Source organism: Scytonema sp. UIC 10036, assembly GCF_009725235.1.
The window spans coordinates 173,015-230,685 of sequence record NZ_WJFC01000001.1 but is presented as its reverse complement, the minus strand read 5'-3'; the positions used below and the strand labels follow the sequence as shown (position 1 = coordinate 230,685).

The 57,671-nt window shown below is 41.1% G+C and carries 52 protein-coding genes and 3 pseudogenes (2 of these 55 running past the window's edge); 34 read left to right on the top strand and 21 right to left on the bottom strand.

The genetic code is table 11. The features are described from left to right. The 4 genes from F7734_RS01085 to F7734_RS01070 form a co-directional block, all read left to right on the top strand. Positions 1-162, top strand: the end of a protein-coding gene (locus F7734_RS01085) for a DUF1822 family protein (RefSeq protein WP_155742980.1). 879 nt of this gene lie to the left of the window's left edge; the window shows 162 of its 1,041 coding nt (coding positions 880-1,041); its start codon lies beyond the left edge, outside the window; it ends in the stop codon at positions 160-162. A gap of 205 nt (positions 163-367) precedes the next feature. Then, the gene (locus tag F7734_RS01080) at positions 368-5,077 is read left to right on the top strand and encodes a CHAT domain-containing protein (RefSeq protein WP_155742979.1); all 4,710 of its coding nucleotides are present in this window, start codon (positions 368-370) and stop codon (positions 5,075-5,077) included. 93 nt (positions 5,078-5,170) lie between these two features. Continuing rightward, a complete protein-coding gene (locus F7734_RS01075) occupies positions 5,171-5,449 on the top strand; it encodes an RNA-binding protein (RefSeq protein WP_155742978.1) in 279 nt (92 codons plus the stop codon). A gap of 119 nt (positions 5,450-5,568) precedes the next feature. Next, entirely contained in the window at positions 5,569-10,014 is a 4,446-nt protein-coding gene (locus F7734_RS01070) for a CHAT domain-containing protein (protein WP_155742977.1), read from the top strand. Positions 10,015-11,066: 1,052 nt separating this feature from the next. Here F7734_RS01070 and F7734_RS01065 read toward each other — a convergent pair. Then, a complete protein-coding gene (locus tag F7734_RS01065; RefSeq protein ID WP_155742976.1) occupies positions 11,067-11,492 on the bottom strand; it encodes a hypothetical protein in 426 nt (141 codons plus the stop codon). Between the two features lie 68 nt (positions 11,493-11,560). Between F7734_RS01065 and F7734_RS01060 the strand changes: the two genes are divergently transcribed. Beyond that, the gene (locus tag F7734_RS01060; protein ID WP_155742975.1) at positions 11,561-12,913 is read left to right on the top strand and encodes a TMEM143 family protein; all 1,353 of its coding nucleotides are present in this window, start codon (positions 11,561-11,563) and stop codon (positions 12,911-12,913) included. 168 nt (positions 12,914-13,081) lie between these two features. Here the strand turns inward: F7734_RS01060 and F7734_RS01055 are convergent, their stop codons facing one another. After that, entirely contained in the window at positions 13,082-14,557 is a 1,476-nt protein-coding gene (locus tag F7734_RS01055; RefSeq protein ID WP_166481657.1) for a ketol-acid reductoisomerase, read from the bottom strand. Between the two features lie 328 nt (positions 14,558-14,885). Here F7734_RS01055 and F7734_RS01050 point away from each other — a divergent pair, with 328 nt between their 5' ends. The 3 genes from F7734_RS01050 to F7734_RS01040 all read left to right on the top strand — a co-directional run bounded on the left by F7734_RS01050 (position 14,886) and on the right by F7734_RS01040 (position 16,813). Beyond that, the gene (locus F7734_RS01050) at positions 14,886-15,776 is read left to right on the top strand and encodes a LysR family transcriptional regulator (RefSeq protein ID WP_155742974.1); all 891 of its coding nucleotides are present in this window, start codon (positions 14,886-14,888) and stop codon (positions 15,774-15,776) included. Positions 15,777-15,968: 192 nt separating this feature from the next. Further along, positions 15,969-16,274 carry a hypothetical protein gene (locus F7734_RS01045; RefSeq protein ID WP_155742973.1) on the top strand — a complete coding sequence of 102 codons (306 nt, stop codon included), beginning with the start codon at positions 15,969-15,971 and terminating at the stop codon, positions 16,272-16,274. Next, positions 16,271-16,813, top strand: a complete 543-nt coding sequence (locus tag F7734_RS01040; RefSeq protein ID WP_155742972.1) for an HNH endonuclease — start codon at positions 16,271-16,273, stop codon at positions 16,811-16,813. The genes F7734_RS01045 and F7734_RS01040 overlap by 4 nt, the downstream gene beginning before the upstream one ends. Before the next feature lie 801 nt (positions 16,814-17,614). On the opposite strand, the gene F7734_RS01035 is transcribed toward F7734_RS01040, so the two are convergent. Beyond that, positions 17,615-19,735: an S-layer homology domain-containing protein gene (locus tag F7734_RS01035; RefSeq protein ID WP_155742971.1), complete on the bottom strand. Its 2,121-nt coding sequence runs from the start codon at positions 19,733-19,735 to the stop codon at positions 17,615-17,617. A gap of 341 nt (positions 19,736-20,076) precedes the next feature. Between F7734_RS01035 and F7734_RS01030 the strand changes: the two genes are divergently transcribed. Beyond that, a complete protein-coding gene (locus F7734_RS01030; protein ID WP_155742970.1) occupies positions 20,077-20,235 on the top strand; it encodes a hypothetical protein in 159 nt (52 codons plus the stop codon). 124 nt (positions 20,236-20,359) lie between these two features. On the opposite strand, the gene F7734_RS01025 is transcribed toward F7734_RS01030, so the two are convergent. Continuing rightward, the gene (locus tag F7734_RS01025) at positions 20,360-20,596 is read right to left on the bottom strand and encodes a hypothetical protein (protein WP_155742969.1); all 237 of its coding nucleotides are present in this window, start codon (positions 20,594-20,596) and stop codon (positions 20,360-20,362) included. Positions 20,597-21,291: 695 nt separating this feature from the next. Here F7734_RS01025 and F7734_RS01020 point away from each other — a divergent pair. The 3 genes from F7734_RS01020 to F7734_RS61635 are packed head-to-tail and all read left to right on the top strand — an operon-like array spanning position 21,292 to position 25,902. After that, positions 21,292-22,335 (top strand): effector-associated domain EAD1-containing protein, encoded by a 1,044-nt coding sequence (locus tag F7734_RS01020; protein WP_155742968.1) that lies wholly within the window; start codon positions 21,292-21,294, stop codon positions 22,333-22,335. Beyond that, complete coding sequence (locus F7734_RS01015; RefSeq protein ID WP_155742967.1) at positions 22,332-23,324, top strand: MoxR family ATPase; 993 nt, start codon at positions 22,332-22,334, stop codon at positions 23,322-23,324. Before F7734_RS01020 ends, F7734_RS01015 begins: the two co-directional genes overlap by 4 nt. Then, a complete protein-coding gene (locus tag F7734_RS61635; RefSeq protein ID WP_207713968.1) occupies positions 23,311-25,902 on the top strand; it encodes an SUMF1/EgtB/PvdO family nonheme iron enzyme in 2,592 nt (863 codons plus the stop codon). The genes F7734_RS01015 and F7734_RS61635 overlap by 14 nt, the downstream gene beginning before the upstream one ends. A gap of 452 nt (positions 25,903-26,354) precedes the next feature. Here the strand turns inward: F7734_RS61635 and F7734_RS62950 are convergent. From F7734_RS62950 to F7734_RS01000, 3 genes and pseudogenes are all read right to left on the bottom strand, one after another. Continuing rightward, positions 26,355-26,579: pseudogene (locus F7734_RS62950) on the bottom strand (hypothetical protein). Between the two features lie 143 nt (positions 26,580-26,722). Next, positions 26,723-27,835, bottom strand: coding sequence for a Gfo/Idh/MocA family oxidoreductase (locus tag F7734_RS01005; RefSeq protein ID WP_155742966.1), 1,113 nt, complete (start codon positions 27,833-27,835; stop codon positions 26,723-26,725). After that, on the bottom strand, positions 27,819-28,826 hold the full coding sequence (locus tag F7734_RS01000) for a hypothetical protein (RefSeq protein WP_155742965.1): 1,008 nt from the start codon (positions 28,824-28,826) through the stop codon (positions 27,819-27,821). The genes F7734_RS01005 and F7734_RS01000 overlap by 17 nt, the downstream gene beginning before the upstream one ends. A gap of 507 nt (positions 28,827-29,333) precedes the next feature. Here F7734_RS01000 and F7734_RS00995 point away from each other — a divergent pair. The 4 genes from F7734_RS00995 to F7734_RS00985 all read left to right on the top strand — a co-directional run bounded on the left by F7734_RS00995 (position 29,334) and on the right by F7734_RS00985 (position 32,536). Continuing rightward, entirely contained in the window at positions 29,334-29,672 is a 339-nt protein-coding gene (locus F7734_RS00995) for a hypothetical protein (protein ID WP_155742964.1), read from the top strand. A 388-nt stretch (positions 29,673-30,060) separates the two neighbouring features. Next, entirely contained in the window at positions 30,061-30,471 is a 411-nt protein-coding gene (gene crcB, locus F7734_RS00990; RefSeq protein ID WP_155742963.1) for a fluoride efflux transporter CrcB, read from the top strand. Positions 30,472-31,598: 1,127 nt separating this feature from the next. Further along, positions 31,599-31,751 carry a hypothetical protein gene (locus tag F7734_RS60480; protein ID WP_166481656.1) on the top strand — a complete coding sequence of 51 codons (153 nt, stop codon included), beginning with the start codon at positions 31,599-31,601 and terminating at the stop codon, positions 31,749-31,751. Between the two features lie 446 nt (positions 31,752-32,197). Continuing rightward, the gene (locus F7734_RS00985; protein WP_155742962.1) at positions 32,198-32,536 is read left to right on the top strand and encodes an AAA family ATPase; all 339 of its coding nucleotides are present in this window, start codon (positions 32,198-32,200) and stop codon (positions 32,534-32,536) included. Between the two features lie 698 nt (positions 32,537-33,234). Here the strand turns inward: F7734_RS00985 and F7734_RS00980 are convergent. Continuing rightward, positions 33,235-33,372: a hypothetical protein gene (locus F7734_RS00980; RefSeq protein WP_155742961.1), complete on the bottom strand. Its 138-nt coding sequence runs from the start codon at positions 33,370-33,372 to the stop codon at positions 33,235-33,237. A 97-nt stretch (positions 33,373-33,469) separates the two neighbouring features. Between F7734_RS00980 and F7734_RS00975 the strand changes: the two genes are divergently transcribed. The 9 genes from F7734_RS00975 (at position 33,470) to F7734_RS00930 (ending at position 39,797) form a co-directional block, all read left to right on the top strand. Beyond that, positions 33,470-33,649, top strand: coding sequence for a hypothetical protein (locus F7734_RS00975; protein WP_155742960.1), 180 nt, complete (start codon positions 33,470-33,472; stop codon positions 33,647-33,649). A 59-nt stretch (positions 33,650-33,708) separates the two neighbouring features. Next, entirely contained in the window at positions 33,709-33,963 is a 255-nt protein-coding gene (locus tag F7734_RS00970) for a hypothetical protein (RefSeq protein WP_155742959.1), read from the top strand. Between the two features lie 72 nt (positions 33,964-34,035). Then, positions 34,036-34,350: a hypothetical protein gene (locus F7734_RS00965; RefSeq protein ID WP_155742958.1), complete on the top strand. Its 315-nt coding sequence runs from the start codon at positions 34,036-34,038 to the stop codon at positions 34,348-34,350. Between the two features lie 591 nt (positions 34,351-34,941). After that, positions 34,942-35,124, top strand: coding sequence for a hypothetical protein (locus F7734_RS00960; protein WP_155742957.1), 183 nt, complete (start codon positions 34,942-34,944; stop codon positions 35,122-35,124). A 598-nt stretch (positions 35,125-35,722) separates the two neighbouring features. Beyond that, positions 35,723-35,872: a hypothetical protein gene (locus F7734_RS00955; protein WP_155742956.1), complete on the top strand. Its 150-nt coding sequence runs from the start codon at positions 35,723-35,725 to the stop codon at positions 35,870-35,872. A gap of 541 nt (positions 35,873-36,413) precedes the next feature. Beyond that, complete coding sequence (locus F7734_RS00945) at positions 36,414-36,614, top strand: hypothetical protein (protein WP_155742955.1); 201 nt, start codon at positions 36,414-36,416, stop codon at positions 36,612-36,614. A 221-nt stretch (positions 36,615-36,835) separates the two neighbouring features. After that, on the top strand, positions 36,836-37,111 hold the full coding sequence (locus F7734_RS00940) for a response regulator (RefSeq protein WP_243146601.1): 276 nt from the start codon (positions 36,836-36,838) through the stop codon (positions 37,109-37,111). A gap of 518 nt (positions 37,112-37,629) precedes the next feature. After that, positions 37,630-38,754, top strand: a complete 1,125-nt coding sequence (locus F7734_RS00935; RefSeq protein ID WP_207713966.1) for a response regulator — start codon at positions 37,630-37,632, stop codon at positions 38,752-38,754. A gap of 569 nt (positions 38,755-39,323) precedes the next feature. Next, entirely contained in the window at positions 39,324-39,797 is a 474-nt protein-coding gene (locus F7734_RS00930; RefSeq protein WP_155742954.1) for a VOC family protein, read from the top strand. Between the two features lie 3 nt (positions 39,798-39,800). On the opposite strand, the gene F7734_RS00925 is transcribed toward F7734_RS00930, so the two are convergent. The 5 genes and pseudogenes from F7734_RS00925 to F7734_RS00910 all read right to left on the bottom strand — a co-directional run. Continuing rightward, complete coding sequence (locus tag F7734_RS00925) at positions 39,801-40,199, bottom strand: nuclear transport factor 2 family protein (protein ID WP_155742953.1); 399 nt, start codon at positions 40,197-40,199, stop codon at positions 39,801-39,803. Positions 40,200-40,472: 273 nt separating this feature from the next. Beyond that, a complete protein-coding gene (locus F7734_RS00920; RefSeq protein WP_207713965.1) occupies positions 40,473-40,703 on the bottom strand; it encodes a hypothetical protein in 231 nt (76 codons plus the stop codon). Continuing rightward, positions 40,690-40,899, bottom strand: coding sequence for a hypothetical protein (locus F7734_RS00915; RefSeq protein ID WP_155742951.1), 210 nt, complete (start codon positions 40,897-40,899; stop codon positions 40,690-40,692). Before F7734_RS00915 ends, F7734_RS00920 begins: the two co-directional genes overlap by 14 nt. 130 nt (positions 40,900-41,029) lie before the next feature. Beyond that, positions 41,030-41,125: pseudogene (locus F7734_RS62945) on the bottom strand (IS1 family transposase); the annotation flags it as partial. 81 nt (positions 41,126-41,206) lie between these two features. Further along, a pseudogene (locus F7734_RS00910) lies at positions 41,207-41,776 on the bottom strand (TetR/AcrR family transcriptional regulator); the annotation flags it as partial. Positions 41,777-42,055: 279 nt separating this feature from the next. Between F7734_RS00910 and F7734_RS00905 the strand changes: the two are divergent. Next, on the top strand, positions 42,056-43,036 hold the full coding sequence (locus tag F7734_RS00905; RefSeq protein WP_155742949.1) for a Rieske (2Fe-2S) protein: 981 nt from the start codon (positions 42,056-42,058) through the stop codon (positions 43,034-43,036). On the opposite strand, the gene F7734_RS00900 is transcribed toward F7734_RS00905, so the two are convergent. The 6 genes from F7734_RS00900 to F7734_RS00875 all read right to left on the bottom strand — a co-directional run bounded on the left by F7734_RS00900 (position 43,023) and on the right by F7734_RS00875 (position 48,903). Beyond that, positions 43,023-44,234, bottom strand: a complete 1,212-nt coding sequence (locus F7734_RS00900; protein ID WP_155742948.1) for a PAS domain S-box protein — start codon at positions 44,232-44,234, stop codon at positions 43,023-43,025. The genes F7734_RS00905 and F7734_RS00900 overlap by 14 nt on opposite strands. Positions 44,235-44,642: 408 nt before the next feature. Next, positions 44,643-45,107 (bottom strand): CYTH domain-containing protein, encoded by a 465-nt coding sequence (locus F7734_RS00895; protein WP_155742947.1) that lies wholly within the window; start codon positions 45,105-45,107, stop codon positions 44,643-44,645. A 330-nt stretch (positions 45,108-45,437) separates the two neighbouring features. Then, complete coding sequence (locus F7734_RS00890; RefSeq protein WP_155742946.1) at positions 45,438-46,226, bottom strand: hypothetical protein; 789 nt, start codon at positions 46,224-46,226, stop codon at positions 45,438-45,440. Positions 46,227-46,447: 221 nt separating this feature from the next. Beyond that, positions 46,448-47,359 (bottom strand): alpha/beta hydrolase, encoded by a 912-nt coding sequence (locus F7734_RS00885; RefSeq protein WP_155742945.1) that lies wholly within the window; start codon positions 47,357-47,359, stop codon positions 46,448-46,450. Next, entirely contained in the window at positions 47,356-48,180 is an 825-nt protein-coding gene (locus tag F7734_RS00880; protein ID WP_155742944.1) for an SDR family oxidoreductase, read from the bottom strand. The genes F7734_RS00885 and F7734_RS00880 overlap by 4 nt, the downstream gene beginning before the upstream one ends. A 375-nt stretch (positions 48,181-48,555) precedes the next feature. Next, positions 48,556-48,903: a hypothetical protein gene (locus F7734_RS00875; protein WP_155742943.1), complete on the bottom strand. Its 348-nt coding sequence runs from the start codon at positions 48,901-48,903 to the stop codon at positions 48,556-48,558. A gap of 196 nt (positions 48,904-49,099) precedes the next feature. On the opposite strand from F7734_RS00875, the gene F7734_RS00870 reads away from it, so the two are divergent. The 3 genes from F7734_RS00870 (at position 49,100) to tsaA (ending at position 50,688) form a co-directional block, all read left to right on the top strand. Continuing rightward, a complete protein-coding gene (locus F7734_RS00870) occupies positions 49,100-49,423 on the top strand; it encodes a DUF1822 family protein (protein WP_166481669.1) in 324 nt (107 codons plus the stop codon). 433 nt (positions 49,424-49,856) lie between these two features. Further along, positions 49,857-50,009 (top strand): UPF0175 family protein, encoded by a 153-nt coding sequence (locus tag F7734_RS00865; protein ID WP_155742941.1) that lies wholly within the window; start codon positions 49,857-49,859, stop codon positions 50,007-50,009. 112 nt (positions 50,010-50,121) lie between these two features. Then, positions 50,122-50,688, top strand: coding sequence for a tRNA (N6-threonylcarbamoyladenosine(37)-N6)-methyltransferase TrmO (gene tsaA, locus F7734_RS00860; RefSeq protein WP_155742940.1), 567 nt, complete (start codon positions 50,122-50,124; stop codon positions 50,686-50,688). A gap of 20 nt (positions 50,689-50,708) precedes the next feature. Here tsaA and F7734_RS00855 read toward each other — a convergent pair whose 3' ends face one another. Together F7734_RS00855 and F7734_RS00850 are read right to left on the bottom strand one after the other, a co-directional pair. Further along, a complete protein-coding gene (locus F7734_RS00855) occupies positions 50,709-51,839 on the bottom strand; it encodes an alpha-hydroxy acid oxidase (RefSeq protein WP_155742939.1) in 1,131 nt (376 codons plus the stop codon). Further along, entirely contained in the window at positions 51,832-52,206 is a 375-nt protein-coding gene (locus F7734_RS00850; RefSeq protein WP_155742938.1) for a cupin, read from the bottom strand. The genes F7734_RS00855 and F7734_RS00850 overlap by 8 nt, the downstream gene beginning before the upstream one ends. 229 nt (positions 52,207-52,435) lie before the next feature. Between F7734_RS00850 and F7734_RS00845 the strand changes: the two genes are divergently transcribed. From F7734_RS00845 to F7734_RS00825, 5 genes are all read left to right on the top strand, one after another. Next, complete coding sequence (locus F7734_RS00845) at positions 52,436-52,705, top strand: DUF2281 domain-containing protein (protein ID WP_155742937.1); 270 nt, start codon at positions 52,436-52,438, stop codon at positions 52,703-52,705. Continuing rightward, entirely contained in the window at positions 52,702-53,118 is a 417-nt protein-coding gene (locus tag F7734_RS00840) for a PIN domain-containing protein (protein WP_155742936.1), read from the top strand. The genes F7734_RS00845 and F7734_RS00840 overlap by 4 nt, the downstream gene beginning before the upstream one ends. A gap of 162 nt (positions 53,119-53,280) precedes the next feature. Next, positions 53,281-53,613, top strand: a complete 333-nt coding sequence (locus F7734_RS00835; RefSeq protein WP_155742935.1) for a hypothetical protein — start codon at positions 53,281-53,283, stop codon at positions 53,611-53,613. A 20-nt stretch (positions 53,614-53,633) separates the two neighbouring features. Next, positions 53,634-54,479 (top strand): hypothetical protein, encoded by an 846-nt coding sequence (locus tag F7734_RS00830; RefSeq protein WP_155743040.1) that lies wholly within the window; start codon positions 53,634-53,636, stop codon positions 54,477-54,479. Between the two features lie 447 nt (positions 54,480-54,926). Next, positions 54,927-57,671, top strand: the beginning of a protein-coding gene (locus tag F7734_RS00825) for a translocation/assembly module TamB domain-containing protein (RefSeq protein ID WP_155742934.1). 2,811 nt of this gene lie beyond the right edge of the window; only the first 2,745 of its 5,556 coding nucleotides appear in the window; it begins with the start codon at positions 54,927-54,929; the stop codon falls past the right edge of the window.

The window sequence follows — 57,671 nt, the reverse complement described above, 5'->3', positions numbered from 1 at the left end:
TTAACACTGTTTTCTAAAGCTGGAAAAACTCTTCAAGAAGTTACCTCTAGAACTCAAGATAATTATATTCAACTCAAGCCTTTTAAAGGTGAAGCAGGAAAGCGTTTTAGTTTAGAAATCAGTCTCGAAGATACTAGAGTCAGAGAAAACTTTGAATTGTAAAACAGATCTCCCAATCAAAATGGTATAAGTTCAGACTAGTTAACCACACAAACACAATCTCTGCTTTCCTGCATTCTGTTTCTTTCTGCTCCTCCACACTCAACATTTTCACCCAACTCCATCATATATACACAGCAAGGCAATACAAGGATATGGTATAAAAGTAAAATCTATGACAATCTTGGACAATCAAGTGCAGCTTTGAATGAGCAAGTCGATTGTGATTAATTTAGGTCAAGGTAACTTAGACCAAGGATTTCCAAGAGTTACTGTTCAACTATGGGGAGCGGATTATCCTCTGCCAGAGCAATTTATTGGCGGCTTACCTCCAGCACCAGAGCTCGTTGAACTTTGTAGAAATTGGCAGTCAATATATCAAAATATTTGCGATCGCAAACAATGGCGTTCTTCACAAATTGATGACGAAGATGATGAATTTGAAATCGATGAAGGCAGTGTTACCAACGTCTCGGTTCTGGATTTTCACAGTGTATGTAACAAATTACAACAAAGAATGAATGATTGGTTGCAATCTCAAGGAATTCTTAAGATTAGCCAACAATTGCGCTCTGCACTGAATCCAACAGATGAAATTCGCGTCATTATTCAAACAAACGATCTACTGCTGCGAAAATTACCCTGGCATCGCTGTGATTTCTTTCGAGATTATCCTTTGGCAGAAATAGCTCTCTCTCAACCGGAATACAAACGCGCTCAAGTCTTGCAACCTAAAGTCAAAAGAACAAGAGTGAGAATTTTGGCGATTCTGGGGAACAGCTTTGGGATCGATTTGGCTGCAGAACGTCAATTTCTTAACAATTTAGCAGATGCAGAAGTTGTATTTCTTGTCAAGCCATTAAGACAAGAATTGAATACATACCTTTGGGACTCCACAGGTTGGGACGTTGTATTTTTTGCAGGACACAGTCACACCGAGGGTGAAACGGGCAGACTTTATATTAATGAGAACGAAACCAACAACAGTTTAACAGTTGAACAGTTAGAAGAAGCACTCAAAGCAGCTATTGTCCAAGGTTTAAAGCTAGCAATTTTCAATTCTTGTGATGGCTTGGGATTGTCTTTAGCACTAGAAAAATTGAATATTCCTACAGTTATTGTGATGCGGGAACCAGTACCAAATTATGTAGCCCAAGAGTTTTTCAAACACTTTTTAGAAGCTTTCGCTGTTGAACGACGTTCTTTATATCTCTCGGTACAACAAGCACGTAGAAAATTGCAAGGTTTGGAAGATGACTTACCTGGTGCTTCTTGGTTGCCAACAATTTGTCAAAATCCCGCCGTCAAACCGCCGACTTGGCTCACTTTGTCTGGAATGCCACCTTGTCCCTACCGTGGCTTATTTGCGTTTCGGGAAGAAGATGCACACTTATTTTTTGGACGGGAAAAGTTTACCCAAAATTTAGTGACAGCAGTGAAAAAAAAGCCATTTGTGGCTGTGGTAGGTTCTAGTGGAAGCGGTAAGTCCAGCGTTATATTTGCCGGATTGGTGCCTCGGTTGCGACAAGATACAAATGTTTTTTGGCAAATTATCTCTTTTCGTCCTGGGAATAAGCCAATAACAGCCCTAGCAGAAGCTTTTGCACCTTTGAGTACCACACAAACACTCAACAATGAGAGATTTCAGAGTGCGGGATTAAAACTGACAACGCAAGCAAATTATCAATTGGAGGCGGGTGTCAATTCTCGGACTGACAATTCATCACTCACCGATGAAAACTTCCGTTCCCTAGCCAATTTGGAATTGGAACTGGCACTCGAACAAGACGACAGTGCTTTATACACAATCATTGAAACTTTTGTTCAACAAAATCCTGGAACTCGCCTGGTACTTATTGCCGATCAATTTGAGGAACTCTACACCCTTTGTCCCGAACACGAACGCCAGCATACCCTCAACTTATTACTGAATGCCTGTACCCGCGCCCCTGGATTTACCTTAGTCACAACCCTACGAGCTGACTTTTACGGCTACGCTCTTTCTTATCGTCCTTTGAGTGATGCTTTGCAAGGAGCAGTTCTCAACCTTGCGCCCATGTCCCGTGAAGAATTGCACGATTGCATTGAAAAGCCGGCGGCACAAATGCAGGTGGAATTGGAAAAAGAATTGACAAATAAGCTGATTTCTGCATTGGAAGGACAGCCAGGTCGGTTACCTCTGTTAGAGTTTACCCTGACTCAACTTTGGTCAAAACAAAGTGAAGGATTGCTGAGTGTTAAGGCTTACGAAGAAATTGGTGGTGTAGAAGAAGCACTCGCTAATCATGCAGAGGGAGTATACAGCCAACTTTCCGAAACAGACAGACAGCGATCGCAACGGGTATTCATGCAGTTAGTTCAGTTAGCCGAAGGTGGTGAAGCAACTCGGAGGTTAGCCACTCGTGCTGAAGTCAAAGAAGAAAATTGGGATTTGGTAACTCACTTAGCATCAAAGCGTTTGGTTGTTACAAATCTTAAGGGACACACGTGTTGTGAAACAGTAGAAATTGTGCATGAAGCCCTAATTAAAAGCTGGGGACGCTTGGAATACTGGCTGCAAATGGACGGAGAGTTTCGGAACTGGCAAGAAAAGTTGCGAGTGGCAATTGGTCAGTGGGAGAGTAGCAATTTAGATGAAGGGGCATTGTTGCGAGGAAAACCCCTTTCTGATGCAGAATATTGGCAAACAAAACGATGGGAAGAACTGAGTGTTAGCGATCGCAATTTTATTCACTCTTCTCTAGAACTGCGGGAACGTGAGGTCAAACAGCAAAAGCGACGGCAGCAAATTACTATTCTAAGTCTTGCCAGTGGTATGGCGATCGCATCAATACTTGCCGCTTTTGCCGGTTGGCAGTGGCAAAAAGCTCAAGTTAATGAAATTCAAGCAACTATTAAATCTTCACAAGCTCTGTTTGCTTCTGACAAAAGATTGGATGCCCTCGTACAAGCACTGAGAGCTAATCGGAAATTACAAATGGTTGGTACGAATACTACAGAAATAAAGACTCAAGTTGATTTAGCACTCAGGCAGGCAATATACGGAGCTAATGAGTATAACCGCCTCATAGGACACAGTGCTAAAGTACACCAAGTGAAATTCAGCCCTAACGCTCAGACCATCGCCACAGCGAGTGCAGATATGACAGTCAAACTGTGGGGGCGAGACGGTCGTTTGCTCAAAACTCTTATTGGACATAAACGCGCAGTATACGGAGTTGCTTTCAGCCCGCAAGGTAATACCATTGCCTCAACAAGTGACGATGGAACAGTCAAACTGTGGACGCTTGACGGCACTTTACTCAGAACCCTCAATCACTTTTCTGAGGTTTACGCAGTTGCATTTAGCCCTGACGGGCAAACTCTTGCCTCAGCAACTTGGGACGGTAGTATTAATCTGTGGAAGCGAGATGGGACTTTGTTCTTAACCATTCCAGGTCATAGCGAAAGCGTAGATACTATCGCGTTTAGCCCGGATGGTAAAACCATCGCTTCTGGAAGTTGGGACAAAACAGTTAAATTGTGGAAGCTTAACGGCACTTTACTCACAACTCTTCAGCATAATGACAAAGTTCTGGCGATCTCCTTTAGCCCCAACGGTCAGTTTATTGCCACAGCAAGTGCCGATAAGACAGTGAAACTCTGGAAAAACAATGGTCAGGGAGAATTTGAAACGCGTCCTTACAAAATTTTCAAAGGTCATGAGGGTCAGGTTCATGGAGTCGCCTTTAGCCCTGACAGTCGGCTGATTGCTTCTATAGGTTGGGACAAAACTGCCAAACTTTGGCAGCTTGATGGTACTGAGATTGCCGTACTCAAAGGTCACAGTGGAATCATTTGGGGTGTGACTTTTAGCCCACAAGGTAATACCATCGCTACCGCTTCTGATGACAAAACTGTGAGATTGTGGCGGTGGAAACATCCTTTACTCACTGAGTTGAACGGTCACAGTGCCGCAGTTCATGGGGTAAAGTACAGCCCTGATGGGCAGTTCATTGCGACTGCTTCCGAGGATCACACCGTAAAATTATGGAGGTCGAACGGCAATCCCGTAACAACCTTTACTGGTCATAGCAAAGATGTATGGGATATTGCGTTTCATCCCAATGGTCAGCTCATTGCCACAGCCAGTTGGGATAAAACAGTTAAACTCTGGAAGCGAGATGGTACCTTCATTAAATCTCTTGTTGGTCACCGCTTCTATGTAAACGCAGTCGCTTTCAGCCCTGATGGTAAGATGTTAGCGTCTGCTTCTGATGACACAACAGTGAAACTGTGGCAAACCAACGGCACCCCAATTGCCACTTCGAGCGGTCATACCAATGAAGTGTGGGCTGTTACCTTTAGCCCAGACAGTCAAACGATTGTTTCGGCAAGTCGAGATAATACCGTCAAGTTTTGGAGACGAGATGGAACGCTTGTAAGAACTCTTTATGGGCGTGCCCCCGTGACTTCAGTTGCTTTCAGTCCCAACGGTCAGCTGGTTGCCACAGGAAGTTGGGACAAAACCGTGAAAGTGTGGAAATCTGATGGGACTTTAGTAACAACCCTCAACGGTCATAATGCTGAGGTTTTTGGGGTAGCCTTTAACCCTGATGGTAACATCATTGCCTCAGCAAGTGGCGATAAGACTGTGAAATTATGGAGGACAACAGATGGTACTTTGCTAACAACTTTTAAGGGTCATAATGGGATTGTTTGGAAAGTGGCGTTTAACCATAATGGTGAAACAATTGTCTCTAGTGATGAAGACAAGAGAGCGCTTGTATGGAATTGGAAACGTTTTCTCCAACAAGATGAATTACAGGATTACGGCTGTCAGTGGTTAAGAGATTATCTTCGCACGAATGCCGATGTACAATTCAAAGATAACTATCTCTGTGATTTTACCTCTCCCAAAAATAATCTAGGAGACTAAGCATGGCTAGTCTTTACACGGGTTTAACGCAACGCATATAGATGTCTATTCAACTTGAGTCGTTTTTTAGCTCGATTAATTTAGGAGGACAACATGACTATTAGGGTGTCAAATCTACCTTTACAATCTACAGAGCAAGATTTAGTGAATTTGTTTGCAGAATATGGAGATGTTCAAATTAGATTTTTGTCTGACGGTCAAGTAGAAGTCAACTTAGAAAATCAAGAAACTGAGGAGATTGCTATTGCCAGACTCAATGGTCAAGAATTCAATGGTAATATACTTTCAGTCTCTGCTGCTGAGGAAGATAGTAGAGGGTTAAAACCAACAAGCCATGGTACTGGCGGTCAAAAACCAAAGGCAAATAACTGATTAAGTATAAAAATTATGTTCGTAGTAGCGCTTCAGCGCATGCATCACTAATACAGGGCATGCGCTGAAGCGCTACTACAACCAAATATTTATTTAACTGGTCACTGTAAAAAACGTTTATGCAAATAAAAGGTAGATTATCACCGGATAAATTAGTACTTATTAAATTGGGAAGTGGTGATGTGAAAAACGGATTTCCAAAAGTCACATCTCAGTTATGGTCAGCAGGACATCCTCTTCCACAACAATTTATCGGTAGCCTACCACCAGCACCACATTTAAGCGAACTATATAGAAATTGGCAATTACTTTATCAAAATCTCTGTAGTCGTCAACATTTGCGTTCTTTAGGGCAGCCAGAAGAAGATGATGAACTAGAATTGGATGATGGTGGGATAACCAATGTTTCTCAAGTCACTTTTGACGATCTGTGTCAAAAGATGCACCAGAGTATTAATGATTGGCTCGCATCTACAGAGTTTCTTAATATTAGTCAACAACTGCGATCGCAACTGAATCCAAAAGAAGAAATAAGAGTCATTATTGAAACCAGCGATGAAATATTACAGCGCATACCTTGGTATCGTTGGAATTTTTTCAACGATTATCCCAAAGCAGAAGTGGCTCTATCCAAACCAGAGTATAAACGTTCGGAAACAAGGCAGTCACAATCGCTAAGAAAGAAAGTCAGAATCTTAGCTGTAATGGGCAACAGCAAAGATATTGACTTAGAAATAGAAACTCAGTCTCTTGGTAAGCTAACAGATGCAGAAGTTGTTGTTCTAGATAAACCCTCTCGTTTGCAATTAAATTCACAGCTTTGGGACTCACAAGGCTGGGATATCTTATTTTTTGCAGGTCACAGCCAAACGGAAGGTGAAACGGGCAGAATCTATATTAACGAAAATCCAACAAACAACAGTTTAACAATTGAACAATTAGAAGAAGCACTGAAATCAGCTATTGATAAAAATTTGCAACTAGCAATCTTTAACTCCTGTGATGGTTTGGGATTGGCGTTAGCACTAGAAAAACTAAGTATTCCCACAGTGATTGTCATGCGGGAACCCGTTCCAAATTCTGTAGCGGCAGAATTTTTTAAAAATTTTTTACACGGTTTTTCACTTCAACGACTACCCCTGTATCTTGCTGTTCAGCAAGCACGCCGAAAGTTACAAGGATTGGAAGATGACTTTCCCGGTGCTTCGTGGTTGCCAATGATTTGTCAAAACCCAGCAGTAGAACCACTCACTTGGTTGGAGTTAGGTGGAATGCCGGTGTGTCCCTACCGTGGGTTATTTGCTTTTAGCGAAGAGGATGCGGATTTATTCTTTGGGAGAGAAGAGTTTACAAAGGATTTACTAGCGGCGGTGAAAAGAAAGCCGTTAGTGGCTGTAGTTGGTTCTAGTGGAAGTGGTAAGTCGAGTACAGTTTTTGCTGGATTGGTTCCACTGTTCAGAAAAGATACTCTGATTGATTGGCAAATCGTCTCCTTTCGTCCGGGAAACAATCCCATAGCAGCATTGGCAACAGCGCTTGCCCCTTTGACAGCCACAAGTAAAACTGGAAATTACGACCAAGCAGAAGAAGGAGGATTGCGGTTCCCTGACAAAGAACAATATCAATTGATAACAGGTGTAGATAGTATTAGCGATCGCAAGTTACCGAAAAGCGATGGAAACACCCGTCGCTTAGTTGAACTGGAACTAGAAGTTGCACTCAATCATAACGTAAACGGTTTATACAAAATCATTGATAAACTGGCTCAGCAAAATCCCGAAAGCCGCTTGTTACTTATAGCCGATCAGTTTGAAGAACTCTACACTCTTTGCACCGAAAAACAGCGCCAGTACTTCTTAGATGCATTATTAACAGCCGTAAGATTAGCTCCAGCATTTACTCTAGTGATGACTTTACGAGCTGACTTTTATGGATATGCTTTATCTTACCGCCCATTCAGCGATGCTTTACAGGGAAGAGTTCTGAATCTTGGACCCATGAGTTGTGAAGAATTGCGATCGGCGATTGAAAAACCAGCAGCCCAGATGCAGGTTAAATTGGAAAATGGCTTGACAAATAAACTCATTTCTAACGTTGAAGAACAACCAGGGCGGTTACCATTATTAGAGTTTGCCCTCACACAACTGTGGTCAAAACAAAGCCAAGGATTGCTAACCCATAGAGGTTATGAAGAAATTGGCGGTGTAGAGCAAGCGCTTACCAATCATGCTGAAACAGTATATACCCAGTTAAGTGAGACAGATCGAGCCAGAGCACGGCAAGTGTTTATGCAGTTAGTACGTTTGGGGGAAGAGACAGAAGCAACTCGGAGGTTAGCAACTCGAGACGAGGTCAATTCAGAGAACTGGGATTTAGTCACACATTTAGCATCACACCGTTTAGTCGTGACAAACCGCAATGAGTTCACAGGGGAAGAAACGGTAGAAATTGTACATGAGGCACTGATTAAAAATTGGGGACGCTTAACAGATTGGCTGAAAATAGACGGTGAATTTCGTCACTGGCAAGAGCATTTACGAGGGGTTATCCGTCAGTGGGAAAGCAGCGACAAAGACGAAGGAGGGCTGTTGCGAGGAAAACCCTTGAATGATGCAGAGTACTGGCAGCTGCAACGTTTTCAAGAACTGAGTTCTCTAGAGAAAGATTTTATTCATCTTTCATTGGAACAAAGGAAGCGAGAAATCAATTTGCAAAAACGCAGGCGACAAACTGCTTTTTTGAGTCTTTCCACTGGTTTAGTCATGGCAATGGGCTTCGCTGGAATGACTTGGTGGAACTGGCAAAATTCTGTCAAAAACGAAATAGAAGCTCTCAGCAAGTCATCGGAAGGGCTATTGGCTGCAAACAATGGCTTGGAGTCGCTCATCCAAGCAGTTAGGGCAGGGCAAAAGCTGAAAAAGTCAGGCGTGACATCTCCCGAAACTCATATGCTCGTGAAATCAGCTTTGTGGAAAGCAGTTTACCGAATGCCAGAACGCAATCGCTTTTTGGGACATACAGCCAATGTCTACGATGTCAGTTTCAGTCCTAATGGTAAAATAATTGCCTCTGGTAGTGAGGACAAAACCATTAAACTCTGGAGTCGCGATGGTGAGTTACTTAAAACCATCACTGGGCATAGTGCTGCTGTGACAAGTGTCGCATTCAGCCCAGATGGCAAAACCCTTGCTTCTAGCAGTCGCGACAAAACTATTAAACTCTGGAGTCGCAATGGTGAGTTGCTCAAAACCATCACTGGACATAAAGACGATGTCACGTGCGTTACTTTTAGCCCCGATGGCAAAATCCTTGCCTCTGGTGGCAAAGACAACACGATCGCACTTTGGCATTTGGATAATGGGAAATTCCAAACTTGGAATGGACATAACGTTCTTGTCGCAAGTTTGAGTTTTAGCCCTGACGGCAAAACCCTAGTTTCTGCAAGCTGGGACAATGACATCAAGCTTTGGAATCTAGATGGTGAAATACTTAAGACTTTTTCTGGCTACACTGAAAGATTTTTCAGCGCCAGTTTTAGTCCCGATGGCAAGACCATTGTGAGTGCTGGTGGAGACAACACCGTCAAAGTTTGGTGTGTGAAATGTCAGCAACCTCAAATCCTAAAAAAACATACAGGTGCCATCAACAGCATCAGTGTTAATCCTGATGGTACTATGTTTGCATCTGCTAGTGATGACAATACCATCTTACTTTGGAGCTTCAGCGGTCAGTTACTCAATATCCTTCGCGGTCATAGCGATGCTGTCACAAGCATTATGTTTAGCCCGGATGGTAAAACGATTGCCTCTGGTAGCAAAGACAAAACTGTAAGGCTTTGGAATCGAAACGGTCAGTTACTTCAAACTCTGGTTGGGCATAAAGATGTTATCTCAAGTGTTAGTTTCAGCCCTGACAGTCAAACCATTGCTTCTGGAAGTTTTGATAAAACTATCAAATTATGGAGTCAGAACGGTCAGTTACTTCAAACCTTCAATGATAATGATGGTGCAATTTCAAACGTTGCTTTTCATCCTCAAAATCGGAGCATCGCTTTTATCATAGATAACAAAATTAAACTTTGGAGTCTCAATAATAAAGAAATCAAAACTCTTGGTCAACACGAGTTACCAATTAGAAGTATTCACTTTAGCCCCAATGGGAAAATTCTGGCTTCGGGAAGTGATGACCTGACAGTCAGACTCTGGAGCCTAGATGCTAAGGAACCCAAGATTCTTTCCAACCATTTCAGCCCTGTTAAAAGCCTAAGCTTCAGCCGCGATGGCAAAATTCTTGCTGCTGCAAGTACTTACACTATAAAGCTTTGGAGTTTAGACGAACAGCAAGAGCTTGCACAACTTGAGGTATTTGATAGTAGTTCTATCAACAGCATGAGTTTGAGCGCTAACGATAATATGATTATTTCTGGTGGCGATCGAAACCAAATTAGCTTATGGAATTTGAACTTAGATAATTTATTGGGATATGGTTGCAATTGGTTAAAAGACTATCTTAAAAATTCCAATAACAACCATATACGAAATCTATGCAGTAGTAGTAACACCTGAATTTGAAAAAGCGATTGTCGCATCCTTTCCCGCCTTCTCATATGAAACTGGTATTCCCGCCAGTTCCGTTAGAGAATTTTGTAACCTACCTTCCGCACCCGCGCATTGTCACACTACGAATTTTGAACGTTTGAGGATTTGGGGTTGGCGATCTTCGGAGCTTACCGTAGGTATCGCCATCGTAATTTTCACCATGTTTGTATAAAGTGCAGCTTTTATAGTTAGTAAAAATCAGAAAAAACCGATTGTGACAGTAGGGGGTGCGGAAGGGGAGTTCAATACTACTCGGTTAAGCCTTTTTTTTCCCCTGCGTCCCCTGCAACCCCTGCACCCCCTGCTTGTCTCACTGAACAATTTTCTTAACTGAGCGTTACTGGGACGGCATTTACCTGTTTTTGGATCTCTATTCTTACAATTTCCTCTTTTCATTGCGGGTTTTTTGTTTAATGCTTCCGCTAAATTTGTAGGTGAATCTTGATTTAACGATCCCTGTGGGTTTGTAGATGAATTTTCTAGATTTTCGTCATGACTAAAATTAGACATTGTACTCACATTCTCCTTGAAAAAGTCGAAATTAGCAACGCATATTTTTGATATGCTATAAGAAGCCTATTTGATGGTGAAATACACGTAGAGTGGGCATTGCCCATCACAAAAGGTTTTTACTGGGCAAGGCTTACTCTACAATATTTAAAATTTTTCATGAATGATTTAGAATTTCTATACTTATTAAGGTTAGTGATATATACCACGATCTGAAGCGCCAGAGCCGCAACCTCTCTTTTGAGAGGTCGTTAGAAGTGCCAACATTGTATTGGGGAATTTGGGTAAGTTTATATTTGAGACAATTGACAGAAATCGAAGTATTTTCATGATGAACTCTTATCCTTAAGTAAAATTTAAAGACAACAAGAGAGTATGCGTGTATGCACTAAAAAATCTGAGTGATTGTCTAATAGCTATGTGCTTTTGCGATCTCATTGTCGAGATTCATTAAAGTTCTACAATGAGTCTCAAATATTTTCCGGAAACCAAAAGATTGTTACCTCTCTCTATTCTCTTATTAGGGAACGGCTCGCTCGGGTTATGCAGTTGTAGAAAGATAACTCAAACAAAATACTTGACCAGAAAGGGCAACCATAACGCCCTCCGAAGCAGAGCAGGTTTTTGCATATGTGCTCCCTCACCAGAAATATAAGGTTTTGAGAGGCAAGATGGCGATCGCGGCTTTCTAAATTACGTAAAATATTTGTCAGGAAAAACTCACAGATCGTGTACGCTTTTTCTTCCAATTGCTTCCATCGTCTTCTAACCGCTTCAGTCATTGCCACTACAGCTACGGGAATAGATTTTCCATCTTCGGCGCTCCTCGCTGGGATTCGCAACGGGGTCAGTGGGTGAACGATCCCGGTATGAAAACCACCATTCCGTAACTGTAGATGAAAGCAGGTATAATACTCTTGTTCAGCATTGTTCAATTAATTGCAGTCTGACAGTGCCGACTCTCAATGTACAGTTCACGTTGTCATAGAGGTGCTGTAAGCTTATGGCAGTCAATGAAAATCGAGAAGCCTTTATTCCCTTCCGTCGCACTGATATTATTGAACTTTGCCTGCAAGATGGTCAGTTAAATGCTGCTGATGCTGACAAGTTTAAAGATTTCTGCGAAATTTTATCTGCGTACTACCACTTCCGCTTTCATAAGACCTTAGAAATTATCAAAGACAACTACGTACCTTTCAATCCTAGTACAGATGTTCAATCATTGACTCAACCAACGTTTGACCAATATGACGCGATGGAATCAAAAGTGGTTGAGGCATTTCATTACATTTTAGAGAGAGCTAATTACATTCCTTTACCTGAATCAATTGTACAGCAAGCATTAGATAGGAAATCTTTAATTGATTTGAAAACTCAAGTTGATTTTGAAGATTTTGACCGCTTTTATTGCTATTACCAAGGCGATACCAGCCATAAAATTGTTCTCAAAAAGTTATTCTTTTGGCGACAAGAAAAAAATATTGAAACTTTTGAACGAATTGTTTTACTGATTAAGTTTAAAGAAGCTGCATATTTTCGTAAAAAGAAAATGAAAATAGAGGAGTTAAATTTTACACCGGGTAAAATGTATGTTTACTTCTATAAAAATATTCCCAAACTAGATATTGACTTGCTCTTTCCTAATGTTGTCACTAGTATGACTTGGAAAGATCGCCTGCTATTCGGCATTCCTGCGATTGGAGCAGCAATTCCCTTGCTTTTAAAAGCATTACCAAATCTGTTATTACTGATTGCTGCTATTTTGCTGATTTTTAATGCGACATCTCTACTTGAATCATTAGGTTTGGTTGTAGAACAGTATAAAAGCCAAAATGTCATGCCCGTTTTAGTGGCGGCGCTATCGTTAGCGATCGCTCTCGGTGGTTTTGCTTTCCAACAATACAATAATTATAAAAATAAAAAAATCAAATTTCAAAAAGATGTGACTGATACGCTGTTTTTTAAAAATTTAGCTAGTAATATCAGTGTTTTTCAGATGCTGATGGATATTGCTGAGGAGCAGGAATGTAAAGAAATTATCTTGGTCTATTATCATCTTTTGACTAGTTCAACTCCTCTGACTCCAAGAAAGTTAGACTCTCACATTGAAAGTTGGATGGAGAGGAAGGTGGGTATCAAAATTAACTTTGATATTAACGGTCCTTTAAAGAATTTGGAAGAAATTCGTGGCAAAGTTTTGGGAAATAGGAAGGAAGTTGATAATGTATCTGAGATTCCTCTACTTACTTACGATCGCCAGGGATTTTGCCAAGTTCTTTCTTTGGATGATGCTAAGGCTGTTATCGATTATGTTTGGGACAATGCTTTTCAATATAATGGAATTGCTTTATCGTAGGGCGGACATTGCTAGAGAGAGCAATTCCTCATTTTTCTCCTCTGCGCTCTCTGCGCCTCTGCGGTTTAAAAAAAATACTTTTGAACCGCAGAGGCGCAGAGTACGCAGAGCTAGGAACGAGGTGGTAAATTGTTGGGTTTCACTGCGTTCTACCCAACCTACAGTATCTTACTCTGTGACTGAAATATCAATTGGTGGTTTTAACTGAGAGCAGATTGATAAAACTTGATGTATTTCATCGGTTATGAATTGTTTGAAGAGAGGTTCATCTGCTATGAAATCACTATCTAGTGTATTGAAAGTTTGCTGAGATAGAATATAGTCGAATCTGGGTGCCCATTTTCTAGCCCCAATTCTTGCAGTTATAGAACAATTATCAATCATGAAAGCAATGCCTTTATGGTGCATATAAGGGTTGAGAGAATCGACAGCTTCGATAATGGACTCGTTAGCGATTTCAGAGTAGGAATGCCCTTTTTCTTTTAATAGCTTAAGTTGAGCCATCATTGTTGCGATGTAAATTCCTGCGGTGACAGGATGAATGGGGATGTGATGAGATTTTCGATTCGCACGGACATGAATACCAGTTTGCCACATGGGTGTACCGTCAATTTTGCCTAGAGGATCACTTTTGTGACGGTTACTTGCTGCAATCGCACTCCGAATTTCGTTTCCGGAAGCGACTTCATCATAAATTTCTCGTAAGATTTCCATAGCAGGGTGATAGGCTGCTAAATAAGCTTTCTTGAAAGTTTCTTTATCTGTCTTATCTAATGATTCATAAACAGCCAAAATTCCTTGGTGAGATATTATTCTGCTAATTGGTCCTGTAATAGATTCCACTGAATAAATATAAGCTTCCTCACGAGAAGAACCATGACTCAGAAACCATCGGTATAAACTTTCTACAATACCGTGAATCGCCCCCAGTAAAATTCCTCGTTCTCCAAAAATATCGGATTTATACTCTGATTCCAGAGTGGTATGAAAAATCGCAGGCGAACCAATCGCTATTGCCCATCCCAGAGCATAATCTGTTGCCTTTCCATCAATATCTTGATAAATAGCAAAGCTAGAATTAATACCTGCACCATTAATTTCTTTGCCTTGCTCGTAAAGGCGTCTGACGGAAGGTCCCATACCTTTAGGGCAAACAGCGATAACATTAATATTGCTAGGAAAACACTCCCCAATATTTTTCAAATACCCCAAGAAAAATCCATGAGACAAACCCAATGTGCTCCCCGGACGCATTGCCTCAAAAATTTGCTTTTTATTTTCAGCTTGTGCAGCATCAGAAATCAGAAGAATTGATAAATCCGACTCAGAAATAACTTCATACATTTCCCCCAACGTCCCATTATCTCTAGTAAATCCAGAATTTTCTGCGCTGGAAATAGAAGCAGAATTTTCTCGCAGACCAACTTTGACTTTAATCCCACTACCTGCTAAAGAATCTCTTAAATTCTGAGCTTGAGCACGCCCCTGAGAAGACCAACCAATCACTCCAATTTGCCGAATTCCTTCAAATGCTTTAGGCAAAAGAGTAAAAAGATGCCGTCCTCCCCGAACAATATATTCTTCCGTATCAGCTAAAAAAATCTTCTCTTTCTCAAAAATTTTTGTACTAAAATCTAAACTCACGTGTTATTCCCCCCTCTAAAATTGATCCGCGTCCATCAGCGTTCAATACTACGTAGGTTAAGCAAAAAACACAAATTCAAGGTAGGTTGGGTTGCGGAACGAAACCCAACATTTATCAGCATTTGTTGGGTTTCGCTTACGCTCAACCCAACCTACAATTTCTCAAAACATACGCAGTATTGCATCAGCGTTCATCTGGGGTTCAAAATAAACTCTAGATAAACGCACACAGAAAAATAACTGTTAGTTTTTAACATACGAGTTATTTTTTTCACTGTCCAACACATTTTTCATAAGTAATTAACACTTAAAAAGTTCAAATCAGATTATGGAACTGAGACATCTACGTTACTTTGTCGTTATTGCAGAGGAACTGCACTTTGGTCGCGCTGCAGAACGACTGCACATGACTCAGCAACCTCTCAGCCAACAAATCCGTCAACTAGAAGCAGAGATAGGTGTGCTTTTGTTCCACCGTACTAAACGTCGAGTACAGTTAACAGAAGCAGGAAAAGCATTTTTAGAGGAAGCACGTCAGATATTATCTAAAGCATCTCAGGCGGTAGAGATGGCAAGGCAAGTTGCTCGCGGAGAAAACGGTAGACTGACAGTAGGATTCTCTGGTTTTGCCACTTACAGTCTTTTGCCCAAAGTTCTGAGGATATTCCGAGAGCGCTTTCCACGAGTGGAACTAGAATTGGAAGAGATGACATCCAGCGCTCAACTTCAAGCTTTGCAAGATCGACAAATTCACCTCGGTTTGATGATTCCACCTATACCCGATACGGGGTTAGTCCAAGAACTAATCCTACGCGAGCCATTGGTAGTGATTTTGCCAGAAACTCATCCACTTGCCACTCAGCCAGAGTTAAAATTATCTGTACTTGCTAACGAGTCCTTCATTTTGGTCTCTCGTCATCTCGAACCGGGCTATTACGATTTATGTATCAGTTTGTTTCAACAAGCTGGTTTCTGCCCTAAAGTTGTTCAAAAAGCAAGCCAGAAGCAGACAATTCTCGGTCTTGTCTCCGCCGATATGGGTGTTTCCCTTGCACCTGCTTCCATCCGCAACATTCATAGAACTGGGGTAGTATATACAACTCTCAGTCCCTTAAATGTGGAGGTAGAGTTAGTCGCAGTTTGGCGACAGGATGAAACTTCTGCTGTCTTACAGACGTTTGTTCGCGTTATTCAAGAAATCATTGCTCAAACTTTATAAGTAGATCGGTGTGAAAAAACCTAACTTTGTGAAAGGGCTGTTAGTGATTATTAGTTATACTGCAAACGGCTAATAGCTAGACTTTTTATAAATAGCTATAACCTTTGCATAACGAAGCTTTTGAAGTCCCAAGTTCAACACTATAATTTGATTGGTACAATTTTCACACTTCCATAAGTCAGGAGAGAACTGATGATTTCAGATGAAATGGGGAGGCAACTGCACAATCGCTCAACACTTGGCGAAGAACTCACTAACTTGGAAAAAGAGCAGCTAGATGGTTGGTATGCAAAGCTAGATGCAATTGAAAGCAAGCTGCTTAGTGACAATGCTGACTCTCAAATGAACTTAGCAAAATTGCAAACTCAGATTGAAGCATCCTTAAACCAGTTAACATTTGTAACTCAACGCATTCAGCAAATATCTAGCGAAAATGATAATTTACGCCAAGAAGTTGGTGTATTACGACAACAGTTAACGGCTCGACGTTCGGCATGACTATATCAAAAGAAGTACGAGAACAAGTTCAACAACGGGCAAACTATGCCTGCGAATTTTGTGGAGTGAGAGAAAATGACGTAGGAGGAACTCTAACGGTCGATCACTACCAACCCCAATCGAAAGGAGGTTCTGACAATTTAGAAAACCTAATTTATTGCTGCGCTTGTTGTAATCAATATAAACAAGATTACTGGAGTACGGATGAGTCTTTACCAAAATTGTGGAATCCTCGTTCTGAACACTACGATAAACATTTTATTGAGTTAGAGGATGGGCAGTTGCTGGCTCTGACTACAACAGGAGAATTTACTTGCAGACGATTACGGCTGAATCGTCCACCTTTAATTGCCTATCGCCTTCAACGCCGTCGCCAAACAGAAGAAACTCGTCTACTAGAACGATACCGAGATTTAGTTTTGTTGCTAACACAATTAAATGCCCAATTAACAAATTTAGTAACAGAACAACAAGGTCTCTTGAAAGAACAACGAGATATATTACAAGCTTTACTTCGGAATCAACAAGATAGTTTCTAATAGTAGATCTACAGTAAAAAGTGTCACCCGGAAAAATTATCGTCTGGGTGACAAATTTGTTTGAGCTACTTCAAAGAGCACTACTTAACAATAAATAAAAATTTTTAAGAATTCCGTATTTTCTGGGTGCTTGTACAGCTTATTAGGATATATGCTAGCAGCCAAAAGCTAACTGCAAGTTACGTTACACAGTTAGTAATATGCACGTTTAAAAACCCGATTCTGGTTTCGAGAAATCGGGTTTCTTTGTGCAGTGCGGTAAGATGCCAGATCCAGAGTCGGTACATATTCAACGTGGAAGCAAAAAACAAATACAGAAATGAATAGATATTAGTTTTGCAGGCACGGTGACTTTGCTGCCTTCGTTTGATGTGACAAGCATAGCCATTAAAGTTAATACTCACTTCATGTAGGCAGTATTTTTCACTTATCTCTCATTCAAATTTAACCGTATATTTCCTGAGTTATTCGAGCGTAGCGTAACTAGTATTAATACTCAAGAGTTTAGCTCGACAAGTTCTGTTTTTCAGAAATTATTTTTTTAAATGTAGCTAATATCAAGTCTATTCAATCAGTTGGCGAATGATAGGTCTGACCCCCACCTCGTTCCCAGCCTCAGGCTGGGAATGCCTTTTTGGGAGGCTCCGCTCCGCCTCCTGTAGCGATCTGCAAGGCGAGGCTCCGCCTCGCAGCCTGCATTCCTAGGTAGAACCTGGGAACGAGAGAACGAGAGAGTGCTACATGACGGGTCTGACCTACCGTTTGTCAACAGTATCCGCATGAGTTACCGGGATCTAACTGTTACTTTTTCATCCCAGGAGTCCGTCCACCTTCGTCGTTACTTCCACCATGAGGATGGGAATTTCCGGGGTCGCAACCCTCAGCACCATTACCAATTCCTTGGTTGCAATGCTGTTTCTTGGGTTTTACCTGTTCAACATTGAGTTCTTCAGCTTCTCCTTGCTGTCCAACCTGCATTTGCGTTCGCCCTACAGCATATTGCGAGGATATATCTACCACTTCCCCAGTGCTTACCAATGCTTTATATATCAAAGCGACAACTTCAGCGCGAGTTGCTACTTTGTCAGCATTGAGTGACTGAACGTCAGGATAATTAACGACAATACCCCGTTGTGTGAGTGCTGCGATCGCATTCCGAACGTCGCTTCTAATAGTTGTTGCATCAGTGTAAGCAGTCAGAATGGCTTCTGTAGATCCGCTCACAGTATAGTTGAGACCTTCTGCCAAGGCAAACAAAGTTTCTAAGCGAGAAAGGTTCATAGTTGGGTTGAACATATTGCCAGAAGCTCCCAAGAAGCCCATTTGATAGGCTTCGCGGATAGCATTGTAAGCCCAGTATGCGGTTGAGACATCTTTGAACTTAACTGCACTCCGGATTGTGACTCTATCAAAAGCTTGGCTTAACATTGCTGCAAATTGAGCGCGAGTCACATATTCATCTGGACGGAAAGTTCCATCAGGGAATCCTTCAATAATTTCTAGCGCTGCTAACTCAGCAATAAAATCTTTAGCCCAGTGGTTCACAGATACATCCGAAAACTTCACTTGAACGCCACTGGCTGTACCGACTTCCCGATAGCCCATCATCATTTGAGTCATATCGTAAGTGGAACTACCGTCAGCGCTCACTTCCTGTAGTTGTACCAGTTGACCGGGTTTAGCTTTTAAAGCTGCGGCTAAGTTAGAATTAAAAACATTGAGAGACTGACGAACAACTGCAAATTCACCTTTGGAGAAGGAAGCAGGATAAACACTAGTTTTAGCAACAGTTGAATAACCTTGAGCTTGAAACTGGCTTACTTTGACTTGTTGGGAACTGCTGAAGAAGCTAGCACTTTGACCGCTCACTTGGGAGAAGTAGTCATAGGTGGTAGAACCTTCATCAACAACGCCATCAAAGTCAGCATCTAAACCGTAAACAGTACGGACAACTTTATATTGTGTTGGGTTTGCCGATAAAATCAGATTAACGACTGTATTTGCAGACAAAGATTCAAATTCGCTATAGCCGATAAAGCGGTTTTGAGTATCAAACAAGCGCACAACTATTCTGTCGCCTGCTTTCAACCCCTTGACAAATTTAGCTTTCTGCTTAATCTTATACTTGTAATCACCTAAAAAGCGCTCTTTGAAGTAGCCTTTGCCACGCTTACCTTTCACAGAAATACGGGCAATGACTTCGGAAAAACTTCCTGATGGTTGCAGAATAGAAAGAGTAAAACCTGTTTTGCTTTTAACAGCAACAGTTGCAGCGCTAATTTGAGTGTTTTGTACGGATGCAGCAACTGCACCGCTAGACTGAGAACTTTGTGCAGAAGCCGCTACACCACTTGCTTGTGTTCTGCGCTGTACCACTACGGTTTCACGGCGTTGGAGAGTGGTTGTGCGACGGCTAATTTGTTCGTTGGTGCTTCGCACCTTCATCATTGTTGCAGTAATCGCTTGGGTTGAGCCTTCATCAAGCTTTGCGATCGCACCAGACTCGTTCGTGCGGTACACCCACATTTGGTCGTTACTTGCAACAACAAGTTGCCAACCGGGTACTAAAACTTTAGTACAACTTCCTTCTTCTTGTAATCCCAAACAACCATTAGGCCAAATAATCCTTTCTGCTTTAACAACCCGCAATGCAGAAGCTTCTACACTTGTACGTTGGGAAATATCACTCAATACCGCTGTTTTGACTTCTTCTGGCAATTCTGATGAAACTTTTGTCTCGTTGTCATCATCATTGTCATCATCAGCAATTATTAATCGTTGATGAGCAGAAGTTTCAGCGCTTTGTGCTTCGGTAGTTTTGGATACGGAAGCCGCAATAGCTGACGATGCTGGAGAAGCGATCGCCAAATAAGCAGCAGCCAAAACAAATTTGCCGAAGTTAGTTAAATAGGATTGATTCATGTGTCCCACACCATTGAAAACAGCATTAGTGGTAAATGCGCCCTAATGCCTCCCTCGTCTATTTATCCCTCCGATACAGTAAAAATTAACACTAAAATCAAAATGTTAAAAAACTTCATCTTTTTTCTGTTCTTGCGTATAAATACTGATTAAGTTAGCTCAGAACCCCACCTCAACACCTCGTTCCCAGGCGGAGCCTGGGAATGCCTTCGGTGAGGCTCCGCCTCCTGTACCGCTCTACCACGCCCCGCAGAGCAAGCCATGCTTATCCTACGTAATTACCTGCAATTAGAACAGCGATTTTCCGCAGCCCTGATGTCGCCAAAGTGGATCGCAAGCCAATGATTATAAAGATAGAACAAGACTTGAAAGAAAAGGGCTTACAAGCAAGAGGTGTGCAAAGGCGATCGCTTTACTCGATCGTGCAGCAACTCCTACCTGCTGTTGATGAAAAGACAGAAGCTGAGTTGGTGGCGTTAGAAAAACTTTTTGAACGATAAACGCAAGGAATTAAGAAATATTAAGAGACAAGAATGACACATCTTCAATTTCAATATCTAAGACAGATAAAAGATAGAACATTAGCACGTTAACGTACAAATTCTTGAATCTTGTTAGGAATAGTCATGATTGAAATGCAATCATAGCATTAATATAACTTAAAATCATATCTAATTCGACCATAGCCTCTAGTTCAGTAGCTTCTTCTGATGTCAGTAAATCAGCTTTTTTTCTATCTAGAAGTTCTTGCATCCGTGAGCCTAACTCTTCAGTAAATTTGAAAAGATTGAGATTGTTCACTTTTTCAACTCGAATACCGGATGTTAACCACGATGAAGGTTTAATGACTACTGGGTTCATAATTTTATACTCATTACCGATTGACAACGCTTACTTTAATTATGTTGCCAATTAATTTTAGACGATTGGGAAGCCTTAACGAAGTGTAATCCTCTGACAGCTCCCTAGAGCAACAGAATAGTTTGGCGGAAGATGGTGTAGAAAAACGGGTGCGATAAGCAGGGTAAGGCTTGCGCCGAAGCGATAAGCAGGGTAAGGCTTGCGCTTCGCGAACGCAATTTACTGTCACTGCTTCTAAAAAACTCCCCTTATTTAAGTATTAGTACTTATTTACCATCATAAGATTACCGATCTTCGTCTTCTCCTTCTTCGCGTACTTTGCGTCAAGTGTGGTTCATTTAATTAAGTAATCTCCCTTGCGGGATAGGAGTAAACCTGAGTACCCACATATCTCACGCTCGTTGCGATACGGCTGAAGCCAGTAGTTTAAAGCTTTGTGAGAAATCTGGGAGTATAGCAATCTTATTCGCTGTAAGAAAAAACACTGAAATAAAGAATTTTTAGTAGCCGCAAAAAAATTGAGTTGTGATAATCTTAAATTACACAAGTCTTTTTTGCTTAAGATTTGGGAGTCGCATTTAAATAATGTACCAATCAGTTCATGACAACAATGAAAGAGTCACAAGGCATTGTACCCTTACACGCTGGTATTTTATTTCTACGCTAGTCCCTTTGTCAAAGGTAGATAAAGTAAAATGGGATTCAAAGAAGAACTTCGAGAAGCACTGATGCATGCATTTCGTTGTGCAACAGAATTAGAAATAATGCTAAGCGATAAGTTGGATTGGAACTTACATCAAATAGCAGGTGGAAACAATTATAAACACATTGTGTATAGGTTAATTATTTATGCTGAATCTCAAGGAAAGCTAAGAGAACTTATAGAAGCAGCAAAAACAGCTAATCCTGGGAATCCTAAATTACAAACAATTGATTTAAATAGAATAGAAAATCTAACATTTCAAGACAATAATCTACTTTACGAGGCCTTACTCTCTCTAAACTACCAGGATCAAGTTGACAAGTTTCAAAAATTTTGGAATTATCATAACAATTGCCTTCCACGCTGTTTTTTAGTTCGCGGTGAGCCTAAAAGTTGTCAACGGTGGTTATTGAACCGATTGTTACAAACATCTCTTCGCTGTAGTACAACAGCCAAAAAAGTACGGATTTCTTTGGCAGAACGCGGGGAAAGTTACATAGAGGATATATGGGCTAAATTAAGTTTGGAGTTAAAAACTTCAGCATCGCCTCAAAAACTTGTAACTCAAACCTATGAAGATTGGCAAAAGGAAACAGTAATTATTGTTTTTCCTAACTTCGATAGATTATGTCCTACAGAAGCCAAACAGTTGATAGAAAAATTTTGGAATCCTTTGGTAGAAAAGGTGCAAAACTGTTCTCAAGGTTGCAATTCTTATTTAGTGATGTTTTTAGTTGATAATCGAGGCTACGCTTCTGAGTGGAAAATTGATTGGGCTAAGGACCTAGAAAAATATAGCCCATTATATCCTATGGATTTAGAACCAATTTCTGACTTTTCTGAAAAATTGCTCATTAGTTGGGTCATGGGTAACCATCAGTTACTGGGTTCTACAGGAAATGATGAACAACTCCAAAAACTAGCCCAAGATTTTTGGAGAAATAGCCGTCAGGGAATTCCTGAATTGGCGATGGAGGAAATTTGCAAGCATTGCGGCTCTAGTTGGTCTGATATCATGAACTTACTATCCTTATGAATAACATTCAGTGTAATCTAGAATATACAGGCAAAGTTAATCCTAAACCAGGAGACAAAGACCATCAGGGAAAAGACCTATTGCCTTACCTTCCAAATGATGAGTTGAAAGAATCTGTGAGATTAGCGATCGCCCTCGAACGTCCTTTATTACTCATGGGGGAACCGGGTTGTGGAAAAACTCGGCTGACAAGTGCGATCGCTTATGAATTCACCCAAAATAATCGAGAACTGTTAGAATCCTTGGGATTAAAAAGCTATCCCTACGAAACCTGGTATGTTAAATCCACCAGTCGGGCTAAAGATGGGCTTTATATCTATGATGCTGTTGCTCGCTTGCGGGATGCTCAGCTAGCAGGATTTGATAAGTTGGATGAGAGGGGACTCGAACGTCTTCAAGACTCCAGTCAGAAAGGTTACATCAAATTCGGACCATTGGGAAGAGCTTTTCAAAGCGAGCTACGAACGATTCTCCTCATTGATGAAATTGATAAAGCGGATATAGATTTTCCCAACGATTTGCTATTGGAACTTGAAGAAAAACGGTTTTTCATTGAAGAAACTGGAAAAGAGATTCCCGAAGTAGGAAAGCAAGTAGCTCCTCCCATTGTTGTTATTACCAGCAATAACGAGAAAGACTTACCCGATGCGTTTCTTCGTCGCTGCATTTTCCACTACCTAGAGTTTCCCAGTAAAGAAGAATTAATTGAAATTGTTAAAGTCCATTTTGAAGACAAAAAGTTACCAGAGTTTTCCATTGAACTCCTGGTTGACGAATTTTTAGAAGTTCGTGACAAAACAGACAAAAACAGTGGCAAGCAGGTTAGTACAAGTGAATTAATTGACTGGATTAAAGCCCTAGTACTTTCTTTTTCTCTGGAGGAAATTCGTAACAAACTTGAGCAAAAGCAAATACCGTTTTTAGGTGTATTGTTAAAAACCCGCGACGAAAAAATTCGCTATAAAAAACAGCGCCATGATACCAAATGACCCGCATCTACTAGAACTCTTCTGGGGACTGCGACAAGCAGGATTGCTCCTCAGAATAGAGGATTACCAATTGCTCAGCCAAGCATGGGAAAAAGGCTTTCGACCAGAGAACTACCAAGATTTGCGAAAATTATGTCGGCGCTTGTGGGTAAAAAACCGGGCTGAAAAACAGTGCTTTGAGAACTATTTTGACCAATACCTAAAACAGCAGCAGTTATCTCAATCTGAAAATAAAATTTCCTCTGCTGCTAAATCTCCATCCACTCAAAGAACAACAGATGCAAAAACCACAGAATCAGAACCAGTAACCACAGAAGCATCACCAACCCAAGCCAATCTACCTAGGGTAGAAAATTTAGACAGGAAAGAAGAACCGCAAGAAGTTGCTCAAGCAGTTTCCCTATCCCTACCTTCCCAGCGCTTTACTCTCACCGACGAGTACTTTCCTGTCACGCGACGCCAAATGCAACAAGGTTGGCGTAAACTTCGCCAACCAGTTCGAGAAGGAGCAGAGATTGAGTTGGATATTTCAGCCACAGTTAAACGTATCAGCCAAGAAGGATTTTTCTTGGAACCCGTGCTTATCCCCAGCCGTATCAATCAAACCGAACTGCTGCTATTGATTGACCGGAGTAATTCCACAATTCCCTTTGCGCCCATAGCAGAGAGATTAGCAGAAACAGCCCAGCAAGAAGGACGTTTGGGTAAAACTAAAATTTACTACTTTCGCAACAGCCCCACGGACTCTCTCTATTCCGACCTTAACCTGTTGCAAAAGCAACCCCTTACCGACATCATCCCCCACCTACACTCAAATCATACAGTAGTTGTCATTTTTAGTGACGGAGGGGCGGCGCGTGGAGGTTTCAACCCAAAGCGAGTTGAATTACTGGAGAACTTTCTCGATCGCATTAGACCCGTAGTGCGACAAGTTGCATGGCTGAATCCTTTACCAGCAAACCGTTGGCGCGGTAACACTGCAAGTTGGGTTACCGAACTCGTTTCCATGTATCCCTTCGACCTCACTGGGTGGCGGAGAACGATCGACGACCTGCGAGGACGCCAGAAACTTGTAAAAGAGTATGATGATTCAGCGAATGGTTTAGAATTAGTAGCCAATCCGCAGTTTATTCAGCAAGTGCGAGGGCGACTTCAGCAGGTGCTGGAAAAACTCAAACACATCCCCATAGATGAGTATAGTCGCTACGAAAGTGCGGCTCGTTACATCATTGATTTTTCCAAACACGGTCAAGCTTATCTGGATTTCGCCTGTCATGCTGCTTTTCCTCTCGCCCTCACTCCCGATCTATCGTATTATTTGCGAGAAAACTTTAAGCGCGATCGACAAGGGACATCGTTAAATATTCCTTGGCTTGCTATTCCAGACCTTTTGTTATCCAATCTATGCAATCCCGCAGGTCAACCATTGTATGAAATGGATAGTGCTGTGCGACATCTATTACTGAAACTGCTACAAACGGATGAACGATTTGGCAATCCACGGTTAGAAGAGCTATCTGAGTGTTTGCTCTTTTACTTGCAGCAAAGATTAGAGCAGACTAATTTAGATATCAAAGATTTTGGCGAAAAACCAGAATGGATTGCCTTAGCATACACGAAACCCAAAGAGCTTGCTTATCATCTTGCTACAATGTTGGAACAAATGTACTTAGGAGATAAAGCCGACAAGGTAAGAACGACATCTCTAACTGCTACCTTTGCAGACCCTCTGGTGGAAGAAGGATTTCAACCTCTTTTAACTTTTGCATCTGCTTGGGGACGTTTAGCGAGAGGATATGACGAAGGAGCCAGGGAATTATTTGACGAACTTTCACCAAACTTATCAGAGCTAGATATTGAAGGGGTGAAACTTACTATTCCAGGGCGCAGCAATCTGCCCCAATTATCTCAATTTTCTTTTGATGTTGTCACCGTTAACGCCCTAGGAAAGATAATCAAACGGGAAAAGCATCAAGCCAATTACTTTACAGAATATCTCCCCGATAATGTCACTTTAGAAATGGTTTCTATTCCCGGTGGTACTTTTCTCATGGGTTCACCAGAAACGGAAGAAGGACATCAGGAACGTGAAAGCCCCCAACACGAGGTCACCGTTCAACCGTTTTTTATGGGAAAATATCCAATCACCCAAGCACAATGGCGTGCGATCGCAGGACTTCCGCAAGTGAATCGCGAACTCGATCCCGATCCTTCTCTATTTAAAGGAAGCGATTTACCAGTAGAGTGTGTAAGTTGGTATGATGCAGTAGAGTTTTGTGATAGACTATCTATACATACCAAACGTAACTACCGACTGCCAAGTGGGGCAGAGTGGGAGTATAGTTGCCGTTCAGGTACGACGACACCGTTCCACTTTGGCGAAACTATTACGCCTGAGTTAGCGAATTACAACGGCAACTCTACTTATGGCTCTGGCTCAAAAGGAAAATACCGTGAACGAACAACGCCTGTAGGTAGCTTGAAAGTAGCAAATGTCTTTGGCTTGTTTGATATGCACGGGAACGTTTGGGAATGGTGTGCGGATACCTTTCATAACAGTTATAAAGATGCACTATAAAGATGCACTATAAAGATGCACTATAAAGATGCACTATAAAGATGCACTATAAAGATGCACCTTCTCATTCTATTACTTGGAGCGGCATGAACAATAATGATAATCGGATGCTTCGCAGCGATTTTTGGGACGGCCTTCCGGGGCATTGCCGTTCGGCGCGTCGCCTCGACGCTCCTCCGGACAACTGGCTCGGTCGTCCTCGGGTTTCGGTTTGTGCTTTCCGGCGCGAGAACTTTATAATTCTTTACACTCTACCCTTTAACCCTTTTCTCTATTCTTTTTTCTTACCCTTTTCCGCCTACGGCGGATCGAGTTTTTTTTCAAAAATGGTACGACTAAATATAGTATGCAGGCAGTCTCGTATTTTGTCAACTAGTCTCTCAATAAACTTGGGGATTGGGAAATTGTAGAGACGAGCCATGACGCGTCTGTACAGGAGTAGGAGAAAGAAGTCATAATTGAGATGCAATCGTAGCATTAGTATAACTGAAAATCATATCTAATTCGACCATAGCCTCTAGTTCAGCAGCTTCTTCTGGTGTCAGTCAATCAGCTTTTTTTCTATCTAGAAGTTCTTGCATCCGTGAGCCTAACTCTTCAGTAAATTTGAAAAGATTGAGATTGGTCACTTTTTCAACTCGAATACCGGATGTTAACCACGATGCTAGGGGCGCAATGCCTTGCGCCCCTACGGCTGTGGTCTATTTACCTGAAAATGGCTGTAAAAAGCTATCCCTACGAAACCTGGTACGTTAAATCCACCAGTCGGGCTAAAGATGGGCTTTATATCTGGCTCTTCGCGTACTTCTCCCTTCCTCAATTACGACTTACCGGAAGGGTCTGCTGCATGAATCAATTCTGGTTGTTGAGTTTCACGGCGTTGGATAATTTGTCGAGCTGATGGTCTATGCTGGCGCTTAAACTCACCAAGCTGTACGGGCTGACCCGTTTGTGCTGAAGTGTAAATAGCACGGATAATGCGAAGATCTGCTAATCCCTCCTCACCTGATGGTTCTGGGTTTTGCCCACTCAGCACACAGTCTGAGAAGTAGACAATTTCTGCTGCAAATTGGCTTCCTGCAGGATACGATTGTTCCTGTGTTTCATTGTTGATAGTGATTTGTTGCTTCAGTTCTCCCTGATAGGAGTATGCCGAGTCCATCCGCAAATCGCCTTTTGTACCCACTACCTGGAGGGTCGAAACTGGTGCAGCGCCAAAGCTAGAAGTAAAGGTTGCTAGTCTCTCTCCAGGAAAACGCAGAATAGCACTGGTCATTTCATCAGCTTCGTCAAAACGCTTTTCGCCTTTGCTTGCACTTGAGGCTAAGACTTCAATAGGTTCATCTTGAAACAGATAGCGGGCAGCATTGATACAGTAGACACCCATATCGTAAACTGTACCGCCACCATTGGAAATTGGCTCTAATCGCACGTTGCCTTCAACAACCTGTTGAGTAAATACGGAGTTAAAGATACGGGAATCGCCAATTTTTCCAGAATTGATAATCTCTACTGCTTGCATATTTGCTTTATCAAAGTGCAGGCGGTAAGCAATCATCAGTTTGATGTTGTTATCAATAGCCGCACGAATCATTTGTTCGCACTCTTGCTCTGTAACTGCCATTGGCTTCTCGCAAAGCACATGAACTCCAGCATTTGCCGCTCGCACAGTGTAATCGCAGTGCAAGTGGTTGGGCAGTGCAATGTAAACTGCATCAATTTCACCGCTTCTTAAGCAGTTGTCATACTCTTCGTAAGAGTAAGTCTTAACTCCATACTGCTTGCCTAGTTCTTCACGCTTAAATGGGTCTTCAGAAAACAAGGCGACCAGTTGTGAATTTTCGGCTTGGGCAAACGCAGGTAGGACTGTTTCTTGTGCAATCCAACCCAATCCCACAACAGCATATCGGACTTTGTTATTTTCGGTTGCCATAATTTCTTCCTATGTTTAAATAACTGATTGGAGACAAATCCTTGGCAATTTGCTGCCATGTTAAGCCAGCATCGCTTGACAGGAAAATCTGACCATCACTAGTCCCAAAAGCAGCGAAATTTCCTGAAGAGTCAAGGGTTCCCGTGTTGATATTGTTTGAAAACCACTCTGGTAGACCTTGCTCGCATTTCTCAAATGTCCCCGGCTGGTTGAGTGGACGGCGGTAGATTGCTGCCTTGCTACTACGAGGACCCGTAGAAGCGGTCATTAAAATGGTTTCTCCACACACTGCCACGGCTCGTGAGTAGGCAGCGTGTAAGTTTGTGCGGTCGAAGCTCCAAGAATTCCCTCTATCTCTACTTATCGCTAACCCTTCCGCCGTGGCTGCTAGCACGAGATCGGGACGATCTAAAACAGTCTTTACTTCGTGGACATCGGCATGAACGTCGATGGTAGGTTGCCAAGACTGTCCCCGGTCGTTAGAGCGCAAAATGCCGCCGACATGCACATTTACATAGATTTCACCGGATTGACCTACTGCCATCGATCGCACATCGGGCGGACCACCCCACGGCGTATACCACTCAGATCGTCCTTCAACTGACTCAAAACAATTGAGGCGATCCGTCCCGCTGTCAGCAATGCGAATGAGACAGGCTTTAGAGGTTCCTACCAAAACCTCACTCTCTATTGGTAGGATACAGTTTAGTTGCAAATCATTTACTGAAGCGACTTGATGCCATTCGCCGTTAGGGTGACGATGCCATACGGAGTTGCGATCGGCGATCGCCCACAGCCCATCAGAACTTGAAGCAACAGCCGCAATGGAATAACCTTGAAGTTCAACGTGCTGTTCGGAACCGAGAAACAACAAACCCTCAGATGTTCCTGCTACCACCAAAGGTTTATGCATGAACTGCTCGGTATTGGTATCTGTATCTGTTTGCTTATGCGCGATCGGTTCCCAGATTTGCTGTGCAATATTATCCATAACTTGAACCTCCTGATTCATCGATGCTGCTAGCGTGGATTGGCATTTGTCCTTACCAACGTGAGTCTGTTCCGCAGCACTGGCTCTAGATCTAGCGTACTGAATTCATTCAACGAAGAACTCAGCCATTAGCATGAGGATCGGCTATATCAAGCTAAATCCCAAACGATTTAAGGCTTTTCAGTGGTCTTGACTAAAATAGTTAATCATAATACTGAGTCAATACTTGTCGGTTAAGCCTAAAAATACGAAAACACGTAGGTTGGTTTGAGGAACGAAACCCAACATTTACAGACATTTATTGGGTTTCACACACGGGTTTACCAACCTACAATTTCCTTAACCGAGCAGTATGGAATACTGAGTCTGGCAAACGGTAGAATTTAAAGATAACTATAATATTTTTCAGTAATTATCGTGATACTCTCTGTAGGGATATATGAAACTTTATCCTCTCACTTCTGTTGACAAAGTTAACCCTGTAAAGAACATCATCAGGATTTAGATATGTCAAAATTCATGAAAAATTGTTTCATTGCTTTACTAGCGGGAACTGCTCTATGTGTGACTATGGGTGTACAAGGAGCAAAAGCAGACTTGATTGATAGTGATTTAAGAGAGTGCGACAAAGCTCAGGCGTTCGGAATATTGACTCCTCAAGGAGTTGAATACTGTAAAGAAGTTCTTCGACTTAAGCAAGAGAGAGACTTGAGGGATTATCAGCTAAATATTTTTCCAGAGACAATAAATAATCCTAACAATACACAGAGGCAGTTGCGCGACAATCCTAAAATCCAACCCTTAGAACCTGGGATTGGAAACAACAGAAATTGGCAAAATCCTTAAGCACTCAATCTCATAGAAACAACTTATCCTTGCTGTAGAAACAGCTTGAAGCTTTTGTTACGTTACAAAGGGGGTTTCACCGATACGGCTCGCCTCCGGCACTGAGAAGCTACTGAATATACCAGTTATGAGTAGATTTTTTCAGGTTATTTGTAGGTGCTTAACTGGCAGAAGTGCTAACAAAAGGGTTGAGTTGCAATTTATACGAATCCCTATTAGGGATTGAAACCTTAACCAATCCCCAGTAACCCCTGCCGTCCTCACGTTGCAATTTATATGAATCCCTATTAGGGATTGAAACTAGCCCTACCTACAGTACTTAATTTCACAAATTAGATCGGATAGGATTGCTATATGCTGAATTTTATTTTGGCTAGCTTTGATACAAATGTTAAATTTTTTATATTCTATAAACCCAGAAATTCGTGCGCCTATTGCAGTTAGTTTAGGAGCAATTCCGGGGGCATTGAGTCGCTATTATCTTACTGTATTATCAGCTCGATGGTTTGGAAATAGCTTCCCTTATGCTACTTTTTGGATCAATCTCACAGGAGCGTTGGCTATGGGTTTTTTCGTGACTTGGACTTTGGAAAAAACTATCACTTCTCCTGATTTGCGCTTACTGGTTGCAGTAGGTTTTTTGGGTTCATACACGACTTTCTCAACTTACTCTCTGGATACGATGGCGCTTCTACAAACAGGGAATTACGGAATAGCGCTATTTTACTGGATGGGTAGCGCAGCGTTGGGTGTTGTTTGTGTAGAACTCGGAAGCTTTTTAGCAAGAAAATTATTATAAAGATGTGAAAGCCATAATAAAAACTATTTGGCTATTCAGTAGTTGTTAGTTTAGCATAACAAGTACTGAATAGCCACTATTTATTACTTTTTTACATTCATGACTAAGTCGGTGGGCAACAAACTGTTGTCTCATTGTCTATCATTTGGTGGCGATGGTAGAAATGTAAAACTCCATCCACACTTAGAACAGATGAATTTTGTTAGGCGCTTGTGTTCGCAATACTCATACCCATAGAATACATTTGGTGAATTGCAAGCAAGACAACATTTATTTTGATTAATTAGATGTGAATAAACTAAATTGAGTTCGTCTAGAGAATATTGCCGTATCATCTCTTCCTAAAAAAAAGTATTAATTACCCTTTCATTGAAATTCCAGCAAAGTTTAGGAATGCTGACATCTTGCACCTTCTTAATAAGGCGTGGTGGGCTTTAGCCCTACCTACGAAAATCTCAGCTTTTCAGCCTATGATTGCATAGTTAACTTGTATTAGTATCTAAACTCTTTTGTGAATGTAAAATCAAGTCGGAAAAGTCGGAAGTCGAAGTCGGAAAAGTCGGTTTATTAAAAAAATGTCTCTAAGTGACAACCAGGGCTTGAGCAATTGATTTAGTTCCTATGAAATTAAGGAGAATTCCAAAGCTAGTTGAGCCAACAAGCAGGAAACTTGAAGAACTAAGGCTTTCGGTTTTTTCATAATGTTTTTGCCCTTTATCAAACAATATAAATATGGAAACATTGTTTGTTAATATAAATCAAGTCGGAAAATCGGGTTTGAAAATGAGATTGAGTATCTAATACGAAGATTTTTATAGTAACAACTTATACGTATATTTAGCTCTACCGTATGCTCACAATCCCAATTATCGAATTATTCAACAGCTTTACTCAGGTTCCCGCAGCCAAGTATATCGAGCTATATGTGCGTCCAACGAACAAGCGTAATTCTTAAACTACTCTGTTCGGAGTACCCTACCCTAATCAACTGATGCAATTTCGCCATCAGTACAATATTGCTAAAAATCTCACATTACCTGGAATAATTAAACATCTAAGTTTAGAAAAATACGAAATAGTTATTTATTAGTTTTAGAAGATTTTGGAGGCATTTCCTATCTGATTATATGCGTGTTAAGAATGAGAGAGAAAACTTTTCTTTTTCCAACGCTTTAAACTTAAATCAATTTCTAGATATTGCTATTCAGATTGTTCGGATTCTAGAAGCCCTACACCAAAATGGCATTATTCATAAGATATTAAGCCGCAGAATATTTTAATAAACCAGAAAGTCAAGAGATAAAAATTATTGATTTTTGTAATTCCTCTCTTTTACCCAAAGAAAACCCAGAAATTATAACCCTAATGTATTTGAGGGACTGCTGCTTATATGTCCCCAGAACAAACAGGACGTATGAATTTAGGAATTGACTATCGTACTGGTTTTTACTCTTTAGGTGTTACTTTTACGAATTGCTAACCGGACAACTACCTTTGAAAGTACGAAGCAATGGAGTTAGTCCATTGTCACATTGCCAGGATACCAATTTCCCAATATCAATTAATCCAGCGATAGGAAAGGTGTTAAATGATATTGTCCTGAAACTGATGGCAAAACGCCTGAAGAACGCTATCAACTGCTTTAGGATTGCGGGTAGATTTAGAAAAGTGTCGAAAAACAACTTGTAGAGAAAGGTAATATTACACCATTTTAAACTTGCTCAAAATGATATTGGCTCCCGCTTTATTATCCAGAAAAACTCTACGGCGAGAAACCGAAGTAGCTACACTGTTAGCTGCTTTTAACCGAGTGTCACCAAGAGAAAACGTGGAGATAGAACCAACTCATCAGTGCTCTACCTTAGCAGCATATAGCACAATTCAAAATCCCAAATCTCAAATCGAATTGATGTTAGTGGCAGGATTTTCAGGTATTGGAAAAACGCAGTCGTTAATGAAGTCCACAAGGCATAGTACGTCAAAGGGTTATTTCATTAAAGGGAAATTTGACCAATTTCAGCGCGATATTCCCTTTTGGCTTGGGTACAAGCATTACAGAATTTAATGCGACAACATTTTGCTGAAAGCTTTATTCAAATCGAGACATGGAAAGCAAAAATATTAACAGCTTTGGGTACGCAAGCTAAAAGTGCTGGTTGATGTAATTCCCGAATTAGAACTTTTGATTGTAAGCACCTGATATATCAGAATCAGCAGGAAATGTGGGACAAATCGCTTCTATCTGCTATTTCACAAATTTATTCAGGTGTTTGCGACAAAAGAGCATCCCTTAGTGATTTTTTTAGATGACTTGCAGTGGCAGATACAGCTTCTCTAAAGTTGATGGAATTGTTAATGAGTGAAACTATACAAGTTATTTATTTACTTATTGGTGCATACCGAGATAACGAAGTTTCTGCTACCATCCTTTAATGCTAACCTTGGATGAACTAAAAAAGTTAATGCTAGAGTAACAAAAATTAGCTTAACTCCTCTCAATAATCCTCTCTGAATTGTTTAATTAGTGATACGTAAACTATTCAAAAAAAACATTGCATCCTTTAACGGACGTTGTATGTGATAGAACAAGGGGAATCTTACTTTGCAACTCAGTTACTCAAATCTCTTCACGAACAAGCTTTAATTTACTTTACTTGTAAAAAAATAAGGGAGTTTGGCAGTACAAACCTTAACGAAATTAAAGCGATTTATACCAGCGATAATGTGTTGAGTTTATGGCAAATCAGTTGCAAACACTGCCTGTCAATACCTTGGATGTTTTAAAATAGCAGCTTGCATTGGTAACTCCTTTGATTTGAATACTTTAGCAATTGCTTCTAGGCGATCGCCAGACGAAATAGCCACTGCATTGCTCCGAGCATTACAAGAAGGCTTAGTCATTTCTTCAAAGCAAAAATTACTTTTTAAAAGACGATGAGATTTTAAAGTTAAAGAGTCAAAATTTACAACAAATTTATTATAAATTTGGACATGACCAGTGCAACAAGCTGCATATTTTCTAATCCCGAGCTCAAAAGAGTTAACTCACTTAGAAATTGGGCAATTACTTTTAACTCATATTCCGCAAGAGGAACGAGAAAAAAGAATTTTTGATATTGTCAATCAGTTAAATTATGGATGGGAATTACTCAAAATCAAACTGAGCGAGATGAACTAGCTCAATTAAATTTAATCGCTGGCGTAAAGCTTTAGCTTCTACTGCTTATACTTGCTGCTTTGAAATATTTCCATTTTGGCAAGAAACTTTTAGCAGCAGACAGTTGGCTTCATTTATATGACTTAACACTGGCATTGTATGAGTCAGCAGCAGAAGCTGCATATCTCACTGGTAATTTTGCAGAAACATCTGATTTGGTAGAGATAGTGCTGCAACAAGCTAAGACAGTGTTAGATAAAATGAAAGTCTATGAAATCAAGATTAAAAATTATCAAAGTCAGAATAAACCACTAGTAGCGATTAAAATTCCCTAAGTGCTTTAGCACTTTTGGGAATAAATCTTCCGGACAACCCAGCGAGTTAGATGTTCGGTATAGGCTGAGAAAATGAGGGCAAACTTAACTCTTCAGAAGATTGAGGAATTAATTGACTTACCGGAAATGACAGATATTGAAAAGCAATCTGCTATGCGAATATTTTCAATTATTACTTCTTCTCTGTTTAGTACCAATATTGAGCTATTATCGCTGTTTATTCAAACAAGTCAATTTATCAATTCAATATGGAATTCTTTAGAGTCTGCGATCGCCTATATTAATTATGGATTAATCCTCTGTGGCAGATTGGGAGAAATTGATTCTGGTTATCGATTTGGTCAACTTGCTTTAAATCTGTTGGATAAGTTAAAAATCAAGAACTGAAACAAAATTATTTTTTATACTAATGCATGGATAAAACATTGGAAAGAGCATCTCAAAGAGACATTAAAAAATTTTTGAATGCTTACACTAATGGTTTAGAAAACTGGAGATTTACAATTTGCTGCTCTTTCTGCTTACTATACTGTAACACTTTATTTCTATGGTAAGGAACTGTCACAAGTTCAGCGTGAAATGCTAACTATGGTGAAGTTCTCACTCAGATGAAACAAAAAGCAACTTTAGAGAAGTTGCAAATATATGAATATGCTGTGCTCAAATTAACGGAAGTCAATGACAAGATGACAATAAAAAATTGATACTCGATCGCCCAATCGAAATTAATCACAAAACTGCATCATGCCAAGTATACGCAGTCAGCTTATGTTAAACTATTTGTTTAACAATTACGTTAAAGCTCTGGAAAATGCGGAAAATGCTGAAAAACTTTTAGCTGGTGTAAACATCTACAATAGTTGTTTCAATTTTTTATTTCTACGATTCTCTAGTTAGGCTAGCAAATATTGCGATCGTTCAAAAGACGAACAAAAAAATCTTCTGAAAAGGTAGAAGCCAATCTGGAAAAAATGCAGCGTGGGCACATCATGCTCCTATGAATATTTGCACAAATTTGATTTAGTGAAGGCAGAACAGCATCGAGTTCTGGGTGAAAACGTTCAAGCAATGAATATTATGACAAACTATTGCCGAAGCAAAGAACATGAGTTCTTAAATGAAGAAGCTCTTGCTAACGAACTAGCTGCTAAATTTATCTAGCATGGGAAAAGAAAAAATTGCCAAAGTTTACTGACTGAAGCTTATTATACTTACTTTCACTGGGGTGCTTTAGCCAAAGTAAAAGATTTAGAAAATGCTATCCTCATTTACTAGAGCGCATTGAATTTGATAAACAAGGTAACTCTGATGCCAATGGCAAAGTTAATAAAATTAATACGGCTAATGCTATTTCTAACTCTAGAAAAGCTTCAGAAGCTTTAGACTTAGCGGGGTGATGACAGCTTCTCAAGCTATGTCAAAAGAAATCAATTTAGAAAGCTTGCTTCTACTTTAATGCAAGTAGCTATCGAAAATGCTGGAGCTTCTAAAGGCGCACTTTTCTTGCACGAGCGGGTGATTTAACTTTAGAGGCGATCGCTCTTTTAGAACCAGGGAAGCAGAAACAAAAAATTATAGTCAATCTGCAGCCATCAGTAGCAATCCCTGCGGAAGGCTACACCAACCCCCAAAGAAATACCGCCAGCATCATTAACTATGTTGCACGCACCCAAGAAATTCTATTACTTGACGATGCTACCATTGAAACGAATTTTGCAAATGATGTGTATATCATCCAACAACAACCAAAATCATTTTTATGCATTCTATTCTAAACCAAGCCAAACTAATTGCATCCTCTATCTTAGAAAATAATCTAACTGTAAAAGCTTTATTCCAACAGAGTGGAATATTAAAGTTACTATCATCTCAAGCTGCTATTTCGATAGAAATGCCGTATTTACAATAAATTAGAACAAAAAGTTAAGAACGTACTGCCGAATTAGAGATTGCTAACAAGAATCTGAAGCAGCGAACCATGCTAAAAGGCTTTTATTGCTAACATGAGCCACGAGTTGCGAACACCTCTGAATGTCATCTTAGGATTTTCTAACTTAATGAGGAGTAATAGCAACTTATCGGCAGAAGAACAAGAAAATCTTAGTATTATTAATTCCAATGGGGAACATCTGTTGAATCTAATTAACCAAGTGCTGGATCTCTCAAAATTGAATCTGGACGAATGACACTAACGAAAGTAACTTCACCTTTACTACTTACTAGCCGATGTGAAAATATATTTTCTTTCAAAGCTTAGAAGCAAGGGTTAAGTTACTTTTTGAATGTGCTGAAAATGTTCCTCAATATATTTCTACAGATCAACTCAAGTTGCGGCAAGTCCTAATCAATTTGTTGAATAATGCCATTAAATTTACTCAAAAGGAACTGTATCTTTCAAAGTAAAATTGATAATCCACTAGAGATATTGCTGCCAAGTATCTACAGTCTCAATGTCAATCATCTTTGAAGTTGCAGATACAGTGTTGGTATTGCTCCTCACGACTAGAAAATTATTCAAACTTTTGGACAAACTTCTTCAAGCCACAAGTACAAGAAGGAACAGATTGGGATTAGCTATCAGCGTCAGTTCATTAATTAATGGAGGTCAAATAACTGTAATCAGTGCGGCAGAGCTTTTACACCAGATTTAGAAAAATTGCGATCGCTTCTCAGAGAAATTTCATAACGAAAAAACTTCTTATCTATTCTTTACACAACCTTCATATTTGATATTAGACCTAAAGTTATTGATAGTGCCGAAGTTGAAAACAAATCCCTACCTATTCGCGTTATTGGTTTAGCTCCCAATCAACCAAAATATCGAATGTTAGTCGTTGACGTAATGAATACAATCGTCATTACTACTTAAATTTTGGGACGCTTAGATTTTGAGTGCGAGAAGCAAATAATGGTCAAGAAGCAATTAAAATTTGGGAGCGTGGGAACCCATCTGATCTGGATGGATATGCGAATGCCAGTTATGGATGGTTATGAAGCAACTAAACACATTAAAAGCACGACCAAAGGTCAAGCTACAGCGATAATTGCTATTACTGCCAGTGTTTTAGAAGAACAGAAAGCGGTGATTTTGTCAACTGGTTGTGATAATTTTGTTTCGCAAGCCATTTCAAGAAAAAGTCATTTTTGAAATCATCGCTCAACATTTAGAAGTTCGTTACATCTATGAAAAAGAAAACTTACCTCATCAAGTTCTTAATTTACCTGCGAACCGTTGAATTTCAACGAATTTTGACAGCTATGCAAAAGATTGGATTGTGCAATTACATAAGCCTCTCTTGATGCTGATTCCGAACTGGTTCATCAAATGATTGATGAAATTCCGAAAATTCACACATCACAATTCAAATACTTAGAAAATGGGTTAAATACTTTGATTTTGAGAAAATTCTGGATAGGGTGGAATATTTTTAGATAATTAACTGATTTTTTCTAAATTTATTAAATTTGACAGAATCGCCGAACATGATTAACTTTAAAATGACGGGCATCAATACTTGTCAGACAGGTAAACAATGAAATTACGTAGGTTGGGTTGAGGAACGAACCCACTTTACAAGCATTTGTTGGTTTCCCACTTAAAATTTTTCATAAATCATTTATGATTCCTATATAAAAATAAAATTGTTCAGCATCTATGAGTTAACTATGAACTTTGAAAAAGCCTTATTATTAGTAGAATCTCTCTTAAAAGAACAGACGGGAAAGCAATTAACAGATCCAGAGAAGGAAATTTTAAAAGCTGCTTGGGAAAATCAGCCTTACAATAATATTTCTGACAGCTTGTACTTGAGCGTAGGACATATTAAAGATTTAGCTTATTTGTTATGGAAGCGCATTTCAGATGTCATGAAAACGAAAGTTAATAAAAGTAATTTTCGCTATCTATTAGAAAAACAAGATCTTACAGAAAATTATCCTCCCAGCCAAATGGAAGAAATTGATACTGAACAAACTAAAACAGAGCAACCGAGTATTTTAATTGTTGATGATTTGGTAGAGAATTTGCGGTTTTTAACAGAACTTTTGATGAAGCGAGGATACAAAGTCCGCAGTGTCACCAATGGTAATATGGCATTAAGAACAGCTGCTAATAACCCGCCAGATATTATTTTACTAGATATTAAAATGCCAGATATTGATGGTTATGAAGTCTGCAAAGCCTTGAAAATGAATAAAGTTGTTTCAGAAACACCTGTCATTTTCTTAAGCGCACTTGATGAATTGATTGATAAAATAAAAGCCTTTCAAGTTGGAGGAATTGATTATATTACTAAACCTTTTCATACAGAAGAAGTCCTCGCTCGCATTCAAAATCAAATAACAATTCAAAAACAAAAATCAGAACTAAAACAAGCAATTGAGCAACATCAGAAGACAGCAGAAATTCTCTATCAATCTCGTAGCTTATTAGCTAATTTATTGAACAACTCACCGGATGCAATTGCAGCTATACAGGCAGTGAGGAATCCGATTAATGGAGAAATTGATGACTTTTTCTATTTAGTGGTTAATCCCGTTTTTGCTAAATTATTTGGAGAAAAACGAGAACTGCTTTTAAGTATGTCAGGAGTGAAGAACCAGATCGAACAGCTGAACTCAGAATTGTTTGATACATTAGTATGGGTAGTTCAGACAGGAACAACCATCGAGAAAAGAATTTACTGGAAAAATGGTGAAATTCAAGAATTGTATAACTTTACTATTGTTAAGTTTGGAGATGGCTGTTCGATTACTGGACGCGCATTGGCATCTAATGCGAAATCTTCATAAGATGGAAGTTAGTGCCGATGCTGCAAGGCAGCCGCTTCGCGAACGGCGCTAACTTGTAGGTGGGCTGCTACCGCCATTTCTGTCGCGTAGATTGCTTCGGCTGCTAAAGAATCTACACGGTTGGTTACTTCAGCAACATTGGTAGTGAGTGCGTCTACTCTTTGGTTGACTGCGTTGATATTTTCAGTTAGTTGCTGGATATTTGCTACCAGTACATCGATAGTGGCATCATGTCCCAGTACTGTTTCGCCAACGTTGGCAAACAGATTAGTGACGAACTTATAGCAAATTTCAACTTGGTGAGGTACAAAAATTACCCCCCTCTGTCCCCCCGATGCCTTGAGGGGATGAAAGGGGGCTGTACCTCAATACTACGTAGGTTTTGCTAAAAACACAAATTCAAGGTAGGTTGGGGAGCCACAAAAAGTGCGGGGGTTCCCCCCGTTGAGTGAAGTGGCGTTTGAGGAACGAAACCCAACATTTATCAGCATTTGTTGGGTTTCGCGCTTCGCTCAACCCCTACTACGATTTCCGAGATCCCTAATAAATAAATAGTGGAGGTTTTGGTTATGGGAGTTTCGATTCAGGGTCTATTTGAAACGCATCTAACGGTGAGAAATTTAGCAACTTCAGTCGCCTTCTACAGAGACACCGTTGGGCTTGAGCTGGCTTATCTTCTAGATGAGCCTCGCGTTGCCTTCTTCTGGATCGGAGGACGCGGACAGGCAATGCTAGGTGTATGGGAAGTGGGCTACGCTCCAAACGTAATGTCCCTGCATTTGGCATTTACAAGCACGGTTGAGCAAGTTCTTGCCGCTCCATCTGCATTGAAAGCCGTTGGCGTTGTTCCCAAAGGATTTTATGGCGAACCTGTTGAAGAGCCAGTCGTCATAGGATGGATGCCCGCAATTTCTCTCTATTTCACCGACCCTGATGGGCATTTGCTGGAATATCTGGCGATGTTGCCACAACAGCCGTGTCCCGAAGCAGGGGTAATCCCTTATGGTGAATGGAAGGCAATGCAACAGTCACAACAGGCGTAAAGTTCAAAGAAGACTCACATGACCTGCTATGATTTGCCAACGGTTATGGCGCTGTAACCAAACACGAGTGAAGCGATAGGGTTCTGAGAATGCTTGACCGTTGAGGGTTCCAGCCAGTTCTGCTTTCAAGGTAACGACAATGCAATCCTGACTGTAAGGATGGATTTGGCGATCGCTAATCTCAACCTTCGTGAACCGAAAGATTCCAGTTCGGTGTGCTTCGAGATCGTATTGCTTGTTGCCTACAAAACCTGTGTGCATCGTCCAAACCAGATCGTCGGCAATCAGTTCATCCAGCACAGCGACATCACTGGTAAGCATGGCGTGCTGCAATTTTTCTTCCAAGGTTTCAATCGTTGTATTTTCCATTGATGACTTCTCACTGGCAACAGGTTTACTCATTTGAGCAAATAATTAAGCATTTGCTTAATTATTTATAGTATAGATAAGCTTTTACTTAACTGTCAAGCTATAAGAAACCAAAGTGTTTTGCTTTGTGATGTCTAAAGAAAGTCTGAAAAAATCAGATCCGAGAATCAGATCTTGTGTTTTCTTAATTGGCGTATTCAGGAGATATATAGCGGTTTTCAATTGGGTGCAATACATAAAAAAAGTTATGGAACCGCAGACGAACGCAGACGAATGCAGCCCGTAGCGGATAAATCTATACTTCATTCAAGTGAAAACTGCTATAAAATCTTCACAAATCCAACCACGTGCCCCACTTTTTGGAAAGCCAACTCTATACCAAACAAATCCTCGGCGTTCCACGGCTGCTAAATGTTCAGGGATGTCACCTGCTTTTCGTAGAATGTGAACGCGATCGCTTACAAATTCGTCCATGGGAGTTCCACCCATACTGTTAACGAAAGCCAGTACTTTATCTCCTTGTTCAAGCAGTATCACTAAAGCTATTAGGATCTAAATCCGGAGGAAATAAAATCACTTCGTGACTTGAAAACAGAGATTTGTAATAAAGTTCAATTGCCTTTTCCAAGAAACAGTACTTAATTGGTGTCCATCTGCCATTGTAAAAGTAGACAACAACACGGCTCATTGCGTACTCTTCTAACGGGAGAGGAAGTTGCCAGGGTGAAAACATGGTTTCAACCTTAACGAAGTAGCTTGATTACTCTGATACATAGAGATAAGACGTTGCCAGTATCTTAAGTAAGATTCTTTCGCCTTTAACTAATTATCATTACTTTCATTCACCGGGAGTAGCTTTCCGGAAATTGCTTGCCACACTCTTTACAGATATAACGCTGCTTGCCATGACGGTGACCGTTTTTAGACACGGCACTGGAATCACAATGGGGACATTTCATTGCTTTCATTACTTTCATTACCTTTTTTGGAGGCACTTCATTCCCTATTTCATCCCCTATATAAGGGCGTAGGTACCCAAATACCAATGCTTGGATTTGATCGAAAATCTGCTGCCGATGGGGTTCATCACTGCGGAGTGCCACAACTGCCAAAGTGTTGCACGCATGAACGCAAACTTCAGCTAGTAGCTGGCACTGTTCTGAAATTAATGCTGGATTGCGCTCATTCAGTAGTTTTGCCAAGAAGTCAATCGCTTCTTGAGTAAAGCTTTCATCGATATTTTGAAAGATTGCTGGAGACTTAAAGTATTGCACAAATACAATCCTGCAGGTTTGGTCTTGAAGAAGTTCCCTGTAGATTGCAGCCAGATCTGAGATAAATCCTTCAAAAGGCTGTTGAATAATTTCAGGCTTGTTGAACTTAGCCCATATAGCATACACTCTCTCCCTGTGACGTAATTCCAGAGCATGGAAAATGGTCATTTTATCTGGAAAAAATTGGTATAGAGAACCGATCGCTGTGTCAGCACGAGTTGCGATCGCATGAGTTGTTGCTGCCTCAAAACCAACCTCATCAAAAACTTCAGCTGCTGCATCTAGGATGCGTTCAACACGTTGCTGACTTCGCTTTTGCTTGGGTTGACGGCGCATAGAAGGAGAATTTACTTGCAAGTCACTCATAAGAAAATTATCTTGACAAATATGAATAATCTGTCATGATTTAGAAATAAGAACACAAATTATTTGTCACAATTTTACAGAAAACAGAGGGCTGATGCGAAGAACTCATATCATGTTCGGCTGAACACTTGTAATAAAAGTACCCCTCCCCAACCCTCCCCTTACCAAGGGGAGGGTGCCGTCAGGCGGGTGGGGTCGAACATGATATCAACCCTGTTGCCAGCTGTATTTCATCTAACGGAGAAAAATATGAACCCTATCTTACCAGGTGCTCCTTGGTTAATTGCTCACAAATCTATGTTGGCGGCGAACAAACCTGTAAAAATTACGCTTAACGGTCATGATTATGTTTTATGGCAAAACCAGAAAGGAGAAATCTTTGCTCTTGATAATGTCTGTCCTCATATGCAGGCTCCTTTGTCAGATGGATGGATTTGCAAAGATAGAAACACCATTGCCTGTCCTTTTCACGCACTAGAATTTGATGGAGAAGGCAGATTGTACCGAGAAGGAAAAACAGATGGTCAAGCGATCTCCAAACCTTTAGAACTCATTGTTGTCGATGATTGTATCTGGACATATGGCGGTTTCAAACCAAAAATTCCAGTCCCCGATTTAATTTCCAAATTGAAAACAGGGCTGAATTTTGTAGGAGTCGCTGGAATTAAAAGTATCAAAGGTAGTTTTTTAGACAACCTGTTAATTAATTATGACTATAACCACCAAAATGGAACTCATCGTGAGTTATTTAAAATCAAAGCCAATCCTATTGCTAGCTTTGAACATGATGGGTATTGGGCAAGGGTTATTCAAGAACTTTATAGAGACGATAATACACTTGGCGAAATTTTAAGCAATCCAGTGTTAATGCTCGCACCTAAAATGTACAAAGGTACTTTAGAATACGCTTTCCCCGCTCTTACAGCCTTTCAAACCCAGACCCCTGTTGTTGTTAAACTTTTACAAACTCATGTCCTCTATCCTGAAACAGAAAATAGTACTAAAACTTTTGTTCTTGTTTACACGAAAATGAAGTTACCTGGTTTGGATTTGTTATTAAAAAATTCAATTCTTAAAGCTGTAGCTACTGTAGTTGAACAAGATACAACAGCCATTGAGAACTTGTATCCTAGAGAAAAAGCTAAAATCAGACTTCCGAATGAAGATATTATGTTCCACGCCGAAAAGCTCTACCGAGATTGGGAAATGACATCTGTTACAAATCTTTGATAATAATGTGGTTTTTTGAGTCAAAACTAATTTTTCCTTGTTTTTGTAATTTTCCCATTAACCGTGTAATTGTAACTCTAGTGGTACAGCACGCACTCGCAAGCTCTTCATGAGTAAGGCGAACACTAAAGCGAATCCCTTGAGCCACTTTTTGCCCAATTTCTTGTTTAAGCAGCTGCAATAGGTAGTTAATACGGTCTTCAACCCTTCGCCTACCAACAACAGCTAAAAAAGCTTCTGTTTGCTTTAACCTGCGATTGATTTTTGGTAATAAGGTATGGCTCAGAGTTTGGGAAGTTGCAATTTCTGCCAGAGAAATTGATGACAACTCTGTATCTGACATAGCTGTTGCTTGATAAATGTGTAGCGAGGTTAGACTCGAACCAAAAACCATGCCTTCTCCTGCTAACCCAATCAATACTTCCTCTCCCGTTTCACAAAGGGTACTCAACTTCACCATACCCTGAGACACATACCAAATTGCACTTGGGTTGAGAGGAATTGTTTCTCCTTTGCAATATTTGTGCAAAAGACGATTTTCCACATGGTTACAGTCATGGTTAACGGAGGCTAACTCTGCTGGCTTGCATTGGCGATCGCGTAGAAAAGCTTGCTGTTCGCTAATATCACGTATCAGCCAGCGAGCTTGTGTTGGTTGACCCTGTCGATTGCAAGCCACAGCTACTGTTATAGCTGCATCAAACACATCCCCATTGCGTTTTAAAAAGCCAAGGACTAACTCCATCGCTTTATCGCCGCACTCCTCAAGCTGCTTAAGCAAGCTGCGAAAGCGATGACGATCTTCTAGAGCAACATAATTGGCGATTGGTTTTCCTACTAAATAATGCTGTGACAAATTCAGCATATGGGCAGCCGCACGGTTGGCTTCTTGAATGATGCCAAGATTATCTGTCACTAAATAAGCATCTGGAGCCAACTCAAACAATTCTCGATATCTTTGGCTTTCTGTTTCTGCTAAGTCACGCAATTGTGCAATTTCCTCATTTTGCTGGTACAGTTCCTCAGTCGCTATTTTCACGATTTCTGAGGCATGACCAAGTTCCATAAAGGTTTGAGGCAACCTATCTGATGGCAAATTTATGATATCGGGAGAATTGTTGTACAGACTTGCTAATCGCTGATACATTCCCTCTGCGCGTTGAGCAAATGTGTCTATTTCTATCTTATGTATATCCATCTTCAAATTCCTAATCTTCAAATTCTCACTCTTTAATTATTTAAACATCGTAAAACAAAAAAAAAGGATGTTTTCTTCAAAAAAACATTCAATGAAATTATTAATAATTATCCACCCTTAACATAAACTATTAAAATTTAAGTCAAGTTACCAAAACATCTTTTCTATATTTTAGACAGGAATTTCCCCATTTGTCATAACACCATATATATATATGCTCAAAATTCTCAATTGTATCGACCATCACAAGCAAGCTTTACATTTAACCTATCCATAGATAGTAAACATTTATGTACCTTTCCAAGAAAATAAGAAGTTGAATACACATTGATATCCTTATTGCCCCTGCCTTCTTACCCTACGTAGCAGGGGTTTTTGTATTTTCTTTAGCTTGTTCAGCAGATAATCTCACCATTGTAAAAAAGGCTCTTTTACTAAATTGCTATTAAAATATCTAGGATTATCTGAAACTTCCTCACCAATCCAGATTGGTAATTCAATCTGTTGTTTTTCATTACTCAGTTCAACTTCTGCTAATATCAGTCCTTTATTAACACCATCAAACTCATCAATTTCCCAAATCAAACCTCCCCACTCCACTCTATATCTGATTTTTTCTATCAAAGGTCGCTCACATAACGTGTCCAGCATTTCTCGAGCATCTTCAAGCGGAATGGAATACTCAAATTCTGCTCTTGAATAATTGACAGTAGGCCCTTTAATCGTTAAATAACCCCGATCTCCTACTATGCGAACACGTACAGTGGCTCCTTTTTGCGTGGCAATGTATCCCTGACGGTACACGCTTCCCTCTCCTAGGTTGCGCCAACTATTTCCTTTGACTAAAAATTTACGTTCTATTTCTCGTGCCATTTTAGGTAATCTTTTCTTCAGAGGATGTTTGAAAAGTGGTTGGCTGTGATTTTTACTGCATTATTACCCCCCTTAATCCCCCCTTATAAAGGGGGGAAATTGAATTTCCAGTTCCCGAACCAATCCATCGGGGAGGGTTAGCGTGGGGTAAAAAATATTTGATACATGAATCATCACTTTTCAAACATCCTCTCAACGACAAATAACAAATAACAAATGACAAATGACCAAAAGTATACCGGGACAGTTTCTGATATTACAGATTCGTCATCGGACATTCTCAAAAACACGGTTCCCGGAATTCGTTAATTTTCAATTGAGAGTTTTTTATTATTTTAGTGAATAAAAAAGCATCTCCTCAGGGTGAAATTCCCAAGCCACTCCCTCAGGATCGTGTCCCTGAGACCAAGAGCGAAAATTCTCCCGGTCTTTGTTGCGCGAAATTGTCGTCTTTGTGACACTCAATCTTTTAGCCAACTCATTGACAGTGCATGTTCGGCTGGCGGTAGATTCTTTGGGCGATTCTACCAGAGTGTCCTCAGATATTTTGCTGGTTTCTAGAGCCGCCTCATCTTTACTTTTCTTCTGAGATTGGACTTTAGAAGTATCTTCAGATGTTGTGCTAGTTTCTAGAGGCGACTCGTCTTTGCTTTTCTTCCGAGATTGGGTTTGAGGAGTCGCCTTAGATGTTGTGCTGGTTTTTGAAACAGACCCGTTTTTGCTTTTCTTCTGAGATTGAGCTTTAGGAGTATCCTCAGATATTTTGCTTGGTTCTGGAAGAGATTCTGGCACACTTTCTACCAACACTGGTGGAATATCTTGTGCTGGAACACTCAGAGGAACATTCATTCGTTCCTGGAATCCGGCAAAAGAACTTTCTACGGCAGATATTCTTTGTGTCAACTCATCTAATAAAGATAATCTTTTCTCGATAACCGCTATTCGCGGTTCCCAATCCTGAGTACTGGTAGAGGAACTCGGTGGTTTATCAAAAAATTCACTGAGAATTTGTTTGATAGCTTCACTGGTTTTTATTTGCTTTTCATCACAAAATTGTTTTAACCGCTCACCAAGTTCTGGCGGTAAATTCGTAACAATGCGAGAGTTTTCGGTTGCCATCTTTTCAATCTTATTTTGTCTTCTGACATCAGTGTGCCGCAAAAGTGCTACAAGTGTGCTGTTACGTTTTTTTAATTTGTCACTTAAGTAAGACTTTCATGAGAGCGCGTTTCTACGCCAACGAGATACCAAGAAATCCTTGTAGAGACTAGCCATGCTTAGTCTCTACATTCTTTTGAAGGAGATGTCTAATTGGCGTTCTAGCACTACCCACTCTAAAATTAAGATAGGTCGCCAATAAATGGTGCTACTGCTCTAACAAATTCAGGAGTAGATTCATAGGGTAAAACATTGCGACCGGGAATCTTTACTCCCCGACCTTTGGGCAACCGAGCAAGATAATCAGCTAACCATTCATCTGGGTTTAATCCTTTACCTTCTTTGGCAATGCTTGAAATATCCTCACCTAAAACAACTAATGTTGGTTGTTTTATAGAAGATATGGCGCTGCTATAGTCCTGACGCCAAAAGCCAGCTAAAAACGCAAAAACGGCATGACGGCTCTCAGGATTTTTTGCACCCTCTTGTAAGGTGTTTATCCATTCAGTGTCTACAGCCTCGCTTGATTTAAACAGTTGACGAGTTGAGAAGGAACTTAAAAACTTTTCCCGTCGGGCGTAGCGGTAAAAAGCGTTGCCTAAAGATGAATCTAGAAGGTTCCAGATTGTTTTCTGCTGCCACTGAGGTGTGTCTTTCGTTAGTAAGGGCATAGCGGGAGGACTCGCTAGCACTAAGCCGCTAATCAAATTGGGTTCTTGTTGGGCTAATTCGATGGCAACTGGAAATAAAGCACCTTGCACGACTAAGATGACAGGTTTTTGTACAACTGTTCGCAAGAAGTGTTGCAACTGTTTTGCCCAATCATTGGGAGTGTAAGCGACGTGAGGCATATCGCTTTCGCCGCATCCCAATAAATCGGGATTGTAAATGGAATTAAGGTGTCCTTGTTTGTACCATTCACTCTGAAACCGCCGCCAAAATTTTCGTGACAAGCCAACCCCAATGGGGTGAATCAGTAACAGGGGAGTGCCTTCAGGTGCGGAAAAGTTGGGCTTGAGGGCTTCGTAGCAAGCGCGATAGTTTTTCCAAGTGTAAAACTGGGTGGAAGATGTTGCTCGATCTTGAGTAATCATTTAAAAATCATATCGGGGTGAATAAGCTTGTATCCCGCTTCTTTTATTTTCTTATTAGAAACCGTGGCATTGTAAGGACGCTTGCTCTGTTGGGAAGAATCCCATGTGACTTTTGGTAGATTGTGTGCTTCATAGAGGCGATCGTATAATTCCCAACTTATAAGATGTGCATCATCGACTAAGTTATAAATACCTTGGAGTTGATGCTCGCGGGCAAAGTCTATTGCACCAACAATATCACCCAAGTGAATCCAGTTTGTAACATCCTCTCCATTACCTGGTCTGGTTGTACCAGCAAATCGATCCAACAGTTCGATTAACTCTCGACCTGGACCGTAAATTCCTCCCAACCGTAAAATACAGACACGGAGATTTTCATCTGAGGCTGATAGTAAAATTTGTTCGGTATCCCTCAGAATTTCCCCGTTTTTGTTGGCAGGTTCAACTGATGACTCTTCATCTACCCAATCCCCATTTCTATCTCCGTATACAGAATAACTTCCTGTATAAATGAGATGTCGTACCGTTGGTGTCTGTTTTATGACATCGATTAAAGTTTGAGCGGTGTGCAAGTAAGCTTCCTCGTAGTTATCAGCGCCCTTGGCACCAACGCTCAAAAGTATAACATCTTGATTTTGTAAGATTGATTTTAAAGCTTCGCGATCGCTACCTTTGACAATCGCAACTCTTTGGGCTACCGCTTGTAATAAGGGGACACGTTCGGGGGTAGTTGTGGTAGCAGTAATTGTAAATGGCATTTTCTGCCAGTGTTGAGCTACCGCATAACCTACGTATCCGCATCCAATAATAGTAATGTTCATAGTTATTTATAATATCATGTTCGGAGCGACTCTAAGACTACATTTGTAATTGTGGTGCATACGCTCTCAGCGCAACTACGAACTCACAATAGTCGAACATGATACAGGAAATTGGGTCCCTTGCGGATGTGGTAAGAATGTGGCTGGTTCGGATAGGAGGCGGAGCCTCTCAAAAAGGCATTCCCAGCCTGAGGCTGGGAACGAGGTGAGGTCTAGCCTGAGGCTGGGAACGAGGTGAGGTCTAGCCTGAGGCTGGGAACGAGGTGAGGTCTAGCCTGAGGCTAGGAACGAGGTGGACGAGGTAGACGAACGAGGTGGACGAGGTGGGGTGTCCGACGTATCCGTGTGCTGAGGGGAGCGTCGGAGGCGGAACAATTAGTCGCGATCGCCTGCAGTTCTCTTAACGGTGTCTGGATACAAAGACCCAAAGTCTTTCACTGCTTCTGCGGATTCTTTGGCAATTCTTTGAACTCGTTCGCCAGGAGCATCTTCTGTTTCACGAGCTTCTTTATTCCACTCTCCTGTTGTTTTGGGTCTGTCAGAAGTATCTTGACGTACCGCTTGGTCAACTCTCTTGGTGACAGCTTGAGTACCACGGTCAGCATTAACGCTTGTTGTCAGCACTAAAAATCCAACTAAGACAACAGCTACGAAACGCTTGACTTGAAATTCTTTAAGGAAAGCACTGATGTGAGCGATCGCACGAGAGATCGGATTTGTCATAACAAGACTCCGTTATTTCATTCTCAATACTTGTTGTTGTTGCAGGACATTGCAAAATCACTATAAATAAGGGTTCGCTTAAAAAACTAGCCAAATCCCACTTAAATGAGCAGTCCCGTCTACAAAACTAAGATTAACGACAAAAAAGTAATTATTCCTCTAACAGAAGTCATAGCTTGGTCTCAACCTAAAGAATATTTCATTAAAGAATGCAGCACAAGCGTCGAGAGCAGCAGTAGGGATAGTTGTTAAGGTCAGTCATGATGAAAGCAACTTTGACGAGATGAAAATTCTCGTGGAGTTGCGTCCAAAAAATGGTCAAGAGTACCTACCACCCTTGCTTAATGTGATGATATTAGATGAAGAGGGAACTGCTGTTATGGAAGCTAAAGCTAAAAACGATAATAAAAAAATTGAATTACAGTTTAGCGCCTCTGCTGGGGATAATTTCAGTGTCAAGATAGTTTTGGACGATGTCAATGTGATAGAAATTCTGTTGTATAAATTAATACTTTTTTAATTTCATAGTTGCCTTTGTTGGCTTTCAGCCATATCTAATTCGATGTAAAGGCATAAAGTCATAATACAGGAGCCTAGAATGCTCTACTATTTTTTCAGAATTTTATATGACTATTTGCTTATAAAAGAATATTTTGATTGATTGATTTCAACTTCTATAGTATGCCTAGTGATAGTTGATATCAAAAAGCTAATTCAGGTAAAGTTAAGTGCGCTCGCATTCTCAAAAAAACTAGGCGTACCTACACTCAACGTTCATTTCTGTTTGAACACATTAAACAAACCATATCCTTTGCTGTCAAGCAACGCTTACAGTCGAGCTTGGAGAAGTTTCCAGTTCTCTGGTGTGGTGACCTTATTCATTGGAAAGTTCCCAATCAGCTTGGTAAACTGGGACTATTGCTAGTTAAAATCCCTCATCAGAAACATTCCCCATGAATCTCCTAATTCCCGATGATATCTTGAGTGCTAGTGAAATGTCTGAAGCAGACCTCAAACTAGAAATTGCCATCATCCTTTACAAGCGCGAGAAAATCAGTGCAGGCAAAGCCTGTGAGTGGTTGGGACTCAACCTAATTGAGTTTTGACGGGCGTTGGGTCAGCGAGGAGCGTTCTATGTTCACCCAAGATGCATCTGGAGAACCGATCGCTACCTTGAACTCGTATTAATACTTTATCCTTCATCTTTTATGCTTTAGTATGCCTAAACTCCCTCCTAAAGACTACATTCAAGCAGTTTCGTTTCCTGATGGAATTACTTTACACCCTATTGGTATAATTCACTCCCCCTACAAAGAGCGACACGGTACACCACGTCAAGCCCAACTTCAACGCACTCCTTCATATTACCAGCCTGCGATCGCACAAATAGAACTTTTCCCCGATCTAGTACCCCCCATTGCCCTCAAAGACATGGACGGCTTTGAGCGTATTTGGGTCATCTCGTGGCTGCACCTAAACAAACATTGGAACCCTACTGTTATACTGCCACGAGGACCCCGCATTCGACGAGGCACACTAGCGACTCGCGCCCCCCATCGTCCCAACCCCATTGGAATCAGCGCCGCCAAGCTTATCAAAATAGAAGGTTTAATTTTGCATATTGAGGGAATCGATCTACTGGATCAAACGCCCGTACTCGATATCAAGCCTTACGTCACTTACTGTGATTCTTTTCCAAATGTCAAGTGCGGCTATGTAAATGAAATGGAAAATGCTCAAGAGTATGAAATAGATATCTTCGGAAAAGATAGAGCTACTTTGTAAACTTGGTCACTGGTCACTGGTCACTGGTCACTGGTCACTGTACTATCCACATCCTCCAAACTCGCACAACCACTTAATGCCATCGCTACGTCTAATTCATCTCTTAAGAAATCGATAACATGAGCAACACCTGCTTCTCCAGCGACAGCTAATCCCCACAAAATCGGACGACCTACAAGCACGGCTTTGGCTCCTAATGCTAGAGCTTTTAAAATATCAGTTCCTCTACGGATTCCTCCATCGACTAATATTTCAGCACGACCATCAACTGCTTTGACGACTTCTACTAAAGCATCTAAAGAAGCGATCGCACCATCCAATTGACGCCCACCGTGATTGGAAACAACGATTGCCTTTGCTCCATATTCTACTGCATGTACAGCATCATCTCCCCGTAAAATTCCTTTTAATACTAAAGGTAGAGGAGATAAAGACTGCAACCATTCTAAATCTTTCCAAGTGACGGCGGGATCTAGTTGCTGGGCAAAGTAGGTAAATAAACCTGATTCCCCTGCTTGATAGGGAATATTCAACCCAGAGATATCGACCAAATTAGCCAATTGCAAACCGGGTGGTAGAACAAACTCATTGTGTCTGTCTCGTTCTCTCCGCCCCAAAACAGGTGCATCTACAGTCAAGCAAAGTGCTTTATACCCTGCGGTGTAAGCTCTTTCTACCAAAGCGCGAGTCAGCCCTCGGTCTTTATGAATGTAAAGCTGGAACCATTGGAGAGCAGGAGCATGAGAGCGATGCTGCAAAGCAGCCGCTACGCGATCGCAACTGCTAGCAACTTCTTCTATACTTTTTGTTGAGAGAGTGCTCAACACCATCCCAACACCGGAGGAGCGAGCTGCTCTGGCTGTGGCAATTTCTCCTTCAGGACAAGCAAGACATTGAAAAGCCATGGGAGCAATTAGGAGAGGCATGAGTATGGGTTGACCCAAGATATGAGTCGTCAGATTGCGCTTGCTCACATCCACGAGCATTCGCGGACGCAACTTGTATCGTTCAAAAGCCGCCCGGTTATCTCTTAAGGTCACCTCATCCCAAGCACCGCTAGCGTAATAGTCCAAAGCCATTTGAGATAGGTACTCAACGGCTAACTTTTCATACTCAAATAAATTCAGCGGTTTGGTACTATTTTTATTCATTGCCTGTTTCATCACGATGCACGGTTTCAGGTGAAAATGCGGGAAGACAAACGGCAATATATTCAGCCCCCTCTTCTGTGGGAGTGCTGTAACGCACCCATTCACCCGCTCGTGCAATTACCCCTTGTCCGGCTTGAACATCTAAGTACCCATCGGAAGATTCTACTCTCAACGTGCCTTTAAGAACTAGGGTGAATTCATCAAAGTCAGGACGCTGTCCCGGTTCAAGCCATCCACTTGGCGATCGCATATGAGCAATACTGACCGTTTCAGTCTGAGTTGATACACGACCAATGTACTCATCTATTATCTTAGGCTTATTACCAGCTGCTTCGATACGCTTCGGTTCGGGTATGAGTTGTGGCATGGTTGTTAACTATCATTGAAGGCATAACAAAGATAAATTTATCATTAGTAACGTCAAACTATAGAAACATCTAACTATGAGCAATTAATTCCTGAGTTTCGTTACGCGTCAGTAGTGGTAAGATAGTAGAGAAATTATCAGAGAAGTCGAACCGTATTTGCCAGTAGTGGCGGTTTTTTGGTAAATTGTCAAAGAATATAGTTGCTCGCGTTCGATAGTAGGAGGGCGTATGAGTCCTGAACAATTGCTTTTGGAGAAATGGAGAACGCTCCCCCCAGACAAACAACAGGAAGCCATTGATTTTGTGGAGTTCTTGAAATTTAAGACAACTTCTACCACTCAGCGTGAAGCCGAACCAAAGACAAAGCCTCCTTTAGGCGAACGGTTACGGAAGATTCGTGAAGAAATTGTTGCTTCTGGTGTGTCGTTGCTAGATTGGGAAGGAGTGGAACGTGAAAAAGCTGAGCGTAGAGGTGGATATCGGGAAGACGCTGAATGACTCGCACATTTATCGATTCAGGCGTACTGATTGCTGCAGCACGGGGCGAGGGAGCAATTGCCCAAAGGGCGCTGGCAATTCTTCAAGATCCAAACCGAGAGTTAGCGTCCAGCATCTTTCTAAAACTAGAGGTGTTACCGAAAGCAATCTACAATAATAGAACTAGCGAAGTTAAGTTCTATGAGGAGTATTTCGATGCAGTCTCATACTGGGCAACGTCCATCGATCAAATCATCCAGAACGCATATCGAGAGATTAGTGAATCAGGATTAGGTGCAATGGATGCGCTTCACGTTGCAGCTGCCGTTTCAGTCAGTGCAGTGGAATTTATTACGAACGAGAAGCCCGAAAAGTCAATTCACCGCACTAAAAGCGTACAAGTTATCTCTATTTGGTCTGATATTAACATCTGAATAACTTTAAATAAAAGAAACTTCCTGTTTTCTTTCGCTCACTCGAGAGAGGGATGAGGCAGTATTCCCTTCACCACTCCGCAGTGTGCTTCGTGCCTTTTTTAATAAATGAACGTGATACAATCATCGAGAATACAGAGAATTTTTGTTAAAGCATGAGCTATGGACGCAAGAAGTGAGATAACAATTAAAATTAGTGGGTCTCTTCCACCTGCAAAACCCGCACCAAATAAAAAAGTTGAGGTAGAATTAGTTGACCAAAATGGTCTACTATTTAGAGTGTTGCTTAATGGCAAAAGCTGGCGTAAGGCGGAAGCGAATGCGTCTGAATTTGCTGAATGGGTTGCATCGGTATCAGGGAAACTTGCTCACAACCCAGAAACTGGCTTTGAAATAATTGATGCTGGAATTCAAATTTTTGAGAAGAAAAAGAAAGACACTACTCCTGTTGAAAGCGATGCAGTTACTGAATCTCAAGCTTCGGCAAGTGCATAAGTTTGTTAACTTGGCAAGTCATGGGATTTCAAGAGAAGCCGCAAGCTAAAGATACGAGTGTTGAAGCCGATGTATACTTCTTTAACAAGTTACGGCAACTTTCGCTTAAACAAAGAATAGAATTGTATGCTACTCATGACCGTGGGGTGAAAAAACTGTGCCTCATTGGAATTAAATGGCGACATCGGAATGCTCAACTTGATGAAATCCGTCTATTCTTTACCCGTGCTGTATTAGCAGAGAAATTTTCTCCTGATTTTAAGCCAACAAGCAGGGATGAAACAATGTGGATTCAAGACTCTATTGCATTAGCAGGTACACTTCACCTACTGCTTGAGTCCATAAATGTTCCTTATTATATTAGTGGTGGTGTTGCAAGCTCAATCCACGGGGAAGCACGTTCTACTAGAGGTTTGGACTTGGTTATTCAGATTAAAGTCAGCCAGATTGACTTTTTAGTACAGACACTAGAAGCAGCTGGGTATTACTGTCCCGCAGGTGCGGTAGAAGATATGAAGCAAGAGAGAGAAAAAACTCTTAGCATCACTCACATGGAAACGATCGCTAATGCCGATCTGATTGTAATGGATAACTCCTCACCATTTGCCATTTCTCAAATGTCCCGCAGAATATTACTAGATGTAGAAGGAATGCAAGAATTTTGGATAGCTTCACCAGAAGACTTGATTTTACAAAAGTTGCTGTGGGGAAAAGGAAGTCGTTCGGAAAAACAATGGCGTGATGTGTTGGGAATTCTGAAGTTACAAAGTGGAAATCTTAATTACATATATCTGACAGAATGGGCTGAGCGTCTGAATATATTTGATGAGTTGGAACAAGCGTTGACTGAAGCTGGCATATTATAGTTTTTTCTCACGCAAAGACGCAAAGGCGCAAAGCTTTTTTATAACAAATGGTGCCAAAATGATACCGTTGAGTCATGATTTTAAAGATTGTGCAAATGCTTGAGTAGCCAAATTATTGAGACAATAGGAACAATGCTTAGACCTGGAGATAGCGATCTGCTACCTCAATAGTAGTATTTTCTATGATTTCCTGACAGGGTATATAGCGTTTCCTAATCTGTTGAGGTACATATTTATCTGCGTCCATCTGCGGTTAGTTCTTTCTTCCCATACCTCACGAAAGTGGCAATTGCTACGTATTTATATTAACTTCGTTTCCAGCTACATTTGTATGTCATGTGGTCTATTCCGATGTACTCAAAAAACAAAACGGTAAACAAAAAAATGTACTTTTGTGAAATCATAGAGAATAGCAAATAAATTCAGCAAGCGTTCTGGTTAAGGCTTATGACGCGTCCTCCCAATTCAGAAAATGAACAGGAGCCTTCTAGCCCTCGCAATCCTCGTTTATGGCTCCTTTTATTGGGGCGTGGCGGTGTTGTACTGGGTGTCATTTTGCTGCTTGGAATTGCGGTTGGTGCTTGGTGGGTGAGGAACTTTGTCTATCAAGATTTAGCACCTCTGGTTCAGACCAATCTCGAACAATTGTTGGGAAGACCTATAAAAATAGGAAAAGTAGAGCGGTTTTCGCTGACTAGTCTGAGGTTTGGTGCGCTATCAATACCCGCAACTGCTACAGATCCAGACAGAGTAGCAGCGAAGGCTGTAGAAGTGGAATTTTCTCCCTTGCGACTCCTTTTTACTCGAACACTAAGTTTGAATGTGACTCTGATTCAACCTGATGTTTATGTCCAACAGGATAAGCAGGGAAATTGGGTCACAACTCAATTAAAAGCCGGGGAAGGAGGGGGTTTTATTCAAACCGACCTAGAGACGCTTCGGGTTGAAGATGGTGATGTGGTGTTAGATCCAACACCAAGACCGGGGAAACCTCAGGGTTCTGTGACGCTAGACAGGGTTAATGGGGAAGCTGAGATTCAGTCTCAAAATCAACTTGTTAATTATGAAGTGAGTGCTCAACCTACCAGGGGAGGTACGGTTCAGCTTGATGGAACAACTCAAATAAAATCGCTACAAACGAACTTGAAGGTAAAAGCACAAAACTTTCAAGCAGCTGACTTGAGTAGATTAATTGAGTTGCCCACTGTTTTACAAGCAGGTCGTGTGGATGGTGACTTGACACTTCAGCTACAACAGTCCGACCCAGAAATTACCGTAACAGGAACGGCTAACGCCTATCAAGTGACAGCTCAAATTCAAAACGTTCCCCAAAAGTTTTCTAATGCTACCGGGAGATTGACATTCACTGGACAACAAATTTCTTTGGAGAATCTGACGGCAAACTATGGTAAAGCCCCCTTAGTGGCGAATGGAAGTGTCGATCTCCAAAAAGGATTTAACATTGCAGCGCAAGTCAAGTCAGTCAGTGCTAAAAATGCTTTGGATACGCTAAATATTAGCTTACCAGTTCCTGTCGCTGGAGATTTTCAAGCCAATATTCAGTTGACTGGACCTATAAAACAACCGACCTTGAGTGGAACGGCAAGTGCTATAAAACTAACTCAGGTCGATCGCGTGCTGTTTAATGCGATCTCAACTGGTTTCCAACTCAGCATATCAGAAGCTGCATCTCAACTTAACATCTCTAACTTGCGATTGGTTCCAGCTACCGGGGGACAAATTGTGGGGAAAGGAACCGTGAAACTCGGAAAGGCGAGTGATGTAAAAGTTGACTTGCAAGCAGCAGGTATTTCCGCAGATGGACTCGCAAAGGCTTACGGCTTTACAACTCCCATTACTGTAGGCAGTGTTTCCGGAAATGCCCAAATTACTGGTTCTTTAGACAAACAACCCCCCTTAGCTGTCAATTTCTCAAATATTCAGGCGACTCCAGCCGCAGGCGGGAAAATTAACGCTGATGGTCAAATTCAACTTGTTCCTCAAGGGAACATATCGTTGAATATTCAAGCTCAAGGTTTGCCAGGAAATGCGATCTCCCTTGGTTACGGTTTATCAGTTCCCATCAACATTGGTGGTATTTCAGCAAATGCTACAGTCACGGGTAATCTCGGTCAAACCCTATCAGTTAATGTTTCTAGAGTTCTAGCAACACCAGAAGTGGGAGGACAAATCGCCGCCAACGGTCGAGTTCAACTAGCACCGCAAGGTAGAGTTTCGTTGAATGTGGAAGCAAACAATCTTCCAGGGGATGCCATTGCTAAAGCATACAACACTTCACCTCCGATTACCATTGGCAATGTTTCCGCAGATGCCAAAGTGACTGGGACTCTGGGTAACTTACAAGCTCTCGCCCAAGTCCAAGCACCTACAGCCACTTACCCCACAACTGGGCAAGCTGTCATCTCCCAACAGGGAGAGAATATTCTCCTTCGAGATGCTGTAGCCAACATTGCAGGCAGTATAATCAGAGCAAGAGGTCAGCTTGCACAAGGTCGCTGGCAAGCATTTGTTGATGCTGAAAGAATTCAATTGAGTCGTTTTGCCGAAGTCCCGCCGCAGATTCAACGAGGAGTGTTAAGTAGTGAGTTGAACCTGGCGGGAACAACTGCATCCTTCCAACCCGAAACCATTCAAGCGACGGGACAAGCAATTTTACGTAATGTTGCAGGAGGTACAGTTAATGTAAGAAACATTAGCCTCAACAACGGACTTTGGCAAGCAGTGGCAAATGTTTCTCAAGTTCAACTCAACCAATTTTCCCAACAGTTAAAAGGAAGGCTTAGTTCCGATCTACAAGTTGCAGGAACAACTCAATCTTTTCAACTCGCAGATATTCGCGCCGCCGGTCAAGTGCGGTTTTCTCAATTAGCTGTTTTGGAAAAACCACTGACAGCACAAGTTCAATGGAACGGACAACAAATTGCGATCGAACGAGCAACGGCTCCCGGACTGAGTGCTGCTGGTATAATTGCTGTCCAATTACCGGAAACAGGTACGCCTCAAGTCTCTGGGTTTAATTTGGATGTGCTTGCACGGGGATATAATTTACAACAAATTCCTGTAAACCTTCCCGGTAATGTGGTAGTAGCAGGGCTGTTGGATTTTCGAGGACAAGTGAGGGGAACTCCAGAAACTCCCAATGCTGTAGGAAATATTCAGTTGCGGGGATTG

What these genes read in the sequence shown, in the direction of transcription:
- F7734_RS00880 (WP_155742944.1), bottom strand. Translation starts at nt 48,180, where the DNA reads ATGAACATTACTATTATTGGATGCGGATACGTAGGTTATGCGGTAGCT.
- F7734_RS00965 (WP_155742958.1), top strand. Translation starts at nt 34,036, where the DNA reads ATGAGGGCAAACTTAACTCTTCAGAAGATTGAGGAATTAATTGACTTA.
- F7734_RS00955 (WP_155742956.1), top strand. Translation starts at nt 35,723, where the DNA reads ATGCATTCTATTCTAAACCAAGCCAAACTAATTGCATCCTCTATCTTA.
- F7734_RS01025 (WP_155742969.1), bottom strand. Translation starts at nt 20,596, where the DNA reads ATGAACCCAGTAGTCATTAAACCTTCATCGTGGTTAACATCCGGTATT.
- F7734_RS01000 (WP_155742965.1), bottom strand. Translation starts at nt 28,826, where the DNA reads ATGGATAATATTGCACAGCAAATCTGGGAACCGATCGCGCATAAGCAA.
- F7734_RS00980 (WP_155742961.1), bottom strand. Translation starts at nt 33,372, where the DNA reads ATGACTAAGCCTTCTTGTAATGCTCGGAGCAATGCAGTGGCTATTTCG.
- F7734_RS00835 (WP_155742935.1), top strand. Translation starts at nt 53,281, where the DNA reads ATGGACGCAAGAAGTGAGATAACAATTAAAATTAGTGGGTCTCTTCCA.
- F7734_RS00875 (WP_155742943.1), bottom strand. Translation starts at nt 48,903, where the DNA reads ATGACAAATCCGATCTCTCGTGCGATCGCTCACATCAGTGCTTTCCTT.
- F7734_RS00905 (WP_155742949.1), top strand. Translation starts at nt 42,056, where the DNA reads ATGAACCCTATCTTACCAGGTGCTCCTTGGTTAATTGCTCACAAATCT.
- F7734_RS01035 (WP_155742971.1), bottom strand. Translation starts at nt 19,735, where the DNA reads ATGAATCAATCCTATTTAACTAACTTCGGCAAATTTGTTTTGGCTGCT.
- F7734_RS00895 (WP_155742947.1), bottom strand. Translation starts at nt 45,107, where the DNA reads ATGGCACGAGAAATAGAACGTAAATTTTTAGTCAAAGGAAATAGTTGG.
- F7734_RS60480 (WP_166481656.1), top strand. Translation starts at nt 31,599, where the DNA reads ATGCGTGTTAAGAATGAGAGAGAAAACTTTTCTTTTTCCAACGCTTTA.
- F7734_RS01045 (WP_155742973.1), top strand. Translation starts at nt 15,969, where the DNA reads ATGATTTCAGATGAAATGGGGAGGCAACTGCACAATCGCTCAACACTT.
- F7734_RS01075 (WP_155742978.1), top strand. Translation starts at nt 5,171, where the DNA reads ATGACTATTAGGGTGTCAAATCTACCTTTACAATCTACAGAGCAAGAT.
- F7734_RS00930 (WP_155742954.1), top strand. Translation starts at nt 39,324, where the DNA reads ATGGGAGTTTCGATTCAGGGTCTATTTGAAACGCATCTAACGGTGAGA.
- F7734_RS61635 (WP_207713968.1), top strand. Translation starts at nt 23,311, where the DNA reads ATGATACCAAATGACCCGCATCTACTAGAACTCTTCTGGGGACTGCGA.
- F7734_RS00830 (WP_155743040.1), top strand. Translation starts at nt 53,634, where the DNA reads ATGGGATTTCAAGAGAAGCCGCAAGCTAAAGATACGAGTGTTGAAGCC.
- F7734_RS00890 (WP_155742946.1), bottom strand. Translation starts at nt 46,226, where the DNA reads ATGGCAACCGAAAACTCTCGCATTGTTACGAATTTACCGCCAGAACTT.
- F7734_RS01030 (WP_155742970.1), top strand. Translation starts at nt 20,077, where the DNA reads ATGATTATAAAGATAGAACAAGACTTGAAAGAAAAGGGCTTACAAGCA.
- F7734_RS00840 (WP_155742936.1), top strand. Translation starts at nt 52,702, where the DNA reads ATGACTCGCACATTTATCGATTCAGGCGTACTGATTGCTGCAGCACGG.
- F7734_RS00865 (WP_155742941.1), top strand. Translation starts at nt 49,857, where the DNA reads ATGAATCTCCTAATTCCCGATGATATCTTGAGTGCTAGTGAAATGTCT.
- F7734_RS01040 (WP_155742972.1), top strand. Translation starts at nt 16,271, where the DNA reads ATGACTATATCAAAAGAAGTACGAGAACAAGTTCAACAACGGGCAAAC.
- crcB (WP_155742963.1), top strand. Translation starts at nt 30,061, where the DNA reads ATGTTAAATTTTTTATATTCTATAAACCCAGAAATTCGTGCGCCTATT.
- F7734_RS00925 (WP_155742953.1), bottom strand. Translation starts at nt 40,199, where the DNA reads ATGAGTAAACCTGTTGCCAGTGAGAAGTCATCAATGGAAAATACAACG.
- F7734_RS00885 (WP_155742945.1), bottom strand. Translation starts at nt 47,359, where the DNA reads ATGATTACTCAAGATCGAGCAACATCTTCCACCCAGTTTTACACTTGG.
- F7734_RS00935 (WP_207713966.1), top strand. Translation starts at nt 37,630, where the DNA reads ATGAACTTTGAAAAAGCCTTATTATTAGTAGAATCTCTCTTAAAAGAA.
- F7734_RS01015 (WP_155742967.1), top strand. Translation starts at nt 22,332, where the DNA reads ATGAATAACATTCAGTGTAATCTAGAATATACAGGCAAAGTTAATCCT.
- F7734_RS00985 (WP_155742962.1), top strand. Translation starts at nt 32,198, where the DNA reads ATGATATTGGCTCCCGCTTTATTATCCAGAAAAACTCTACGGCGAGAA.
- F7734_RS00995 (WP_155742964.1), top strand. Translation starts at nt 29,334, where the DNA reads ATGTCAAAATTCATGAAAAATTGTTTCATTGCTTTACTAGCGGGAACT.
- F7734_RS00845 (WP_155742937.1), top strand. Translation starts at nt 52,436, where the DNA reads ATGAGTCCTGAACAATTGCTTTTGGAGAAATGGAGAACGCTCCCCCCA.
- F7734_RS01005 (WP_155742966.1), bottom strand. Translation starts at nt 27,835, where the DNA reads ATGGCAACCGAAAATAACAAAGTCCGATATGCTGTTGTGGGATTGGGT.
- tsaA (WP_155742940.1), top strand. Translation starts at nt 50,122, where the DNA reads ATGCCTAAACTCCCTCCTAAAGACTACATTCAAGCAGTTTCGTTTCCT.
- F7734_RS01060 (WP_155742975.1), top strand. Translation starts at nt 11,561, where the DNA reads ATGGCAGTCAATGAAAATCGAGAAGCCTTTATTCCCTTCCGTCGCACT.
- F7734_RS01080 (WP_155742979.1), top strand. Translation starts at nt 368, where the DNA reads ATGAGCAAGTCGATTGTGATTAATTTAGGTCAAGGTAACTTAGACCAA.
- F7734_RS00850 (WP_155742938.1), bottom strand. Translation starts at nt 52,206, where the DNA reads ATGCCACAACTCATACCCGAACCGAAGCGTATCGAAGCAGCTGGTAAT.
- F7734_RS01020 (WP_155742968.1), top strand. Translation starts at nt 21,292, where the DNA reads ATGGGATTCAAAGAAGAACTTCGAGAAGCACTGATGCATGCATTTCGT.
- F7734_RS01050 (WP_155742974.1), top strand. Translation starts at nt 14,886, where the DNA reads ATGGAACTGAGACATCTACGTTACTTTGTCGTTATTGCAGAGGAACTG.
- F7734_RS00900 (WP_155742948.1), bottom strand. Translation starts at nt 44,234, where the DNA reads ATGGATATACATAAGATAGAAATAGACACATTTGCTCAACGCGCAGAG.
- F7734_RS00855 (WP_155742939.1), bottom strand. Translation starts at nt 51,839, where the DNA reads ATGAATAAAAATAGTACCAAACCGCTGAATTTATTTGAGTATGAAAAG.
- F7734_RS01070 (WP_155742977.1), top strand. Translation starts at nt 5,569, where the DNA reads ATGCAAATAAAAGGTAGATTATCACCGGATAAATTAGTACTTATTAAA.
- F7734_RS00915 (WP_155742951.1), bottom strand. Translation starts at nt 40,899, where the DNA reads ATGTTTTCACCCTGGCAACTTCCTCTCCCGTTAGAAGAGTACGCAATG.
- F7734_RS00945 (WP_155742955.1), top strand. Translation starts at nt 36,414, where the DNA reads ATGTCAATCATCTTTGAAGTTGCAGATACAGTGTTGGTATTGCTCCTC.